We start from the raw sequence: 56,821 nt of genomic DNA on the forward strand, positions 1-56,821 counted from the left end.
GGCGCGAAGCCGCAGCTTGCCGGCAGTTCGCGGGCAAAGCGCGAGGCGGTCCAGCCTTCGCTGTGGGACCGCCTCGTCAACGACTTGCCGGGTGTGGCGTCGGAGATCGACGGGCTGCGCCGTCTGCTGGATGAAGAACTCGGCGCCGAGCGCGTCGGGGCTCTTCTTGACGGCAGCGCGCGCGCCATCGATACCGACGCCGAACTGACGCCTGAGCAGAGACGGCGCCTGCACCGGCTGGCCTTCCAGACCGAGCATCGCGCCGAGATCGAAAGCCGCGGCGTGGTGGTTTCGGCACGCGTGTTGAGAGAAGCCGTGCGGCGCGACATCGAGGCGCTGTTCAACACCGAGCGCTTCGAATCCGTGCCGATGCTTTCCGATGCCGAACACGAACAGCCGCTGGACGAACTGCCATCACTGGCCGACTTTCCCGAGGTGCGCCGCAGCGTCGTCAATTATGGCGTGCCCTCCTTTTCCGGCCGCTCTTCGCGGGATTTCGACCGCGATGCGCTGGCGCGCGAAATCCGCACGGTGCTTGCCACCTTCGAGCCGCGCCTGAAGGAGAGCGCCACGACCGTCAACGTCACGCTCGGTGACAAAACCGTCGGCCTCAAGATCGAGATCGACGCGGTGCTGATCATGACCCCGACACCGGAGCGTATGCGGCTGCGCACCACGATCAATCTCGACAACGGCCTGGCACGAACCGAATTCCGGGAGACCTGAGATGGATCGGGTCTTCGTGGAGTATTACGAAGAAGAACTGACCCATATCCGGGCGTTGGCCGCGGAATTCGCCGACATGCATCCGGCGGTCGCCCGCAATCTTTCCCTCGACACGGTCCCCTGCCCCGACCCCTATGTAGAACGGCTGCTTGACGGCGTGGCCTTCCTGGCCGCGCGCACCCGTCTCAAGGTCGACGCGGAGCGCTCGCGCTTCTCGCGCGCCGTGCTCGATGTGCTTTACCCGGATCTGGTGACGCCGGCGCCCGCGACGGCGATGGCTGTGCTGAAACCCGGCCAGCAGGTGCAGTCGATGATTGCCGGCCACGCCGTCCCGCGTGGCACACGACTGGTCTCCGGCCTCAATCCAGGGCTTTCGACGCGTTCGACCTTCACCACCGCGCAGGAGGTCACGCTGTGGCCGATCGCGATCGCCTCGGTCGGCTATTTCCAGGATCGCAGCGCGCTCGCCGCTGCCGGAATCGCGATGATCGGCGACGCGCGCGGCGAGGCGGCGTTTCGCGTCACCCTTGCCCGGACGGGAAAGGGTAAGCTCAGCGAACTGTCGCTCGACCGTCTCGACCTCTATTTCGCCGGGCGTGCCAGGGCACCCTTGCTTTTCGATGCAATCTTCGGCGCCTGCTCGGCTCTCGGCGCGCGGGCGGAAGGCAAGACCAATCCGCTGACGGCGCTGCCCGAGCCCGAAATGATCGGCATCCGCGACGACGAAGCGCTGATGCCGCGCACCCGTCCGACCTTCGAAGGATACAGGCTGCTGCGCGAATATTTTATGATCCCGGAGCGCTTCCATTATGTGCGGGTCGCCGGCCTCCAGCCGGTGGTGCGCAAGTGCGATGCGGGGATCGAGATCATCTTCCTGTTCCGGCGTCCGGTGCCCGAGCTCGCCGATGTGACGGTTGCCGACTTCGAATTGTTCGTGACACCGGTCATCAATCTCTTCGAACGCGAATGCAACGTCATCGAGATCGATCCGCGCAAAACGCGCCAGGTGCTGCACGCCGACCGCACCCGGGCGCGGGATTTCGAGATCTTCCGGGTCACCCGGGTCGAGGACGCCGACGCGGAGAGCGGCGAGGCGACAATTCCAGAATTGTTCAGCCTGGGGCAGAACCGCGGCAGCGGCTGGGTCTATTCGATCGAGCGACGTCCGCGCCGAGCCACCGAAGACGAGCGGCGCGAAGGTCTGACCCGCACCTCCTACACGGGCGACGATGTCTTCATCGCCGTCTCGCGGCCGGCAGGAAGCTCGCCAAACCGGCCGCTCAAGCGTCTCGACATCACGGCGCTGTGCACCAACCGCGACCTGCCGATCCTGGACGACACGCCGACGCTGACGCTGGAGACGGCCGATCCGGTCGAAGCGGTGCGCTTGCTTGGAGCGCTGCGGGCGCCGCAGCCGGCAATCCCGGCGTCCCTCCCGGCCAGCGCGGCAGGCGAATCCCGCGCCGACAATCTCGCCTGGCGGCTGGTGGCGCAGCTCTCTCTCAACTTCCTCAGCCTTGCCCAGGAAGGCCGTGGCGTCGATCCGCTGCATGCCTTGCTCGACCTCTATGCCGATCGCGGCGATCCCAGCCTTGCCCGCAACGTGCATTCGATCGTGCGCATCGATTCACGCCCGGTGATCGAGCGGCTCCAGATCGACGGGCCAATGTGTTTCGGACGCGGCACCGAAGTGACACTGCATGTCGACCAGTCCGTGCTGGCGGGGCAAAGTTCGCTGCTGCTTTCGGCCCTGCTTTCGCGGCTGTTCGCCCGCCATGCAGGGATAAACGGATTTGTGCGGACCCGTACCCGGTTGCTGCAGAAGCAGGAGGATGTGCCATGGCCGATGACGCCCGGCAATCGCTGCCTGATCTAGCGGAGCCCGCAACGGTCGCTGCTGAACCGTCGCTGGAGAACTTCGATTTTTTCGAGCTGCTGCGGCGCCTGGAGCAGCGCGGTGGATTGTTCGGCCATTCCGGAACGGCCGACCGCGAGCCGGCGAGACTTGGCCAGCATGTCCGCCTGAGCTTCTCGGCCCGCGACGTCGTCAAGTTCCAGGGCGTCGGGGCCTCCGCCCGTGTGACCGTCGCCAATCTCGGGCTGCTTGGACCGGAAGGACCGATGCCATTGCATCTGACACGCTGGGTGCTCGACCGGCTGTCGCAGCGCTGGTTCACCGGGGCCGATGCCGAGCAGACCAGCGACACGACCTTCGTCGATTTCGTCAACATCCTGCAACACCGCATGATGGCCCTGTACTATCGCGCCTGGGCTGACGCGCATCCGGCGGTGCAGGTCGAGCGGTCCGTCGGCGGGCGAGTTCGCGCCATGCTGGAGGCAATGTCCGGGATCGGCCTTCCCGGCACGCAGGATCCCGAACTCGACACTGTGCGACTGCGACAGGCTGGATCGCTCGCCAACCAGGTCGACGGCGTGGAGCGGCTGACGCTGTTTCTCGCCACCGCCTTCAAGGTGCCGGTGCAGATCAAGGAATTCGTCGCCGCCTGGATCACCATACCGACGGCACTGCAGACGCGTCTCGGCAAGGCCCATGCCGGGCTTGGACGCGGCGCGACGATCGGGCCGCGGGTGTTCAGCCGTCAAAGCAGGATCGAATTGCGCGTTGGTCCGCTGAGCCTTGACGACTTCAGGTCGTTCCTGCCCGGCGAACGGCGTCTTGGCCTGTTCAAGAAGGCGGTGCGCGACATGATCGGCGAGACGCTCGACGTCGATTTGCGCATCGTGCTCGCGCGCGAAGCCGTGCCGTTGCCACGGGTCGGAACTGTCCAGCTTGGCCGGACGGCCTGGCTGGCGCGGCCCTCCGAAAAGGGTGACGCCGACGATCTCAGATTGCACACCATCGTCGGCTGGCGGCCGGAAATGGCGGAGGCGGCCGCATGAGCCTGCTGCTGACGCTGGAACAAGGCCCGCGCTCGCAAGTGGTCAGGCAGACCCGGCTGGACGAGGGCGAATTGGTGATCGGGCGCAGCGCCGATGCCGGCTGGCAGATCGACGACCCGGACATGTTCGTCTCGCGCGCGCATTGCAGGATCAGCGGCGACCGGGATGGCTATTTCATTACCGACACGTCGAGCAGCGGATTGTTCGTCGATGACTCCGACAGCCCCCTGGGACCTGGCAGGTCGATGCGGCTGCAGAACGGCATGCGGCTGCGCATGGGCGACTATATCTTCCACGTCGAGGTTCAATCCAAAGCGAACCGGACGTCGGTCGGTCCAGCCCCTGTCGCCGGCCATCCCGCGCCTGCGTGGTCATCGCCAGGAGCGAGAACGCCTGCCAGCATCGGCGGTGACGACTTCTTCTCGGCTAAGGTCGAGGAAGAACCACGCCAGCCACGCCCGGCGGACCTGCCGAACCCGTTCGAGCAGCCTGTTCCCGGGGCTTATGATCGCCCATCGAGCCAACGCAGTTCGCCTGCCTTTGACGACCCGTTCAGCCTCGACCCGGTGGCGACGTCGCAATCCGGTGATGTCGCTGCTCCAGGTCAGCCTGATCCGTTCGGGTTCGGCGAAATGCCTTCGCGCAACGATGCGTCCGGGCATGCGGCAAAGCCGGCCAGCTTCGATGACGATTTCAGCTTTGGGCCGGCAGCGACCCCGCCTCTCGCCAACGGCGCCGCCCCGGCAGGACGGGTGCAGCATCAGGCTGAAAAGCCGCGAGCCGGGCATCCCTGGGATTTGCCGGTGCAGCCGGCCGAGCCACCGCCGCCGCGACGCGCCGTTCCAGCGCCCAAGCCTGCGCGTCCGGCGCAGCCCGCATCCGGCGATATGTCGCTTCGCGCCGCATTCTTGCGCGGCATGGGCGTCGAGGAGGCTGATTTTCCCGGCCGCGATCCGATCGCCGAAATGGAAAAATTCGGGCGTGAATACCGGCTGATGCTGGATGGCTTGATGCAACTCCTGCGCAAGCGCGCCGAGGAGAAGGGAAGCGCGCGCGTCGCCCAGACGGTGGTCGGCGCCTCCGAAGTCAACCCGCTCAAATTCCTGCCGACGGCCGAGGATGTCATTGTCACCATCATCTCGGAACGCAGTCCGGGCTTTCTCTCCGGCGAGGCGGCAATCAACGATGCGGTAAAGGACCTTGCACAGCATCACGTACGCGCTTGGCGCGGCGTTCAGGCCGCGCTTCGGCGCATGATCGACCGTTTCGATCCGGCCGCGATCGAGGAAGAGCTCAAGTCCAATTCCGCCATCGGCAATCTGCTCTCCGGCGGACGTAATGCCAAGCTGTGGGAGCTCTACCAGAAACGCCATCGCGACATCGCCCAGAGCGCGGAATCGAGTTTCCTGGGCGAGATCGGCGCAGACTTCAGGGACGCATATGAAGAGGAGGAGTAGGACATGATCGACAGACGCGAATTCGTCGTTGCCCTCGGCGCTACGGGGCTGCTTGCGGCTTGCCAGAGCGGCCCGCCGAAACCATCGGTGATCTCGGTCAACGTGACCGGAGGCGCCGGCATGAATCCAGGACCGGGCGGCGGCGACAGGCCGGTGACGGTACTGGTGATGCGGCTTGCCAGCACCGGCAAGTTCAACTCGGCCGACTATTTCGCGCTGCAGGGCGATGCGAGCTCGGCGCTCGGTGCCGACCTCATCGGCTCCGACACGATCTCGGTCGCGCCAGGCAAGACGGCGGCCAAGACCATCACGGTCGAGCCGAACGCCACGGCACTCGGCTTCGTGGCGCTGATCCGCGAGCCGGGCGGACGCAACTGGCGCACGACCAAGTCGGTATCGCCAGGGTCGAAATTTACCGTCAATGTCAGCCTCGGCAAGGGCGGCATTTCCGCGTAGCGACAGGGGCCACGGATGGTTGTGGGCAGAAAGTAGTGGCATGAGCGATGCAAACAGGGTGCTGTGGTCGGAGGGCCTGTTTCTCAGGACCCAGCACTTCCAGCAGCAGGATCGGTTCTTCGAGGGCATGGTGCGCGGCGCATTGCAGGCCGGCCAGCTCCATACTTTCGGCTTCCAGCAACTGACCCTCGACCAGTCGCTGCTCGACGCCGGCCAGGTTTCGATCGTGTCCGCCCGGGGTATTTTCCCGGACGGCACGCCCTTCTCCATCCCGGAACTGATGGATGCGCCCAAGCCGCTGCCGGTCACGGCCGACACCGGCGCCGGTCCGGTGCTGGTGGCACTGCCGCTCGAGCCACCCGGTGGCGTCGGGTTCGATCCGGCGCATGCGGCATCGACGGGCGCGCGCTACCACGGCAAGATCGTTTCGGTGCGCGACGCCGTCCAGAGCGGCGCCGATCCCGAAGAGATCGAGATCGCCCGCCCGCAAGCCGCCCTGCTCGCGCCCGGCAAATCGGTCGGCGGTTATACCGCCTTGCCGATCGCCGACATAAAGGGCGTGCGCGCCGACGGCGGCATCTCGCTCGATGAGACGTTCCTGCCGCCGACGCTGATCACCGGCGCGGTCCACTGGTACCGGCAATTGCTGCAGGAAGTGGTGACCGGCCTCGACCAGATCGCCGAAGCGCATGGCAAGATGGTGATGGGCGGCGCCGGCCGCAGCGTCGAAGACCTTTTGATGCTGCACCTCGCCAATGCCGCTCGCCCGCGGCTTGCCCACATGCTCGCGCAGGATGTCTTTCATCCGGCCGAACTCTATCTCGAACTGGCCGGACTGGCCGGCGAGATGGCAACCTATGGCTCGAGCTCGCGGCGGCTCGGCGAATTGCCGGCTTACGACCATATGGCGCCCGGCCCCGCCTATATGGCGCTGGCCGACGCGTTGCGTTCGCTCATCCTCAGCCTGCGCTACATCGAGCCGAAATCGCGGGCGCTGCCGGTCATGCGGCACGCGACCAATGTCTGGAAGGTGCGCATCGACAACCCGAAGCTCTTGGTCGCCAGCCGCATCGTCATCCGCGTCGGATCGGAACTGTCGGAGGACGCGCTGCGCAAGATTTTCGTCAACCAGGCGACAGTCGGCGCCGCTGACCAGTTCGAAGGCCTTTGGAAGTCGCGCCTGCCGGGCATTCCGCTGAAACCGCTTCATTCGCAGCCACGCGAGATTCCCTATGATGGCGACCGGCTGTGCCTGGAGCTTGACCAGAAGAGCGAGCATTGGGCCTCGTTGCTCGACGCCCCCGGCTTCGTCATCGGCGTTTCCGGTGTCCTGCCGAGCGAGCCGCAGGTCGACTGCTACTCAGTGAACAGGTGAGGCCATGAGCCGGGATGATCCTTTCGGACTGTCGGAGGATCGCGAACGCACACGCATCAGGCTGGCGGGCGCCGCCCCACGGCCGATGGCGCCGCTGTCACCGGGCGGGCCGGTAAAAAGGGCGCGCGCCCATCCCAACACGCTCATCAATATCTTCGCGCCGTTGCTCGAATTCGCGCCGGAGCTCGAAAGCGCGCTGGCGCCGGAGAACCCGGAAGCGATGCGCACGCGCCTACTCGACGAGTTGGTTCAGGCGCGCGACGCCGCCATGGCAGCGGGCTCCTCGCTGGAGCGCGCCGACCAGGCGGCCTGGGCCGTGGCGGCGTTGCTCGACGACCTCGCGCTGAACACGCCGTGGGGCGGCGCCAGCGCCTGGCCGCGCCAGCCTCTGGTGGTCATGCTGCGTGGCGACGTCGATGCCGGCACCCAGTTTTTCACCCGCCTTGACGAGCTGGAGCGCCATCCCAACCGCGACCGCGAGATGCTTGAGCTTCAGTATTACTGCCTGGCGCTCGGCTTCCGCGGCAAGTACCGGGTGCCCGGCCGCGCCGGCGACCGCTCGCTCAATGCCGTGCGTGTGGCAGCCGCGCGCTTCCTGCGCAATGCCGACGCCGAGGACGCGCCGCTGTCGCCGAACTGGAAAGGCGTGATCGCTTCCGACGAGCCGCAGCGCTTCATCGTTCCGATCTGGGTGATGGCACTTGCCGCGGTTGTCGTCGCCGCCGTCGCTTATATCGGTCTGTCGATGAGCTTGAGCAGCCAGGCGGTCGAACTCTCCGCCCTCGTGCGCACGCTGCCGCCGGCCTCGCGCGCGGACGTTACCCGCGCCGCACCCAAGCAGGATGCGCCCGCACCCGAACCGCCACAGCCGGTCGATTTCGCGCTGCTGCCCGCGTTCAAGGCCGAAGCGCCGGCGAGCCTCAAGGGCGCGCTCAGCGGTACCGAGAGCGTCTCGCTGGCCAAGCTGATCATCCAGTCCTCCAACCCCGAGCTCTTCCAGTCTTCGCGGCCGACACTGTCGCAGGGCTACGAGCCCCTGATCCAGTCTATCGCCAAGGTGATCCTCGCCAATCAGGAGTTGATCGGCAACATCACGATCGTCGGCCATACCGACAATGTGCGCCTGCAACGGTCCAACCCGCTCGCGAGCAACCAGCGGCTCTCGGAGGCACGTGCCCAAACCATAGCGGACCTCCTGGTGCAGGCTGGCGTGCCACAGGAGCGCATCCATTCCGAAGGCCGCGCCGACTCCGATCCGGTGGCCGACAACTCGTCGCGCGAGGGCCGCGCGCTCAACCGGCGCGTCGAGGTCCTGGTCGAGAAGAGGCTCTGAGATGTTCATCCTGCGCTTCCTCTGGGCGGTCATCACCTCGCGCTTTCTCTGGACGCTGATCGGCATTGCGCTGCTTTCGCTTTTGATCTGGGTGTTCGGCCCGATCGTCCAGGTCGGCCCGTACGCGCCGTTCGAATCCGACAATGTGCGCATCGCCATCATCGCGGGGCTGATCATCCTGTGGCTGATCTGGCTGATCATCGCGCAACGGCGCGCGATCCGCGCCAACCGCATGTTCGTCGCCGAGATCTCGGCACCCGTGGCCGAAAAGCAGCTCAACCCCGGCGAAGAGAGCGTTGCAGCCGTCGGCGCCAAGTTCGGCGAGGTGATGGCCGAGCTCAAGCGGCGCAAGCTCGGCGGACGGAAGTTCCTGCGCGAGATGCCGTGGTATGTGATCGTCGGGCCTCCGGCCACCGGCAAGACCACGGCATTGCGCCAGTCGGGCCTCAATTTTCCAATCGATCTGACCGATGATCTGCAGGGTGTCGGCGGCACGCGCAACTGCGACTGGTTTTTCTCCGAGAACGCGGTGCTGATCGACACCGCGGGCCGCTACGTCCAGCAGGAGAGCCAGCCGGACGTCGACGCCGCGGAATGGCTGGGCTTCCTGGACCTTCTGAAGAAGCACCGGGGCCGGCGTGCGCTCAACGGCGTCATCGTCGCGCTGTCGATCGATGCCCTCTCGGAGGGCGACGAAGCAATCAAGGCGCACGGCCGCAAGATCCGCCGCCGACTTGCGGAGCTCAACGATCGACTGGAGATTCGTCTGCCTGTCTACCTGATGCTGACGAAGGCCGACCTGATCAAAGGGTTCGAAGCCTTCTTCGGCGGCTTGTCGACGAGTGCGCGCGAGCAGGTGTGGGGAACCACCTTTGCGCTGGATGCCCGCGTCAACGCAGGCATGATCCAGGCGGAGCTGGCCAGGCTTGGCACCGAGCTGGAGCGAAGGCTGGTGCCGCGCCTTGAAGACGAGGACAAGCTTGGCTCGCGCGCCGAGATCTTTCGCTTTCCGGCGCAGTTGGCGAGCCTCTGCGGGCCGATCCAGGTGCTGATCGAGGCGATGTTCGGCGAAAGCCGCTACGAGGAAGCCGCGTGGCTGCGCGGCCTTTATCTGACATCGGCGACACAGGAAGGTGCCCCCATCGACCGCCTGACCGCGGCGTTGTCATCGTCCTTCGGGCTGCCGCCGCGCCGCGCCATGCCGGCGGCGCGCGTCGAGAAGCGCAGCTTCTTCCTCAGGAACCTTCTCACCGAAGTGATCTTCAAGGAGGCTGGCCTTGGCACATTCGATCCGCTGGCGCAGCGCCGCCGCGCCTGGATCTGGCGCGGCGCCGCCGCCGCCTGTGCGCTCGCGGCCCTGCTGGCCGGCGGACTGTTCACCTGGTCCTACCTCGACAACCGCAATGCGATCACCGAACAGGCCGGCCAGTTCGAAGCCCTGCAAGGGCCGCTCACCCAAGTCGCCGCCACGCCGGCCGCGGTCGAGCAGCCGACCATGGATGGGGCGCTGGCGGCTATGGACGCGGTGGCGACCGCCCGAACGCCGCCGCCAGGCGCCGTCCATAACCTGCTCGGCCCGACCGCTTCGCCGGAGCTGGTGCGCGCACAGACCGATACCTACGACCATGCGCTGCGCAACGTGCTCGAGCCGCATATGGTCGCCCTGCTCGAGGCCACGATGTGGCGGCAAATCCGCGATCCGGATTTCATGCTCGGCGCGCTGAAGACCTACCGGATGATGACCGGCCTGTCGCAGATGGACACCGATTTCGTCCAGAACTGGTGGGTGAACAGCCTGCCGCAATTCGCGCCGGCACCGCCTTTCCCCACGGCCGACGCTGAAGAGCACCAAATCGCAGCCATCCGCCGCATGGCCGTCGACGACAGCTACATCGCGCCGGACAAGGCACTCGTCGCGGAGGCGCTGAAGACTGTATGCACCATCTCGCTGCCGCAGCGCGCCTACAAGCAGCTCCTGGCCGACCCGGAGGTAGCCGCCGTCAAGGAATGGGTGCCGGCCAATTTCGCCGGGCCGAACGGCGCCAAGGTGTTCGCGCGCCGCTCCGACAAGACGTTGCGCGTCGGTGTTCCTGGCCCCTACACCTATGCCGGTTTCCACGACGCGATCCTCGACCGGGTCGAGGATGTGGCGGGACAGGCGGCCCTCGATCGCGCGGTGTTTGCCGGCGGCTGCTCGGAGAATTCGGAGACGTCGGTCTCGGCGCTCTCGCAGGACATCTTGAAGCTTTACTATGACGACTATATCGCCCAGTGGGACTCTTTCCTGCGTGACATGCGGCTTGCGCCGCTTACCGATCTCAACATCGCCAGTGAAAACCTCAAGGATCTTTCCAGCGCCGACTCCGCGCTGAAGCGCCTGTTGACGGCAGTGGTGCAGGAGACCGACCTCACCCGCTCCGACGATGCGCCGGCCGACGACAAAAGTGGCGCTGCCGCCAAGACCGGCTCCAAGCTGCTCAGCAAACTCGGCAAGCTGGGCAAGGTGGTGACCTCGGGCGCCAAGCTCCTGCCGCGCGCCGGCTCCGCCAACCAGGTGGACATGACCGGCAGCTTGGTTGCCGAGCATTTCAAGCCGCTCAAAGGCACCATCGCCCAGGTCGACGGCCAGCCGCCGGCGCTCGACGCCGCCGTCGTGGCGCTGACGGCGCTGTCGAATGTGTTGCAGACGGTGACCGCCAATCCCAACCCGCAGGATGCAATCAAGAAGCAGGGCGGCCTCGCCGAACTGACGGGTGCCGTCGCCAGGCAGGCGCAGATCCTGCCTTCGCCGATCAACGAGTGGCTGGGCGGCATTGCCGGCGACACCAGCGGGCTGTCGCAGAAAGCCGTAACCAACGAGCTCAACGCCATCTGGCGGGCCGATATACTGCCCTTCTGCCAGGCGGCGCTCAACAACCGCTATCCGTTCAGCCCGGACAGCGCGGTCGATGTCAATGTGCGCGACTTCCAACGTCTGTTCGGGCCGACCGGCCTGATCGATGCCTTCACCACCGACCATTTGATCAACTATGTCGACACCGCCAGCGAGCCGTGGAAATGGCGTGCCGATTTCGGCCTCGACCCAGCGGCGCTCGCAGCGTTCGAGCAGGCGAGGCATATCCGCGACGATCTGTTTCCGGGCGGCACCGGCCCGGTGATGAACTTCACGCTGGAGCCCAAGGACCTCTCCCCCAACGTGGCGCGTGTCACGCTCAACCTCGATGGCCAGAACCTCGTCTACTACAACAACGCCACCAGGCCGCAACCGATGACGTGGCCCGGCAAGGATGGCACCGGGGTGATCTCGCTCGCCTTCCAGCCGGTCGACGGCTCGCCCGAAGTGATGCTCAACGAGACCGGCAGCTGGGCGTGGCTCAGAATGCTGCGCGGCGGCCGCTTCGCCGCGACCAAGCTCACCGACGTCTATAGCCTGCGGCTCGGCACGAAGGGGATGTGGGCCGATTTCGAACTCAAAGCCGCCAGCGTCGAGAACCCCTACACGCTCGAAATGTTCAAGAAGTTCACATGTCCGCCGCAGATCTGATCGTGCCCGGCTTCTATGGCAAGATGCCCGCCACCGGCGATTTCGTGACCCGGCGGCTGCCGGCGGATTTCGTGCGTGGATGGGACCGCTGGCTGGCGCAGCATATCGTGCCGCTGTTCGGACTTAAGACCTGGCCGCAGCACATTGCGCTGCGTTTCCTCAGCGGGCCTGGCTCCTTCGGCGCCTCGGCCGGCATCCTACTGCAAAGCGCCGACAGGGTCGGCCGGCAATTTCCATTGAGCGTCGTCGCAAGGCTCCCGGAGGCGCCCCTTAAGCTGGCTTTTGCGGACGCATGGTTCGAAAGCATCGAAACCCTCGCCTTGGCGGCGCAGCGAGGAGAGTTGACGCCCGACGAACTCGACGCGGCACTGGCCGCCCTGCCCGTTCCGCTTATCGATGGCGAGGGCGATCTCATCGACGAGTTCGTGGCGTGGACGGCGCATACGGATATTTTCGATGTCGATCAGCAAGCGCCGCAGCCGACCCTGGAGCAGATCTTCGCCGCAAGCTGGGAGACCAGCTGATGCAGATCTGGAACCAGATGGGCTTTCCGCATCAGTTCACCATGGGCATGGACAAGGCCGGCCACGAATGGATCGTGGTCGTGGTCAAGGGCACTTTCGATTTTCCAACGAAGCCTGGCGGGCTGGTGCAGAAATCGGCCGAACAGGTTCCGCTGGTCATGGCCGACACCCAGACCGGTGTGCCTGGCTATTCGGCGACGCTGTGGGAGACAGATTTCGCCTTCCGCAAGCCGCGCTGCGACGTGATCGCCAATGGCTGCGCCTATGCGCCGGGCGGACGGCCGGTCGAGCGCGTGCCGGTCGGGATCAAGGTCGGCAATTGGTCGAAGCTGTTCGAGGTGGTTGGCCACCGCGAATGGCGCTCCATCGGTCCGGTCTTTACCGCCACGTCGCCGCAACCCTTCGTGAAACTGCCCATCTCCTATGACGTTGCCTGGGGTGGCGTGGACAGGCTGGATCCGGAGGACAAGCTTCCGGCCAGCTACAAATACAACCCGGTCGGAACCGGATGGTCGCGCACCAAGAACCAGCGCCTAGTCCCAGGCCTGCGCCTGCCCAACACGCAGGCGGTCGGCGAGGAAGTGCGCTCACCCTTTGGCGACTACAAGCCGATGAGCTTTGGGCCGATGGGCCGCGGCTGGCCGGGACGCATCGAATATGGCGGCACTTACGACCAGAACTGGATCGACAATATTTTTCCGTTCCTTCCACCGGATTTCGATGAGCGCTATTTCCAGATGGCGCCGCCTGACCAGCAGATCGACCATCCGCGCGGCGGCGAGGACGTGCAGCTGATCAATCTGACGCCGATGGGCAAGGAGGTTTTCCGCCTGCCGGCGACGGCGTTGCCGATGACCTTGTTTAAGGAGCAGGACAAGGTGTTCGACGGTGAACTGTCTCCGGACACCATCCTGTTCGATCTAGAAAATCGACGATTCTCGCTGGTTTGGCGGTTGCAGCAGCGGCTCAAGCGCACGATCCTCGATTTTTCGGAATGCTGGATCGGGCCGCCGACGCAATCCATGCTGCGCGCACGAGCGACCGGGCGAACCTATGTCCGTGCAAACGGTGCTGACGCGGAAGAAGAAATCGAGGAGGCATGACACTCGAGCTCGACATCGTTTCGATCGGCATGGTGACCGCGGTCGGTCTCGACGCCCGCTCGGCATGCGCCGCAATGCGCGCCAAGCTCGACGGCTTCCAGGAAACCCGCTTCGTCGGCCCCGGCGGCGGCTGGCTGGTCGGCGCCCCGGTGCCGCTGCCGCGCAAGTTCACAGGAGAGAAACGGCTGGCCCACATGGCCGCGGCCGCCATCCTCGAGGCCTTCGAGCCCGTTCCTGAGGCGCATGGCACAGCAGCGCTCATCCTCTGCCTCCCCGAAGAAGACCGGCCCGGCCGGCTCGCCCCGGAAGCCGCACGCCTCGCTGCGCGCATCGCCGAGATCACCGGCATCGCCTCGCCGTACCGAACGCGAATCGTCGCCCACGGCCGGCCCTCCGGCCACGTCGCACTCGACCAGGCCCGTCGGCTGCTGGCCGACCGCAGCGTACCTTACGTGATGATCTGCGGCGTCGACAGCTACCTGGCGGGACTGACGATCGACCACTATCTGGCCGAACGACGCCTGCTCACCCCAGACAACCCTAATGGCTTCATCCCCGGCGAAGCTGCCGCTGCTATCCTCTGCACCCGCCCAGGCAGCGGCACCATGCGCCTCCTCGGCCTCGGCCTGGCCCGCGAGCCGGCCTATATCTACAACCATACCGATCTTCCTCTCCGCGGCGACGGCATGACCGCAGCCTACCGCATGGCTCTGGACGCCTCGGGGATGGAAATGCGCGATGTCGGTTACCGGATTTCGGATCTGATCGGCGAGAGCTATTTCTTCAAGCAGGCAGCGATTGCCTCGTTGCGGCTCGTCCGAGGCCATCATGGTTTCCAAGACTTCTGGAGCCCAGCTGAAAGTCTCGGCAATGTCGGAGCCGCTGTCGTGCCGATGACGGTTGGCATGGCCATGACAGCTGCCATGAAAGGGTACGACCGAGGCGATCCGGTGCTGATCGAGTCTTCGGGCGACGACGGTGCCTGCGGTGCGATGCTGTTGACCGCGGGCCGAATGCCGCGGAGGCGGGTCGCCGCATGACCGTGTTCGCGAATGGGCTCGAGATCGCTTGCAAGGCGCAGACCAATCAGGTGATCGCGGCTTTTCCAGATGTCTGTTTCACGCCGCCGCAGACGCCGGCCACGCCGCCCGGCGTGCCGATTCCCTACCCAAGCTTTGGTACGGATTCCGACACGGACAAAGGGACGAGCACAGTCAAGATCGGCGGCAAGACCGTCACGCAGAAGAACCAGTCCTACTACACCAAGACCATGGGGACCGAAGCGGGGTGTGCGCCGAAAAAGGGCGTCGTCAGCTCGCAAAACACCGGCAAGGAGTACGCCGAAGCTTGGTCCGGCAACGTCAAGATGGATGGAGAGCCGATCAGCCGGTTTACCGACATCTCAACGAATAACCATGCCTCGCCGGTCGGCAATGCACCGCCCTGGCCGAAGGTCGCGGCCGCCGACCTGAAACCCGGCCAGGACGCGGACTGCCTCGTCGGTTCCTATGATGACATCGCCGCTGCCTGCGCGAACGCGAAGCCTCCCGGCGAGGCGCATCATATCGTTCCGGACAAGGCCTACCGCACGGGCACGCGGGACCAGGCGATCGCCGCTGGGGCGGCCGGCGCCTCGACCATCACGCGGACCTTCGGCAGGCAGAAGCGGAACATCGGCGAACGCGTGAAGAACGCGCCGTCGATCGGTGAAGGCGTCTGCATCTGTGTCAGCAAGTCGGCGCACAAGAAGATCCACAAGAAGGAGCGGGCAGCACTCAAGAAGCTCGGGCAGAAGGTACCGGCCAATCTGAAAGGCGCGGCCAAGAAGGCGCATATTGAGACCATGAAAAGCAACGGCACCTGGAACACCGCGAACCTCGGTGACATTATCGCTGAGTCGAAGAAGTCGATAAGCGACATCAAGCAGGATAAGAATGGCAATCCAACGGCCGCGTGCATCGCGAAGGCAAAGGCCGCGGTAACCAGGCAGACCGCAAACATCGGGCCGAACCAGGTCGGCCGCACATCAGGTACTCTTCCTAACAAGGCGGCGGCGAGCAAAATGCTGAACACGACAATATCATGAGCAACTACGATATCTGGGCGGCCTGTGCGCTGTCTGCCGACGGCTTCGCAATTTCGACCGGCCTGCTCGAGGACGGGCCGCAGTTCAGCAGGCTTACGCTCCACCGAGCGCCGGGCATGCCTGAATGGAACTATGTGCATTTCGAATCGACGCTCGTGTGGCTGACGAGACTCGACGGCTGGCGTCACGGGGCGCTGCTCGCGGCCCTCGGCATCGACGGCGATGTCAGCTTTGTCGGCCAGCAATTTGCCAGCGAGCAGATTCCGGAGGCGGGCGCCGGTGACGACGAAGAGGGCCGTGGCTCGATGAGCCAAATTCGGCAATTGGGCGACGAACTGATTGCCTGCGGATACGGCTCGCAAGTCTATGTGCGCGACACACGGGACGCGTGGACAAGAATAGCCGACTCGGATGACGAGGCTTTGGGCGACAACGCATTCGAGGCCGTGGCGCGAAACGCGAATGGGGAGTGGGCGGCATGCGGCAACACCGCCGCAGCCTTCCGTGAGCCGACCGCCGCCGAGCAAGCCGAACTCGACCGGATCGCAGAGACAGGCACGATGCCACAATACCTTGCCGCGAAGGAGCGCTTCGAGACCCAGTTGGCAGGCGAAATCGGCTGCCTGTACGTGCGGAATAAACGCCGCTGGACAGGCGTGGACCTACCCGGCAGCACCTATCTTGAGGATGTTATCGTGCTAGAGGACGGTCGCTTTCTAGCGGCGGGCGGCGGTGGTCTGATCGTCGCAGGTCGGGATCCCGATGGCTTCGAGGATTTCTCGCAGCCGGGCTTCGCCGAGAACTACTATTCCATCTGCCTAGTCGGTGGCCGGCCCCACCTTCTTGGCGATACGGTGATCCATGTCCTCGGCAAGGATTTGCAGTTGGAAGAGGAGATTGCCCTGCCGGACGAACTGCAGAGCCCGTTGCTTATTGATGTCGCGGATGGCGTGCTGTGGTATTTCGATCACAAGGGGGTCGCCAAACGGCGGCAAAACGCCTGGGTCATCACGGACCTGCCGGACGACGTATGGGAAGAAGTGCGCCACGACGGATAAGCGGGCGCGGCAGCTTGCTTAGCGATCTACACCCCGTTCGCCCCGAGATATTCTCTGACCTTTTTAAGGTCCAGCTCTGTGACCGGGATCGGGCGCTTCGCCTCCAGCATGCGCACGACGAACAGCTCGCCCGCTTCGGGATATTCGGCGAACCGTTCCTGAGCGATTCGCTTGCCCTCCGGTCCCGCCACCCACAGCCCGTCCAAATGCGCCTCCAGCCGCTCGACCAGCCGCGCGAGCCGCTCAGCGTCCATGTCGGGATTCTCGTCCGGGTGCAGCAGGTGCCGGTCGTAGACTGTCCACAGGAACGCCGCCATCTCCGCGTGCTGGCGCACGATTTTCGGAAGGACGGGTGCGCGCGGCATCAGTTGAGGTTGACCGAGCCACCGCGGATACGATTTGCCGCACTGGCATGGCTGGTGACATATGTGCCGCGAATGGTGATATGACCGTCTTTTTCGAGGATGATGGTCGCTTTGCCGCAGCGGAGTTCGACGCGTTCCTCGCCATGGATCCGCACCTGGCGCCCGTCACTGAACGCCCGCGGCCGCGGGTCGCGGGTCGGATCGACAATGCGTCCGACGATCAGCGGAAGTAGTGGATCCCCCTCCTCGAACAACAGTGCCACTTCGGAGGCGATCGCGTCCGGACCCAGCGCGACGAGGCTCTTCGCCTTGAGTGCGGTCTCCTTTGGATTGCCTGCAAATACGACCAGCGGCGTGGCCTCCTCGAAGCCCAACAGAACCCCGATAACGACACCCTCGATCCGCGATTTCAACGCAACCATTTCGAACCTCAATTCTGCAGGATGTTGCTGCCCTTCATGACGATATCGCTCGAAGCGTCGACATTGATCTTTCCCGAACCTTTGATCGTAATGTCCTTTCCCTTGATGGTGATCGTTCCATCCTTCTTCATAAGGATCTCTGCACTACCGGTCTTGATCGTTATCGAGTCCTTGGCTTCGATAGTCAGGTTCTTGCCGACCACCATCCCCGCATCCTCGCCGACTTGGGTGAGGCTCTTCTTGCCGATCTTGAGTTCGTGCGCCCCGTCGATCTGGGTCGAGGCATCCTGGCCGACCTTGACGGTCCATGTCTTGCTGATCTCGGTGTTCTGCGCGCCGCCGATTTTGAGGCCCTGATCGGTGCCGATCTCGATACTTTGGCTGGCCGCTACGTTCCAGCCATCATCCGCCCCGATATCGTGGCTCTGCCCCGCCCCCACCGTCACACTCCGCGACGCCCCGATCGTATTCGTTTGCGCCGCGCCGACGCTCCGTGTCTCAGTGGCGCCCACGGTATCGACGCGCGCCGCGCCGACCGTCACCGTCTGCACCAGCCCCACCGTCTGCGAATGGCTGGCGTCGATGTTTTCCGTCGAATTGGCGACGACGTGGATCGTCTCGTTCGCCATCACCGTTAGCGACCGGTTCGCGCCCACCGTCTCGGTGTCGTTCGACCCGATGTTCGTCGTCTGGTCGACGCCGACCTTGACGGTCTTGTTGTTGCCGACGTCCTCGTCGAGGTTATGGCCGACGGAGTGCTTGGCGTCATGGTCGATGCGGTCGGACTGATCGTGCTGTACCGTCTTGTTGCGGTCGTGCTTGATCAGCAGATGGTGGTCCTTCTGCGCCTGGAAATTGACCAGTTCGGAACCGGCCTTGTCCTCGAACATCAGCTCGTTGTAGCCGCCGCCGCCTTTCGAGGAATTGGACTTCCAGCCCGATTGCGTGGCGTTGGCAGGCAGCGCGTAGGGCGGCATCTCGGAGGCATTGTAGACGCGACCGGTGATGATCGGCAGGTCCGGGTCGCCCTCGATGAAATCGACGATGACCTCCTGGCCGATGCGCGGGATCTGGATGAAGCCCCAGCCGCTGCCAGCCCAGGTCTGAGACACGCGCACGAAACAGGACGAGTTCTGGTCCTTCTTGCCGAGGCGGTCCCAGTGGAATTGCACCTTCACCCGCGCATATTTGTCGGTGAATATCTCTTCGCCCGAAGGGCCGACCACCGTTGCCGTCTGCGGGCCGCGCATGATCGGTCTGGGCGTGATGCGCGGTGGCCGATAGGGCAATTTCGTGGGCGCTACGCCCAGCACCACCTTGAAATTCTCGATGTGGGCTTCGTTCTGGGTCCTGTAGCCCGGATCGAACAGGCGGTATTCGGCGCTCACAACCAGATATTCCGTATTCTGGTCGTCGCGCGGAAAGCTTTCGAGCGTGAACTTGCAGCCGGAAAAAAGGCCGCGCACCGTACCGACGGCGGTGTTGCGATGGTGCACTGCCTGAAGTTCCTCGCGGCGGATCCCCGCGATCGTGTCGCCGCGCCCGACATCGAGATGCGCTCCGGGCTGGCGGTAGTTTTCGCCCGAAGCCTCCTTGTGGCTGAAGGGCTGGGCGGACTTCGCCATCAGATCGGCGCCGGGCTTCTCGAAGTCATAGTCCGTATGGGCGTAGGCGCCTGGCCGCACCGCACTGCCCGGGATCCATTCGGTGATGTATTCGACGTCGCGTCGCGAGCCATAGCCCTCGAAATTATAAAGCACCTTCTCGTAGCCTGGAGCCGGCTTCAGCTTGCTCATCGCATCGCACAGCACGAGCGTGTGCTTGTCCTCATCATGCTCGAAGAAATAGAAAATGCCTTCGTGCTCGAACAACCGCTGTACGAAATCGAGATCACTCTCGTCATACTGGACACAGTATTCGCGCGATGGATACGAGCCCTGCAGGCGCTTCTCGAATTTTGCGATGCCGTATTTCGAAAAGATCTTTTCGACGATCTCCACAGCCGTCATGTTCTGGAAAATGCGGCAATCGGTGGTATTTCCGAGGAACCAGAGCCACGGTCTGACGGTGGCCTCGTAGTAGGCCAGCCGGTCCTCTATGCGCGTAAGCTTGAAATCCGACACCAGGCCGCTGAACCAACGCTTTGGATCGGATTCACCTTCGACCGAAACGACGCCGCCCAGCATCTTCAGCGGATCGACGTCTCGGCTCTTGCTGACGAACCCGACGGTATAGGCAAAACTTCGGCTGATCTCGTCACGACCGACGAGATGGGTGAAGGTCAGCACATCGGCGCCAACCGGCGTGTGTACAACCGTGGCACGTTCGTTCGCCATGGGGCGTGCCCCTCCTCGACGCAGCCGCCAGTGTGATGGATTGAAGCCCCCGCTCCGTAAATTGCATCACGCACGGAAGGTTTTCGAATTCACCGCATCGGACCTCTGCAAGCCTAGCATATGTTTGATGGAGGCCAAACAGAAGCAATGTCTAAACCGTGGCGTGCATTCATGTGACGCGCACCTCTCCCACTGCGCTGGCAAGATGCTAGAATGCCTAGGATTTCAGGTTTGCCAGTGGCGTCGAATGTTCATTTCGCTCCAGATCAGCAATGTTGACAGACTGCCGCCAGGCATTTCGGCGAGCTATGCCGCCCGCGACCGCAGCTTCGAAATCGGGCGCGAAAATTGCGACTGGACACTTACCGACCCCGACAAGTTCATCTCAGGCCGGCATTGCGAAGTCCATTATCAGGCGGGCTCGTTCTGGCTTCATGACGTCTCGCGCAACGGCACTTTCGTCAACGGCTCCAGCCAGCGCATGAATGCGCCGCATCGGCTGACCCAAGGCGACCGGCTGCTGATCGGCCGTTATGTCGTCGCCGTTTCGGTCGACGAAGAGCGCGCCGCCACCGGCCATCCGCAAGCCAGGACCGGTTCAACGCAACGCGAGTTGCCGCCCTCGACGGGAAGGCCGGTGGAACTTGGCAGCGCGCCATTCCACAATCCAGCGGGGCAGCGCCCGGCCGGGTCAACGCCGGTGCCGACGTCTTCGGCGCTGCAGCCCGGCCCCGCTGTCCCGGTCAAGCAGTCGGCGGAAGCGGACGGGATACTGCGCGATATCGCCAGGGCGGCCGGCTTATCGCCGGAGCTGTTGCAGTCGCGCGACCCGCATGACGTCGCTGCGGAGATCGGTGCGGTGCTGAGAACCACGGTCGAGCAGCTGTCCTTGCTGCTCAAGGCGCGGGCGGCGGCCAAGGTGCTCGCCAAAAGCGCGCACCGCACCATGATCGGCGCCGAGGACAACAACCCGCTGAAATTCGTGCCGGGCACCGACGACATACTCGAGATCATGTTTGCCAAGCGCCGGGCCGGCTATCTCGATGCCAGGCACAGCATCGAGGATGCGTTCCGCGACCTGAAGACCCACGAAATCGCAACCTACGCCGCCATGCAGGCCGCGCTCTCGCGGCTGCTCGACGACCTGTCGCCGGAGGCGATCGCTAAAAGAATCCCGCCTGCGTCCTTTTCGTCCAGGAAAAGCCAGGCCTGGGACGCGCTCGTCGCAACGTGGCGGACGATGGAAGACAAGCACGAAAACGGCATGCTGGATGTCTTCCTCGCCTATTTCGCCGAAGCCTACGCCAAGGCAGGCAAGCAGAAATAGCCGCGCTCGGCAAATGTCGTCAGCAACGCTCTTACGGGCTGTGTGAGGGACCCCGTGGAAGAAGCCGCTTCCTTGATCATCCTGCTTTCCGATTTCAATCGGCTTGCCGTGCGACTAGGATAGCGCATGGGCGCTTGCCTGGCTGGCAAAGCGGTGTGGCTTGGGGCGTGTGCAGGAATGTCATGTTTCGGCAAGATCAGTCTTTCCATCCGGCTCGCTGTTGATACCCAGCCTGGTACGCGCACCTCGACGGTGGTGCGCCGATGAGCTCGAAGGACGATCCCTCCGAGCCGCCGGATAAAACCGTCATCCGCGCACCACGGCCAAGACAAAAGCCGCGCGTGGCTCCCGATCGTTCCGGTGCGCCATCACCCGCCAGGGAATCGACAGTGTTCGACCCCGGCCTCGGCCGACAAATGCCCGGCTGGTCGTCCGGAACCGTGGTCTTTCAGGAAGCCGGCCACGGGGCTGAGCCCGCGGCGGCACCGGCGTTGCAGCAGGACGCCTTGCTCGACGCCTCAGCTGGCGTGAAGTATGCCGCGACAAATCCTATCCTATCCGCCGCAGCCCCCTTGCTCATGCTGTTCGGTCAGCTACGGCTGATACCGGTCGAACGGCAAGCCGCGGCCTTGGCGGAGCATATCGCAGACGCCATCGAGACCTTTGACCATACCATCGCCAAAGCCGGCATTGGGGAAGAAGACGCACGGATCGCGAAATTCGCGCTTTGCGAAACCGCCGACGATCTCGTCGGCAACCTGCCCTGGCCGAACAAGGAAACCTGGCTTCAGCACAGTCTGGTGGCGCGGTTCTTCCACACACGACCGACAGGCACCGGCTTCTATGAAGCGCTGAACAACCTCCTCGCCAAGCCTGAAGCGCATTACGACCTGCTCGAATTGATGCATGCCTGCCTGTCGCTGGGGTTCGAGGGCCAGTATCGGGGATTGTCCAGCGAACGGAACACACTCGAGCGCGTCCGGCGCGACGTCTATGACACGCTGCGCTATTTCAGGCCGCGCGCCGCCGAGGACATTTCGCCCCGGTGGCAAGGCATGGCGGCGGCAATGCCCACGCCAGGAGGGCGGCTGCCTCTATGGGCGATCGCAGCCGCCGCGGCGACCCTGGTGACGGCGGCTTTTTTCGGGCTACGGATCCTGATCACCGATGAAGGCGATGCAACCGCCGGCGCGCTGCTGGCGCTCAATCCTTCCACCCCGGTCACCATTGAACGCGCCAGCGTGGCGGCACCCGCCGAACCGGTGCAAGCCAAACCGCCGCCACCCTCTCCCCCGGACACCACGCAGATTGACCGCATCCGCGCGGCACTCGCCCAGGAGATCGCCGCCGGCGGACTGAACGTCGGTACGAAGGGCGACTTCATCGTCGTCGAGATCAGCAACCAGCTTCTGTTCGCATCCGGCCAGGCTGATTTGAAGGCACAGTTCCAGCCGATCGCGGCCGATATCGCCACGGCGCTCGACGCCGAAGCCGGACCGATCAAGATCGTCGGCCACACCGACAATGTGAAGCCGAAGAAGTCGAGCACGTTCAAATCGAACTTCGATCTCTCGGTCGCCCGCGCGAAGGCCGTGCAGGCGATGATCGCCAGGCAATTGAAGGATCCGTCGCGTCTGAGCGTGGACGGCAAGGGCGAAGACGAACCCATCGCCGACAACGCGACGGCGGACGGCCGCGCCAAGAACCGCCGCGTCGACGTGATGATCCCGAAACAGGAGACCTTGCAGACCGGCTCGGCGGAGAACGGCAACTGATGGGCTGGGTGCTGCGGATATTCAGTGTGCTCGCCCTGGCCGGCTTCTCGGCCGCCGTCTGGTATGCCGGACCGCTGATCCGCTTCGCCGATACCCGCCCGCTCGGATCCCTGTGGCTCAGGGCGGTCATCATCGGGGTGACGGTGGCCGTGCTGGCGTTGTTCTACGGCATCGGCTTCTGGCAAAGGCGCAAGGCGCAAAGGGCGCTCGAAGCGGCCATCGTGCGCAGCGACGAGCGCAACGACGATGCACAGGTGCTCGAAGCGCGCATGAGCGAGGCCATCGCGACGCTGAAGCGGACGAGCGGCAAGCGCAACTTCCTCTATGATATTCCCTGGTACATCATCATCGGCCCGCCAGGCGCCGGGAAGACGACGGCTCTGGTCAATTCCGGGCTGAAATTTCCGCTTGCGGGCTCCGGCAATGCCCAGCCGGTGGCCGGCGTCGGCGGCACGCGGTCATGCGACTGGTGGTTTACCGATGAGGCGGTGCTGATCGACACGGCCGGCCGCTACACGACGCAGGAATCGGACCGCGAGCGCGACAAGGCAAGCTGGCTTGCTTTCCTCGGATTGCTCAAGAAAAACCGCGTAAGGCAACCGATCAACGGCGTGATCCTGGCCATCAGCCTCGCCGATCTCATTGGCCTCGACGACCAGCAAATCGAGGCGCATGTGACCGAGATAAGAAGCCGCCTGCGCGAATTGCACGAGACGCTGAAGATCCAGTTTCCCGTCTATCTGCTTTTCACCAAGGCCGATCTCGTCTCCGGCTTCATGGATTATTTCGGCCAATTCGACGAAGCAGGCAGGCGCAAGGTGTGGGGCGCGACGTTCCAGACCGCCGATCGCACAAGGAACATGGCCGGCGAGGCGCCGGCCGAATTCGACGGGCTGGCGAAGCGCTTGGCGGAAGAAGTTGTCGATCGCTTGCAGGAGGAGGCCGACCCGGTGGCGCGCATCGCCATCTTCGGCTTCCCGGCACAGTTCGGTGCGCTGGGGAACCGGATAGCGCATTTTATCGGTAGCTTGTTCGATGCCTCTCGATCGCATGTCAATGTCAGCCTGCGGGGCCTCTATTTCTCCTCTGGTACTCAGGAAGGAACCCCGTTCGACCAGGTGCTGGGCACGATCGGCCGCAGCTTCGGCAGCACCTCGCAGGCGCATCTTTCCGGCATCGGCAAGAGCTTCTTCCTGCACGATCTGCTGACCAATGTGATCTTCCCGGAATCGGGCTGGGTATCCTTCGACCGAGCGGCCGAACGGCGCGCCAGGCTCGCGAGATTTGGCGGCCTCGCCGCCATTGCGCTGGCGGCCTTGGCGGCTCTCGGCGCGCTTGGCCTCAGCTTCTTCGCCAACAAGTCGCTGATCGCCTCCACCCGGCAGGCGATGGCACAGTATCGCGACAGCGCCGATTCACTGCTGAAGAGCACGACGGTGACCGACGTTGATCTCGAAAACGTCATCGGCCCGCTCGACCAGTTGCGCAACCTGCCGGCTGGCTACGAGAACGGCGACCAGGCAAAGCCGATCGAGGAGACGTTCGGGCTCAGCCAGCGCGAGAGGCTGCTGTCGGCCTCCAGGACCGCCTACCGACAAGCGCTCGAGCGGACATTCCGCTCCCGGCTGCTGGTGCAGGCCGAGCGCACCATCCAGGCCAAGATGGCCGATCCGATCGCGCTTTACGAACCGCTGAAGATCTACCTGATGCTGGGCGGCAAGGCTCCGAAGGTCGATGACGAGTTGATTGTCTCTTGGATGAGGCAGGATTGGGAAGAGAACCGCTATCCCGGCGAGAACAACCGCGAGGGCCGCGCGCAGCTCGAAAAGCATCTGCGTGCGATGCTCGCGCTCGACGACGCCTACGATCCCGTCTTTGAGCTCAACCAGCCACTGATCGAAGCCGCGCAACGCTCGCTTGGGCGCATGAGCCTTGCCGACCGCGCTTCGGCGCTGATCAGGTCGGCCGTCTACGCCGCAAGGCTGGAGGACCTCTCCGTCGCCGCGAAAGCCGGTCCCGAGACGCAGCTGCTGTTCGAACGCATGGATGGCAGCGACCTCGCCGATCTCAACGTTCCTGGACTTTACACGCGCGCCGGCTTCAACCGCTTCTTCCTGCCGCAGCTCTCGCGCATCGCGCAAATGCTCGTCAACGACCAGTGGGTGCTCGGCGGAGGTGGCGAACAGGGCGGCATCGACCAAGACCTGCCCAAGCTCGGCCCCGAACTGATCGACCGCTACGGCAAGGAATTCTCTTCCGCATGGAACCGCGTGCTCGACCAGCTCAAGTTCAAGGCGTTGCTCAAGGACAAGCCGCAATATCTCGCGCTTTCCGCCCTCGCCGCACCGGACTCGCCTCTCGATCAGCTGTTCACCGCGATCGCCGATGAGACCGCATTGACGAAGCAGAACACCACGGCCGAGGGCGAGAGCGCAGCGCAAGAAGACCCCGCCAGCATGGCCAAAGGTCTGGCACGCATCGGCCTGCAGATCGCTGGCGGCAAGTCGCAGAGCCGAGCCGGATTGGACCCGGCTGTCGCGCAGAATGCCGGTGCGAGCGTCGAGGCACAGTTTCGACCGTTCCAGGCCCTGGTCAGCGGCGCCAGTGGACGGCGGCCGCTCGATGCGTTGACGCGGAATTTCCGCGACATCTTTCAAAGCCTCAAGCTTTCGGCCGATGTCCCTTCCCAGACCGAACGCGTCAACGCCAACCTGCAGCTGCAGATCTCCACGCTGCGCGCAAACGCCTCGCGCCTTCCGAAGCCGCTTGCGCGCATGGTCAACGCGGCAGCGGACGAGTTTGAAGGCAATGTCGCGGAAGCTTCGGTGGCCAACCTCAACCAGAACCTCGACCAGACGGTCACACGAGCCTGCGAAGAGGCGGTCAACGGTCGCTATCCCTTCGTCAGTGACGGCACCGAAGAGATCTCGATAGCGGATTTCGCCAAGCTCTTCGCGCCGGGCGGGCTGATGGACCGCTTCTTCGCGCAGAACCTTGCGCCGCTGATCGACATGACCGGCCAGGAATGGACCTGGAGACAGGACGCCCGCTCCAGCCGCGACCTGGCGAAGTCGACCTTGAAATCATTTCAGGCGGCCGCCGAAATCCGCAGCGCCTTCTTCCCTTCCGGCGGCTCGGTGCCGTCGGTTTCGATCACCATCACGCCTTTTTCGCTGAATAGCGACGCAGACAACGCGGTTCTCGACATTGACGGCCAGACCGTCCAGGGCAGCCAAACGGGGAACGCGCCAAGCACAGTGACCTGGCCGAACAGCACTGCCTCTGGTTCCGCCAGCCTAAGCCTGATGCCGGAAATGCCAGGCCGCGACTCCGCTCTCAAATTCGAAGGACCGTGGGCCTTGAAGCGTCTGTTGGACAAGGCGACCATCACCGCCAATGGCGCCAACACCGAAGCTCGCTTCGTGATCGGCGGACGAGACGTCGCTTACACGATGCAGACCGGACCGGGGGCCAATCCATTCCTGCTGCCGGCCCTGTCCGGTTTCAGCTGTCCAAAGGCGTTCTGACATGGCTGTGTTCCAGCGCGCCGCCGGCCGCAGCCCTCATTTCGGTACTCTAACGTATGCGCTTGTGGCAAAGTGGCCTGGGCACGCCGCCCATGATTGGTCACAGAGGACGCTCGCGAAGCGCTTGGTGGCAAATTGAGTTCTGTCGCCCTTCCCATCGAAAGCTTCGGCGTAAGCCATAAGGGCTGCGTGCGCGACCACAATGAGGACAACTACCTGATAGAGCCGCAGACCGGCCTGTGGGTGGTGGCCGATGGCATGGGCGGGCACGAGGCCGGCGAGGTCGCATCGGCCAGCATCGTCGATCATCTGGCGACGATCGGCATTGCAAGCTCGGCGCCGGACCTTCGCGCGCGCTTCGAAGACCGGCTGAGCCGCGCCAATTCCGAAATCCGCGACATCTCGCGATCCCGCGGCATCACCATCGGGTCCACCTTCGCGGCCTTGCTTGCAATGGACGGACGCTTCGCTGGCCTGTGGGCCGGCGACAGCCGCATCTATCTGGTCCGCAACGGTGTGATCTTTCAGGTCTCGAAGGATCACACCGAGGTCCAGGAACTGCTGGACCGCGGCATGATAAGCCCGGAGGAAGCGCTTACCTGGCCGCGCCGCCATGTCATCACCCATGCCGTCGGCGTCAGCGATGAGCTCGAGATCGATTTCCAGCAGGGCGAGCTGATGCCGGGGGATGTTTTCGTCCTGAGCACCGACGGACTGACGGCGCATGTCAGCGACGCCGAGATCGAAGCCGCAGTGATATCCGCAACGCCGCAAGCGGCGTGCCGAAGCCTGCTGGAGACGGTGCTGGCGCGCGGCGGAACCGACAATGTGACCATCGTACTCGTGAAGATCGGCGGCGGTCGCAACGGCGCGCTCCATTCGGATCGGTCCGGAGCGGAGAGCCTGGCGAGATGAGCGACGACGACAAGACCCGGATATCGACGAACGACATCTATGCCGGCGTCGGCACGCAGCTCAGCGGCATTTACGAACTCGACGAGAGGATCGCCTCCGGCGGCATGGGAGAGGTCTATCGCGGCCACAACATCCAAACCGGCGACCATGTGGCGATCAAGATCGTATTGCCCGAATTCGCCCGCGATCAGACGATCCTGTCGCTGTTCCGCAAGGAAGCGTCGATCCTCAATCACCTGTCGCATGACGCAGTGGTGCGCTATCACGTCTTCACCATCGATCCGAGGATCGGCCGCCCCTATCTGGCGATGGAGTTCGTGGACGGCCAGTCGCTATTCGACGTGATGCGTCGCGGACCGATGCCGGCGGAAGAAGTGCGGCGACTTTGCCATCGCCTGACGTCGGGGCTCGCCGCCGTGCACCGGGCGGGCGCGGTTCACCGCGACCTCTCGCCGGACAACATCATCCTGCCTGGCGGGCAGGTGGAAAGCGCCAAGATCATCGATTTCGGCATAGCCCGGTCGGCGACCGCAGGCGGTGAAACGCTGATCGGCGGGAAGTTCGCCGGCAAATACAATTACGTCTCGCCCGAACAGCTCGGTCTCTATGGCGGTGAGGTCAGCGAGCAGTCCGATATCTATAGTCTCGGACTGGTGCTCGCCGCGGCATTGCGCGGAAAGCCGCTCGATATGAGCGGCTCGCAATACGAGGTGATCGAGAAACGCCGGACCGTGCCGGACCTGTCTGACATCGACCCCGATTTCCAAGAGCTCATTGCCGCGATGCTGCAGCCGGATCCGCGGGATCGGCCTGCCAGCATGGCCGAGATCGCCAGGGCAACGCGTGGCGAGGATGTCGACGCGACATTGCCGCCGGCATCGTATGGTCCGCGTGACCGCGCGGGCTTGCCGCGCGCCGGCTGGACGGCGCTGTCCGACACCGGGCCGCAGCCTTCGACGTCCGCGGGCGAAAAGCACTTTGTTGAACATGTGCGACCGGCGCATCTGTCACAACCACGGCCTGCGCCAGCGCCCGCGCCGGCCAGCACGCCCATGCCGGCTGCGCCGCGAAAATCGTCGCGGATGCCGGCTGTCGCCGGCGGCCTCGTGACGCTGGCGGTCCTGTTGGGCGGCGGCCTTTACTTCAGCGGCATCCTGGCGCCTCCGCCTGCCGAAGAGAAACTCAAACCGTTGACACCGAAGCCGGTGCCCAAACCCGTTGTTGAAGCCCCCAAGCCGGTGGCTCAAACGCCGCAGCCGGAAGCATCGAACCCTCAGCCGCCGATGCAGCCTCAGCCAGAGCCTTCAAAACCCGACAATGCCGCCACTATCGAGACGGTGAACCCACCTGCCCTACCGGATGCACAGGTGAAGACCCCAGTGCCGGCCGAGAACCAGGCGGACGCTACGGGCCAGCAGAAACCGGAGGCGGCCAAGCCTACCGAAATCCCCATGCCGACCACCAGGCCCGAGGTGCCGCCGGCAACAGAAGCACGGCCACCCGCCGAGCAGGCGCCGGTAGCGCCGCCCGTCGGCAAGCCAGCGCCGTCCGAAACCACGGCCAGCAGTCAGGCGCAAGCCCCCCCGGTCGAGACCAAGCCTGCCCAAAACCCGACCGCTAACCCACCGAAGACGTCCACGCCAAGCCAGGCGGAGGCAGAGAGTAAGCCGGCGCAGCAGGCAAACCCGCCGGCGACAGAACCCAGCGCAACGGACCTGGTCGAGATCCTTTCCAAGCTGGCCAAGCCGGAGGCTTCCTCGCCACCGACCTCGGAGAGCCGGTTGCCGGCGCAGCCGACCAACCCGCCGGCGAAACCGGCGGCCCCGCCCCCGGTCGCCAGCCAGCCGACAGCACCAACCTCGCCACAAGAGCCGACACAGGCAGCGCAGCCGTCCCAGCAACCGCAGCCGCCGGTAACCACACGGCCCGAAGATACCGAAGTCGCGATCAATGTGCCAAAGCCGGCGATTCCGCCGGCGAAGCCGGTCGACGAGGCGGCGCAACGCGCCTCATGGGTGCGCGACTTCAGCGGCGGCGACTGTTTCTACGCGTCGCTGACATCGCAAACCGCCAGCTCCGCCGCCATCGAAGGCCTCGCAACAGCCGTGCAGCCCTTCGAGCAGATGCTCAATGATTTTCGCTCGAGGTTCCATCTCGAGCCGGACATCAATGTCCGTCTCATCGAGCAGCCTCAGTGTGAAGTGACCAACTTCCTGCGCGTCCTCGACCGGAACCGTGTGGAAAGTCCGCGGCTCGTTCTCGACCGGACATCGGTGCCGGATGGCGCGCCGATCAGCGGCACTCTGGTAACGCGTGGCGGGTTGGTTTCCAACGTCATGTTAATCGACCACAGGGGCATCGCCTTCAACCTCGATGATCGCATCGTGGCGCAGACCGACAAAGCGACCTTCAACATCCCGATCGGTCTAGGCGCCGCCGACAAGGCGGCCGGCAAACCCCTGCCGCAGATCATGCTGGTGATCACCGGACCAAAGGACATTCAGGCCGCGATGTTCTCGAGACCGACACCGGTCTCCGAGCTTTTGCCAAAGATCCTCGAGGAGATCGGCGCCGACGGCCCGCAGTTCTCCGCCACCGCCAAATATTTCCAGCTCGGCGGATAGATATGAACGCCGATGGACCTTCGCCCCTCGCATTCATTTTGCCAGCCTTCGTCACGCACAAAGCGTAGCTGGTTTCGATTATTGGCGGACTTCTCCGACCGCTTGGCATTTTCCGCGCTGTTCGGCGCGGCGCTGCTCGTTATCTTCTCGACCAGAAGCGCGCATGCCGAATTCACCGTCTGCAACCAGACGCTCGACGTCGTCAACCTCGCCGTCGGACAGAAGGTCGACAATGCCGACCAGACCGATGGCTGGTGGACCATCGGCGCCAACCAATGCGTGAACGTCATCCGCGAGGAACTGGCCAACCGCTACATCTACCTCTACGCGACCGACGTGTTCGGCCATGCGATCCTCAACGGATCGACCGAGATGTGCGTTGATCGGCGCCGCTTCTCCATCCGTGGCATCGAGGAGTGCTGGCAGCGCGGTCATATCGCGGCGCGTTTCGTCGAGGTCGACACGCTGGAGCAGGTGCGCTGGACCTATTTCCTGACCGGAAACAGCCCGTGACGCACAGCATCGACACGAGCTTCAAACAGAAGAAGCTGGCACGCCTGGCCGAGCGCAGACGCAAACTCTGGCGCCGCGTTCTTGCTGGCGTTGCAACGCTCACCGTCATCGCGATCGCCACCGGCTTCTATCTTACGAAGGACAACTGGTCGTTCGGCGACGAGGATGAGGAACTGCATCCCGTCGAAGGCATGGAGGACGTGCCGCCCGACGCCTCGGTCTATGTGCCGGCCATCATCGACCTTGCCGGTGATCCGATGTGGATCACGCTGGCGCCCGATGCGGACACCGCCACGAAGGGCCACACGGTTGCGCGCCCGGCCGAACTCGACAGTTCCGGGGCCTCGCCGCAGATCGAGATTCTGTCCGACGTGATGCTGAGCGCCAGCGAGAAGTTCATGACGACGATCCCGTCGACGCAGGAGGATTTTGCCTTCTTCAAGGCGCAGCGGCAGCCTTCAACCGCAGCACCAGACGATCAGCAACCGACCTCGCCCGCACCTGCTGCGGCGCCCAACGACCAACCGGGCGATCTGGCGAACGACCTGCAGGCGCCGCCGGACGCGGGCGAGCCCCCCGCCGGTTCGGCGCCCAAGGCCGACGCAGACGACCCCGAGGCCGGCTGGGGGGAGACCATCGACCAGGGCGAGGCAGCGCTCCCCGCCTTCAAGAAAACCGCGATCGAGAACAACACCACCGTCGCGACCGTCATCAGCGAATATCAGCGCTTCGCGGCGACAGAGGACACTTTTGTGAAAATCCTCAACGACCGCAGCCTGGATAGCGTGGCGCTCGACGCGCATTTCTCAGCGGACGACGCCAGGCTTGCGGGCGAGGCGCTGAAAGCGCTGTTCAAGCGCGACGGGCTCGAGGCCGGTTTCGTGGTCGCCATGCGCGGCTTCCGGCCGAATCGCGAGACGACGACCATGTCGCTGATGCAGGTCTCGGTCTACGCAAGGAACGTCTATGTCGGCACGCTGACGCGCAACGCAGCGGGCGCCTTCGTTTCCGGCGTCGACCCCTGGGTTCGCGAGGACCTCTTCAACTATTCGGGTGCCTCCGACCAGGGCGGACCCAAGCGGCAGTACCGGCTGCTCGACGCAATCTACTCGACCGCGGCGCGCAACAAGGTGCCGACCAGCGTGATCGGCGAAGCGATCATGTATCTGTCGAGGGGACAGGATCTCGACGCTTTCGCCAGCGAGGACCAGCGCCTGGTGATGATCTACTCGCAGACGCCGCGCGACGAGGGCGAGATCTCCGGACGGGTGCTTTACGTCGGCGTCCTGGGTAAGGACAAGAACCTCGACTGCTTCGTCTTCCAGCAAAGTGACGGCCAGTATGCCTGCGTGACCGGCGATGATCAGGTTCGCTCGCTGAACGTCACCAACGGCATGGTCACGCCGGTCGCCGGGGTGATGACGTCGACCTTCGGCCCGCGCAAGCATCCGATCCTCGGCACGGTTCGGATCCACAAGGGTGTCGACTGGGCGGCTCCGGTCGGGACGCCGGTCATGGCGGCCTTCGACGGCGAGATTTCCTTCCAGGGCGATGGCGGCAGCTATGGCAATCTGGTGAAGATCACGCATGCCAACGGCCGCGAGACGCGCTACGCGCATATGCAAAAATTCGCCATCGCCAGCGGCGTCGGCACCAAGGTGAAGGCCGGCGACGTCATCGGCTATATCGGCACCACGGGGCTTTCGACCGGCCCGCATCTGCATTTCGAGCTCTACGAGAACGGCGAGGCGATCGACCCGCTCGGGACAGTCACCACCGTCGCCACCGCCGTTTCCGTCAGTTCCGGCGGGCCCGGCGATTCCGCGGTAGAGACGCTGACCGACCGGATCGTCCATGTCGAAAGCGGCGGCAGCGCCCGCGCCAAGAACCCCAACTCGTCGGCAACCGGCGCCGGCCAGTTCATCACCAAGACCTGGATCCGGATGATGAACACCTATCGTCCCGACCTTGCCCGATCGCTTTCGACCGCCGACCTGCTCGCGCTTCGCTATGACGCGACGCTGTCACGCGAAATGGTGCGCAACCTGGCGCGCGAAGGCGAGGCCTATCTGCGCGCCCGCGGCCACCAGATAACCGCCGGTCGCCTGTATCTTTGCCATTTCCTCGGCATGGAGGGGGCACACCAGGTGCTGGCCGCGTCCGGCTCGTCGCAATTGAGCGCTGTTCTGGGCGCAGCCGTGATCCAGGCCAACCCGTTCCTGACCGGCAAGACCGTCGGCTACGTCATCGATTGGGCCGAGCGGAAAATGGGGCAGAAAGTGCCGCGCGTGGTGACCGATCAGAGCCAGCCGGCGACAACCACGACCGAGGTCCGGCAGACGTCGCCGGAGTTCGAGAAATACAAGCAGGCGATAACCGCGTTGCTCAATTCAATCCAAGAGACGCTTGAGCCGGGCTGAGCAATTCCAGGAAAAGTGTGAACAGAACGGCTCACCATTTCCGTGAAACGGTGAACGGTTCTAGTGGCTGTCCCGGCTCAAAGGCGGCACGATCGCCTGGTCGATCGGTTTCGACAAATATCTGCGGAAGCCGGGGGATCCGGTGAACCTAAGCTGTCGTCGGGGCTACACAAGCCTGAGAGCCATTTTTGGCCGAAGCGACTTCGTCGCTGACGAATTGAGCATGCGCAGAGATCCATAGCGTGCCCCGATGGGCAGGAGGGCTGATCCATGAAACTGTTTGCCATCCTTTTGAGCGGAGTTGTCCTTTCCATCCTTGCCGCCTTCGGCGTCCAGGCCGCAACAGCCGAGAGCAAGCGTGTCGCGCTGGTCATCGGCAACAGCAAATATGTCAACGCCGTTGCCTTGCCCAACCCGGCGAACGATGCCCACCTGATTGCGTCGACGTTGCGCAACGCCGGCTTCGACGTGATCGAAGGTGTCGACCAGGACAATGCCGGTATGCATGGCCTGATCAGCAAATTCACCGAAGAATCCTACAACGCCGACCTCGCGGTCATCTTCTATGCCGGCCACGGCATGCAGGTCGACGGCAAGAACTATCTCATACCGGTCGATGCCGACCTGACCTCGCCCGCCTATCTCAAGACCCGCACGGTTCAGATCGACGAGTTCATGGCGGCGCTGCCTGCCGATCCCGCCGTTGGCATCATCATTCTCGATGCCTGCCGCGACAATCCGCTGGGTCGTACCCTGGCTGCGGCTCTGCCCAAGAGCCGCTCGCTTGGCGCCGGCCTCGCGCCGGTGGATGCAAAGGCAGACGGCGTCGGCACCGGCGGTGTCTTGATCGCCTACGCAACCGATCCCGGCGCTATCGCTTTCGACGGCGACGGCGTCGACAGCCCCTACTCCCTGGCGTTGGCCAAGCACCTGACCGAACCCGGTGTCGAGATTCAGAGCGCGCTGACGCGCGTGCGCGGCGACGTGACGGAAGCCACGCAGGGCCGGCAGCGCCCATGGCACAACGCATCGCTGGGACGCGAGGTTTTCCTTGGCAAGCCGTCGGCACAGGCCGCGGGGGCGCCGATCGCCGATGCAGCCAGGACGACGGCCTCGCCCGCCCCCGCGCCGATCGCCAGCGATCCGCCGTCCTGGCAGGTTGAGCAGCGGCTTTGGGACGAGGCTTCGAAAAAGAATGCTATTCCCTATTACGAGGCCTATCTCGACCAGTTTCCAAGCGGCCGCTTCGCCACGGTGGCAAGGCTCGACATCGACCAGTTGAAGGGCCCCGAGGCGGGCAAGCAGGTCGCGTCGCTCGACACGAACGATGCGAACGCGAATCCCGGCTCGGCCGTTCGCACCTCGGCCGCCGACCAGGTCCGCACCGCACCACCGAAGAAACAGGTCGTGCACAAGACCCGCACGCTGAAACCGATGGCGCAGCGGAAACCGCGAAGACAGCAGATCGTCGAGCGCTGGCGCAACAGGGAGATTGTGATGCGCGACGAGCCGCCGCGGAGAGACAACAATGACTTCCTGACCAAGGCGCTGATTTTCGGCAGCGGCGTCGTGATCGGCGGTGCGATGAGATATTGATCATAGTCAGCCAAAGGGAACCCGCGTTGGACGAGTTCCCTTTTGCCGCTATCGCTGTTGCCGGATCGGCCTGGCGGCGACCGCTTACTCGGTCCTGATGCGCATTTCCACGCGCCGGTTGACCGGATCGTAAGGATTGGCGACCCGCGGGTGCGACTTGCCCAGGCCGATCGCTTCGAGCCGCGCCGATTCAACGCCGTTCGCTTCGAGGAAAGCGGCCACCGACTGGGCCCTGCGCTGCGACAGGTCCTGGTTGTAGCGATCCGGGCCGGTTGCATCGGTATGACCTTCAACGACAAAGCTGAACGTGCTCAGCCGATTGTCCTTCAGCGCCTTGGCGAACTCGTCGAGTTCGGTGCGCGCCGTCTGGTCGAGTTGCGCGGAATCAAGGGCGAAATTGATCATCATGTCGAGACCGGTCTTTTGTGCAGCTGAGCCAGTCTTCTCGGCCTTGCTCTTGCACTCTTCCTCGGTGCCGACGCAGATGCCGCGCGCGGCACCCAGATTGCCGGACTGTCCGGCGAAGAACTTGACGATGTCTTCTGATTTCTGAAGCGGATCGGCAAAGACGTGCGTTGCAAGAAGCATGGCCGCCAATGCCAAGGCTGAACTGCCCCATCGCATGACCGTCACTCCTGTCTAAGAGGATTTCGCTGGCGCGCATCATATCAAATCGGGAAGCGATTGTCTGTGGACAAACGCATGCCGCTCGTGGCCGCCATCTGCCAACGACTGACGCTTGACCGGCGCTCGGCCACAGGCTTGAGTGCTGTTCTGGTGGTTCTTGGGGTGTGGCAGCCATGGCCAATGAACTCGGATACAGAACGGCACGGGATCTGTTTCTTGCTTGTCCCGCCATCGCCAGGGACATGAAATCGCTGGCCACGGGCCAGCCGCCGCTTGATTTTTGCCGAGCCCTGCTTGCCGGGCGCGTGCCGGAAGAAGCAGTCACGTTCTGTGCCTACCTTCTGCCCGAGCGAGCCGCCGTCTGGTGGGGACATGAGTGCCTGAGCAATCTCGCCGAGCTCCTCGCGGACCGGGATCTCGAATTGCTGGCGCTTGTCCATGACCGCGTCGGCGAACCTGACAATCCCCACCATCAAGCCGTCCTGAGCAATTCCCTTGACCTGCCGCCGGCGACACCGGCCGCCTGGATCGCTCTGGCAGCGGTGTGGCGCGACCCGACCCTCGACATGGTGTCGACCGGATTTCCTGCCGCTCATGCCGTCAATGCCGGAATTCTGGCCGGGTTGGCCCGCGCCTCGCTGGCGGACCGGTTTTCCGTGCTTTCGGCCTTTGTCGAAATGGGCATCCAGATGGCGGAGATGGAGGCGTAACGGCATTCGCCGATCCCTACGCGCCATCCGTCATTGCTGGCCTCAGGCCGGCATTATTTGCAGCCGCCTTGCGCCCATCTGGCCAGCGCGACCTTGAAGCGCGTACCAAGCGGATGCTGCAGGCGCAGGACCGAGACGTCGTTGGCGGCGAAATTCTTCGCCTGCTCGCAAAGGCGGACCTCATTCCACTCATGGCAGTTGTCGCAGTGCTTGCCTTCCCAGACCGATTTGTCGAGGCCTTCCACCGGACTGAAAAGCGGTTCGCTCTTGATCAGTTGGGCGATGCTCTTGCCGTCGATCGCCGGGTCGCCGAACTTGACGGGACGATCGAAAAGGATAGGGCCGTCGGTAGCGAGCTTCGGGATTTTCGCACGCAGCGTATCAAGCGCAAGCTGGTCGGTGTTCTGGCCTGGCGAAGCGCCGGTGTTGCGCGTGTCGGATCCGGCTTCAGCTTGCGGAGTGCTCGCCTCGCCGACGATCAACGGCGCGTTGAGATCGACCTTGTGCAGGACGACCTCGGTGGTCAAAGAGACATTGATCCAGGGGCGTTGCTTGCCGGCGGTCGCCTTGAAGACGTCGCTGGTCACTCTGTTCATCGCTTCGGTGATGGAGACATTGGATTCCCCAATGTGCTGAAGCAATGCCGTCGTGAAGGGCGAGTGGTCGCCGGACCCGTCATAGGCGAGTTGGTTGGGACTGGCGGCGAAGGCGACGAGCGTTCCGGCGCCGCCATTCTCGATCGGAATTTCCGCAAGGCCGCTGCTTGCACCCTTGATGCCGGCGGTCTTTGCCAGCACATCGGCCAGAGGATTGTCCCGGCATGCGTCCAGAAACACCAGCCTTATGCTTGTCTCGCGAGACATCTGGCGCAAGATGAAATCGACCGACACGGCCTCAAAGTCGAGCGAGGTCTCGTCCTCGAGCGCGGCATCCACCGGAAGCAGATAGTTCTTGCCTGAAACCTGCAGGCCATGGCCGGCATAGAAGAACAGCGCCACATCGGCGCCGCGCACCTGTTTGGCGAACTGGGCGACCGTGGTCTGTGTCTGCTGCTTGGTGAGGTCGAAGCCGGAGACCACCTCGAAACCAAGGTTCTGCAGGCGATCGGCCATCGCCTGGGCATCGCGTGCAGGATTGGCGAGCGGCGCGGCATGCTGATATTGCGAGTTGCCGAGCACCAGCGCGATACGGCGCTCGGCACTGGCGGCCGTCAAAGTCAAAAGCAGGACGAGCGCGACAAGGCCGGCGCCGCGAAGCAAGGCGGCGCAAAACGCGATTGTACGGGAACCCACCCCGACCTCAGTTCGCGAGCTTCGTGGCGGAGAATTCGATCCGCCGGTTGAGCGCCTTGTTTTTCGGCGTGTCATTGGCGGCAACCGGGCTCTCCTCGCCATGGCCGGCGGCACTGATCTGCTGACGCGGCACGCCACCGGCGACCAACGCATCGGCAACCGCCTGCGCGCGCCGTTCGGAGAGCGCCTTGTTGGCCTCGGGCGAGCCGTCCGAGTCCGTGTAGCCGGAGACCTCCACCTTCAGGGTCGGGCATTTGCCGACGACACCTTCAACTTCGGTGAGCAGCGGACGGCTCTTGGCATCGAGCCGGGCGCTAGCCGGACGAAAGTAGATGGCGCCGGTGCGGGACAACACGGCAAACCGGTTAAGGCACTCCTCGTCGCTGAAATTGGCCTTCGCGGCGTCGGTGGCCACGGGACCGACACCGGTGGTGCCGGCAGCGACTGTCTGCACCGCGCCCGGCTTGCTGCCGTCGGCGACAAAGACGAAGTCGAAGGACACCGAGGCGGTGGGCACGATGTTCGTCACATTGGCGGCCTGCTGCAGCTTGTCGACGTTCGGCAGCAGGCCGAAATCCTCGACATGCACCGCGACGGGAGCCTCTGAGGCGACAGAAACCTGAGTGTCGCTGATCATGGTTACGACGACGCTCGCCTCCAGATCCTTATCGACGCCGTGCAGGCTCAGCCGGAACGGCAAGCTTGCCTTGATCCGGCGTTTGGCCGGCAAGTCGCCAAAGGCGGCCGGGTCGACCTTCGCCGTCAGCTCGGCCGTCGGATATTTGAATGTTTCGAAGAACAGGAAGCGCATGCGCACATTGCGCAGGTCGACGCCCGTGTCGACGGAATTGAGATCGAAGCTGACCTTGGCGTCACCGGCGGAACTCAGCGTGCCGGTGATATTCCTGATCTTGTTGGTCTCGACGATCGTGTTCTTCTTGACCGACTGATAGGTGAGCACCGAGGCGTCAGGATCGAGCGTCCAGTTCGGCGCGGCGTTGGCGGCGTGCGGTTCGAGCAACAGCAAGCCCAACAGCGCGGCAAGGACCAAGCTAAAGGCTGCGGCCTTCGCGCGCACTTTTCGACAGAATGCGACGACTTCGAACATGGAACGCCCCCGCCAGGACAACCTATCTCGATACCGCAGGAGATGGGAGCATAGAGCACTTGCCCTTGCTTGGCGAGCGGTTCGAGTCGGCCTCGACACATAACGTCAACCTGCCGTGCGCTCATCCCCATTATCGAATGTCGGCCACATGGGTTCCTCCAAACAAAGGAGCCGCTGAAACTAGGTTTTGTTGCAGGGCTTTTTCTGGCCCTTCCGTGAAGTCCTGAAGCGATGCGTGGCGCGCCTCCTCGTCCCCGCGCACACGCTTCACACCGCCGATCTGCCCTGGCTTGAGCCATTGTGCGGCCGGCTGCACGAAATCTGTCCCTGCCGTTGGAACATTAGAGATCGATGACGGTTCTTTCGCTTTATATGCCGCTGCGTGCTGTCGGCTGAAGGTCGCTTGAGCAACCCGAGCGGCTTGCGCCCATGATCTCTTAGCCGCGAGCTCTTGGACGTCGAGCTGAAGACCGTAGGTCGAAGACGACAGGCTGCGGACGCCGCTGAAAGCTAAGAACAAAACTAAGAACAGGAGCTAGTCATGAAACATCAGACACTTGAGGAACTGCAGTCGATCGCCGACATCAATCCGATGGCGCCGGCCCTGCTGATGACCAGAGAGCAGCGGATCGAACGGTGGGCGGAACTGCTCGAAATGAACCCGTCGCGCTGCCTGACCGCGCTCACCGGTACCGAGCATCTTAACTCCGGGCTCCGCGAAGAGGCACGGGCAACCGGGTCGCCGATCACGGTTGCCTTCGATGATTCATTGCTGCGTCAATCGGGCCTGAAATCGGACACTTACGGCGAAGCCAAGCGCTTCTTCGAACTGTCCGACTGGCAGTTGCACGACATCGTCTGCAGTTGCCACGCCGGTGCCACGATGCGGGCCGACTGGGCGGCCGGCAGGGTGCGCAGGACGCTCGGAGGCAGCAAGGTTCTCGCATGGCTGAGAAGTTTAATGGCGCACGGTTGAGTGCCAAACGTTAGGCCAGCGAAGACCCGCGCCGCCGCCTCAGCTGCAAATTGCCAGCTGGCGAGGCGGCGCTCGCTGGCTTGCGGGGTTTTGCGGAGCAGGTCCTAGAGTGGGGCCGGTGAACCATATCGGCCTTGCTGCGTCGTACGAACTGGTTCTGGTGGAGTGCATCGATGGTCAGGCTCCTTCTCGTCGCGGCTGCGGCACTTGCCCTCACTTGCGGCGGGACAGCGGCGGCCAAGCTGGACCTCGCCACTGTCAATCAAGCGCAATTCTCAGCCGAAAGATCGAAAGGCTTCAGCCCAGTTATCCTGAAGGCGCAGATACTTTTGGATCGCGCCCGTTTCTCGCCAGCCGGGAGGCGGCGTACCACCCGCTCAATGGTAACGTGATGACGAGAACGTAAGGGAGGCTGTGTCCGGCACGAGCCGCGAGGTAAAGCCATCGTTTCTGCGGATCTTCGATCCGGGCGCAGCGCCCAGCCATCGGGCCAGTTAGACGAGGAATGACCAATAGCAACACGGCAAGGCCTACTCGAGATTGATCCCGATCAACGTCTGCGCGCGCGGAACGCCTTAGCCTGACCCAAAGGCTGGAGGCGGATCAAATGAGATTCCGGACGACGATGGGTTTCTTCGCGTTGACGCTGAGCGCCGCGGCGGCACAGCAGATCAGCAACGGAGAGCAGGAATATCTGAATTCCTGCGCCGTTTGCCACGGCGTGGACGGCAGGGGTGACGGACCGATGGCTGAATTGTTGCGGAAGCGCCCTGCGAATTTGACCACGCTCACGAGGCGCAATGGCGGGGAGTTCCCCTACTGGCGGGTCTACGCGACAATCGACGGCCGCGGCCTCGTTCCGGAGCATGGCGAGCGCGACATGCCGGTCTGGGGCAATCAGTTCCTGCCTGACGACGTGAAGAAATACGGTCCCTACGGTGGGGAGGCCGTGACCACGGAACGGATTCAAAACCTCGCCGGTTACGTCAAGACGCTCCAGCGCTAGCCCGGCACGCGGAGCTGGCGACTCGAAGGATAAGGCAACCAAAGTCAAGGCGACAGGCGATGATCGTTCAGAACCAAGACACCGTGGTCGACATGCTGAAGGACCCCGCCACCTATGGCGACGCTGGTCCCGTCGAGACGATCGAAACCCACATCTCCCGGATATTCCTTGTCGGCCAACGCGCATTCAAGATGAAGCGCGCGGTCAAGCTGCCTTATGTCGATTTTTCGACGCCGGAATTGCGGGTCGCAGCGTGCGAAAAGGAAGTGGAGTTGAACTCCAGAACGGCTCCCGGTCTCTATCTCGGTGTCCACCGCATCACACGCGCGGGAGACCAGCTTGCCTTGGATGGATCGGGCGAACTGGTTGATGCCGTTATCGAGATGGTTCGCTTCGATCAGTCGAACCTCCTCGATCGCATGGCCGCCGCAGGGACGTTCACCCCCGCGCTGATGACGAATGTGGCGCGCATGATTGCGCGATACCACCGCAGTGCCGACGTGATCCATGCTGCCGGCGGATCGGCGAACATCGGCGGCGTGCTGGCAATCAATTCAGCCGGATTTGCGACAAGCCGCGTGTTCGATGAAACGGAGATTGAAACGCTCAACGCGGCGTTTCGCGCCGCCCTCGCCCGCCATGCCGCTCTGCTTGACCGGCGCGAGGCGACAGGCCGGGTCCGTCGCTGCCATGGCGACCTGCATCTGCGCAACATTTGCGTCTTCGATGGCGAGCCTCGCCTCTTCGATTGCATCGAGTTCAACGATCAGATCGCCACCGTTGATGTCCTTTACGATCTCGCATTCCTGCTGATGGACCTGTGGCATCGCGGTTTTCCGGAGTTCGCCAATCTGGTGATGAATCGCTATCTCGACGACGCCGACGACGAGGACGGCTTCGTCCTGCTGCCCTTCTTCATGGCGGTGCGGGCGGCGGTGCGTGCTCACGTGACCGCGACACAGGTCGAGGAGGGCAGCCAGGACTCAACAAAGCTGGTCGCCGACGCGCGATCCTATTTCCAGCTTGCGCAAGTCCTGCTTGCCGAAACGCCGCCTCGGCTCATCGCGATCGGTGGTCTGAGCGGCTCGGGCAAGACGACGATAGCCGAGGCGCTTGCACCGCGGATCGGCGCGCCGCCTGGCGCCCGGATCGTCGAGAGCGACCGCATCCGCAAGGCAATGCATGGCGTGCCCGCTGAAACAAGACTGCCGGACAAGGCCTACCGGCCCGGCGTCTCTGAACGCGTCTATCGCCAGATCGCCTGGCGTTCGGGACTGATCCTTGCCGAAGGCGGCTCCGTCGTCGCCGATGCGGTATTCGACAAACGGAAGGATCGCGACAAGGTCGAACGCGCCGCGAACGAGGCGAATGTCCCGTTTGCAGGATTTTGGCTGGCCGCCGATCCGTCCGTGCTTTGGCGCCGGGTCGGCGAGCGCAAGGGCGGCCCGTCGGATGCCACGGTCGACATCCTGTCACGGCAATTGCAGCGCGACGCCGGTGCTTTGACCTGGCGCAAGATCGAGGCGGACCGCAAGGTGGCCGAAATCACCGCCGAGATGGTGGCCTTGATGGAAGGCACGGCTTCAACCGCGGTCAGCTTCAGAAAGACAGGATGAGATAGAAACTGCCGTCGCTTAGCTGACCTCCAGCCTCGCTACAGACAGGCCCGGCTCGCTGGCATGGTGCGCAATCGAGAAGCCGAACTCCCGGCACATTGTGAGCATCTTGCAATTTTCGTTGAGGATTGTGCCTTCGATACGACCGATGCCGTCAGCCTTCGCATAGTCGATGAGCTGTTTCAGCAAGTCCCATCCGAGGCCATGGCCCTGAAGATCCGACCGAACGAGCAAGGCATATTCGCCGGTCCTGTGATCGGGGTCGCAGGAAAGCCGGCCGATTGCGGCCAGCGCTCCCGTGTCCTTTTCCAGCGCGACGAAGGCGATGTCGCGATCATAATCCAGCTGGGTGAGCCGCTTCAACATCTGATCCGGAAAGTTCTTCCGGAGTGACAGGAACCGTAGCCGCAGATCATCGGGTGAAATCTTGGCCAGGAACGCAGGATAGAGCGCTACGTCCGCCGGCATGATCGGCCGGATGTGGAAGGAGAGGCCGTCGGAGAGAAGATCGCGACTCCATCCTGACGGATAGGGTCTGATCGCAAGAGCCGGATTTGGCGCCGTTTCATCCACCCGGCGCGGGTCGATTTCGATGCGGGCGTCGAGCGCAATCACACCCTCTGCGTCCGCCAGCAGTGGGTTGATGTCGAGGGACACCAGGCAGGGAAAGTCGACGATCATTTGCGACAGACCGTTGAGCGCGGCGATAATCGCGGCTCGGTCGGCTGGCCTGCGATCGCGATAGCCGGCAAGCAGGCGGCCTATTCTGGTCGCGTCGATCGCGTCCGCGGCCAGCACGTCGTCAAGCGGCGGCAGGGCGATCGCGGTGTCGTTCACAATCTCGACAGCTGTGCCGCCGGCGCCAAACAGAATGACCGGCCCGAACATCGGATCCACGCTCATGCCCAAAATGAGTTCCTGCGCATGCTTGCGCGCGACCATTGCTTGCACGGTGTAGCCGTCCGGCTTCGACCCCGCCGCCTGCGCGCTCAAGCGTGCCTCGATCGACCGGGCGGCCTCCGCCGCCTTCTCGGCGGTCGCGATGTCGAGGACCACGCCGCCGACATCGGACTTGTGTGAAACCACCTTCGACAGCAATTTGACGACCACTCTTTCCGAGCTTTCGAGAAGCTCGCCGGCTGCCCGCGCCACTTCCGCGACGGTGCCGGCGACAATGGTTTCAGGCACGGCGATACCGTAGGCGGCTATCGCCGCTTTTGCTTCCGGCTCCGTCAGCATGCGCCGTCCTTCGCTGGCCACCTGCCGGAAAATCGCATGTGCGGCGGCCTTGCCGTCGGCCCGGTCATCACCTTGGCTCGAGGGCGTCCGCAGGAGCGCCCGCTGCGCCTGCGACCATTTGCTGAGATAGGACGCCGCGATCGCGGCGTCCTCCGGCGTCTCGAAGCAGGCGATACCGGCTTCCGTCAGGACGCGCCGGCCCTCTCGCGCGGTGTGCTCGCCCAGCCAGCACGCCAGAAGCGGTTTTCCTCCGATCTCGCCCTCGTCGCCGAGCTCGGCCACCTTCCTGGCTGCGCCTGCCGAAGAACCAAGTCCGGTGGGGCAGTTCATCACCAGGACGACGTCCGTTCCCGGATCCGCCGCCAAGGCCTCCAGCGCCGCCCCGTAGCGCTCCGGCGCCGCGTCCCCGACAATGTCGATCGGGTTCGCACGCGACCAGGTCGGCGGGAGCAGATGGTCGAGCCGCGTGATCGTCGAAGGCGCAAGTTCAGCCAACTCGCCGCCACGATCGACGAGCTTGTCGACGGCAAGAACGCCGGCCCCGCCGCCATTGGTGACGATGCCGACGCGTGCTCGCTCGAGGGGAGCGTGGCGCGCGACCGTCTCGGCCGCATCGAGCAACTCCGCGAGATCATCCACACGAAGCACCCCTGCCCGTCGCAAGGCGGCATCCACCACCCTGTCCGCGCCCGAAAGCGCGCCTGTGTGTGTCGCCGCCGCCCTGGCCGCCTGTTCGTGCCGGCCAGGCTTGATTGCGATGACCGGCTTGAGGCGCGCCGCCGCCCGCGCGGCCGACATGAACTTGCGCGGATTGGGTACCGTTTCGAGATACATCACGATGGCGCGCGTGTGGAAATCGCCCGCCAGCATGTCCAGGCAGTCGCCGACGTCGACGTCCGCCATGTCGCCGAGGGAAATGATCCGGGAAAAGCCGACATTGTTCTCGGCCGCCCAGTCGATCAGCGACGTGACGATCGCGCCGGATTGCGAGATCAGCGCAATGTTCCCGGGCCTCGCCGCCATATGGGCGAAACTGGCGTTGAGCTTCGCTGGAGGGACCATCAGCCCGACGGTGTTCGGCCCAATGATGCGCATAAGCGAGGGCTTGGCCGCATCGAGCATCGCCTGGCGCAGACCATTGGCGTGATTGAGCCCCGCGGTGATGACGACGGCAGCTCGCGTCCCCTTTTCGCCCAACACACGCACGATAGCGGGGACGGTGTCGGGAGGGGTAACGATCACGGCCAAATCGGGAATGCCCGGCAGGTCGGCAACCCTACCGTAGCAACGGTGGCCGGCCACCTGCGAGTGTTTGGGATTAACCGGCCAAATCTCTCCCTCGAAGCCGCCGCCGACGATGTTCTCGAGGACAATGCGACCGACGGAGCCTTCGCGCCCGGTCGCACCGACGACAACGACGGATTTCGGTGAGATCGCGTATTCAAGATTTCGGATCGTCATCCCGGAAAACTCCTTGCCGCCACATTCACCGAAGGCGGCGAGCATTCATTGCGCTGGATCAAAGCGGCACCGGCCTCCTGCGGCTAGCTAAAGCGACGCTGCGACCAAGCTGCTCTGCGGGCGAAGGTATTCCGTCGAAGGAGGCTCCTATGCGTTACTATCTCAGCAAAAACCTCGACATGCCGTTTGCCGCGGCGATCGAACATGTCACCAAAAAGCTTGCTGGCAAGGGCTTCGGCATCCTGACGAGGATCGATATCCAGCACACGATGAAGGTCAAGCTGGGCGTCGACTTCAAGCCCTACATGATCCTCGGCGCCTGCAATCCGCATTTCGCATGGCGGGCGCTGCAGGAATTGATCAGCGAACTTTGATGGCTGACGCCATGGACGAGTCCGTACTGCGGCGCGCGCTGCTGCTCATCGCCATAACGGGTCTGGCACTTGGGTTGGGCGTGTGGCGGAGCGGTACTGGTCCCCTCTCGCCCGACACAATCTGGACAGTGGCGACCCTGCCGGTCGTTGTCGTACTCGCCATCTCCATCTTGCGGGATTTCTGGATCGGCCGGATCGGCGTCGACGCGATCGCGCTGGTTTCGATGTCGGCGGCTCTGCTGCTGGGGCAGGCTCTGGCAGCGGTGGTTGTCGCCATCATGTATGCCGGTGGCACGGTGCTGGAAGACTTCGCGCGTGGTAGGGCGGAACGTAATCTCAGAGCGCTGACCGATAGGGCGCCGCGCGTCGCGCATCGTAAATGCGCACAGGGCACCGAGACGGTTCCGATCGAGCAAGTAGCGGTCGGCGACGAGCTTCTGGTGCGCGCCGGCGAGTTGCTGCCGGTCGACGGATTCCTGATCGACGCTTCGGCCGTGTTGGATGAATCGACAGTCACCGGCGAGCCCCTGCCGGAGCGTCGCGGCACCGGCGACGCATTGCGCAGCGGCACAGTCAATGCCGGCGAAGCCTTTTTCATGCGGGCCTCGGCCATCGCCGACAACAGCACTTATGCCGCGATCGTGCGCATGGTCGCGGCAGCGCAAACGGCCAAAGCGCCATTCATACGCATCGCTGATCGTTTCGCGCTGCTCCTGCTTCCGGTCACTCTCCTGCTCGCGGGTATCGCCTGGCGACTTTCGGGTGACCCGATCCGAGGGCTCGCGGTTCTGGTGGTCGCCACGCCTTGCCCGCTGATCCTCGCGGCGCCGGTTGCGTTCATCGGGGGCGTATCGCGCGCTGCCCGCGCCGGCATTCTTATGAAAGGCAGCGCGGCGCTGGAGGCGCTCGCCCAGATACGCACCGCAATCTTCGACAAGACGGGAACTTTGACGCTCGGCGGCGCCGAGCTGATCGAGATCGACGTCGCTCCAGATCGGCAAGCCGATGAAGTGCTGCGGCTGCTGGCCTCGCTCGAACAGGCCTCCCACCATGTCCTTGCGGATTCGATCGTCCGCATCGCCCGCCGTAGAAAGCTAACGCTTTCCCAACCTTGTGATGTCCGCGAGCATCGTGGAGAAGGCCTCAAGGGTCTGGTGAACGGGATGTCGGTCGCCGCCGGGTCGAGGCCACTCGTTCTTGGGGGCGGGCCGCTGCCAGGATGGGCGGAAAGTGCTGAAAAACGGCACCGGAGCGCGCAAGTGCTGAGGGTGTTCGTGGCTTTGGATGGCCGACTTGCCGGTATCTTCACATTCGGAGACGCCATACGCGAAGATGCTATCGAAACGGTTGGCGCTTTGCGTGCGGTAGGCGTCACGCGGATAGTCATGCTCACCGGCGACGACAGCGCGGCCGCCGAAAAAGTTTCCGCTTCGCTCAAATTCGACGCCGTGTTTGCCGATGCCACGCCGGCGGACAAGGTCGAAACGGTCGAGGTCGAGAAGGCGACGGCGCCGACGATGATGGTCGGTGACGGCATCAACGACGCTCCTGCGCTTGCCGCGGCGACCGTTGGTGTGGCGCTGGGAGCTCGCGGCGGTACGGCCTCATCGGAAGCCGCCGATGTTGTCGTGCTGACCGATAGCCTGCAGCCGGTTGCGCAGGCGTTGCGGATCGCCATGCGCACGCGCGGTATCGCCCTGCAGAGCATCATTGTGGGACTGGCGCTTTCGGGCGCTGCGATGATCGCGGCCGCCATGGGGCACCTGACGCCAGTGGCAGGCGCGTTGCTTCAGGAGGGGATAGACGTCGCCGTCATCCTCAATGCGCTGCGTGCGCTTGGCGAGGGGCGTTTAGGGCACAGTCGGAAATAGGAGCGCCGAAAGGTCATGTCGCAGGAGAATCTGGTGGTTTGCACCAAATGCGGGGTGGTCAACCGCGTGCCGCGCGGCCGGAATGGCACCGACGCGAAATGTGGAAAGTGCGGTGCGCTGCTATTTTCGGGATTGCCGCAGGACATCGATGGGGCAAACTTCGATCGCCAGGTCGGGCGCGGCAGTCTGCCCGTGCTAGTCGACATCTGGGCTCCCTGGTGCGGTCCCTGCAAGATGATGGCGCCGGCCTATGAAGCCGCCGCCAAGGCCCTTGAGCCTCACGTTCGGCTGGTCAAGCTGAATTCCGACAAAGAGCAGGCTATCGCGGCGAGACTGAGTATTCGCGGCATCCCGACGATGATCTTGTTTCATCGTCAGAAAGAAATAGCGCGAATCTCGGGCGCGATGAGCGCCAGCCAGATCGTTGGCTGGGTTCGCGAGCATATTCCGACAGGCACGAGCTAACCTTTCGCGAAGTCAGGCCATTTGACCTTGATCAAGGCCCAGCTCGGACGCTGCGATAGGAATGGCCTCGAAGGAGTTTGCCATGACCGCATTGCACGACCTCACCCCCAAATTCAGAAATATCCGCCTGCTTCTTGCTCGCGAAAAAGGCCACCCGGAAGGCGACCGCGAGGAAGGCTATGATGTGCTGGCACCGCTCACAGACGAAGGACGACTGGACGCCAAGGAATGGAAAGCACACCAGGCGCTCTGCCGCGTCCGCCATTTCCGAGCCGGCGAAGACGATCTTATCGGGCGCTTGCGCCGCAAGCCGGGCGGACAATGGTTTTTCGACTATACCGAGGGCGACCGTGACGACGAGGCCGGATTTCACCTCGACGACGAATGCTTCGTGACCGGCGAGTATGTCTCGATAAGGCGCAACGGAGCCATGCACACTTACCAGGTCGCCCGCGTGGAACGGCCCTAGCAGTTTCTTGGTTGGTAGGAGCCAAATGGTGCCTCGCCATATCCTCGTTGTCATCGGCCACCCCGATCCATCACCGGAGCGGCTCTGCCGGGCCCTGGCTTCTGCTTACGCCGATGGTGCTGAACGTGCGGGCCATATCGTACGCAGGATCGATCTGGCCTTGCTGGACATTCCGCTCCTTCGGACGATGCAGGAGTTCGAGCACGGAGCGATCCCCGACAGTCTCAAGGAAGCTGCCGAGGCGGTCGTCTGGGCGGAGCATTTCGTCTTTGTCTTCCCACTTTGGCTGGGCATAGTGCCGGCGATGCTGAAGGCTTTCCTCGAGCAGGTGATGCGACCAGGCACGGCGTTCGCCTACCCAGCCAAAGGCGAGAGTTTCGCCAAATCGTTGTTGCGTGGTCGCTCCGCCCGCCTGGTCGTGACCATGGGAATGCCCGCGGCCGTCTACCGGATCTGGTTCCTCAGCCACGGGATTGCCGGCATGCGACGCGGCATCCTCAACTTTGTCGGCATCAGGCCAGTAAGGGAAACGCTGTTCGGCATGGTCGCCAGCACGAGCAAGGCGAAACGGGCGAAGTGGATCGGGCAAATGCGTCTGCTCGGCGAGCGAGGGCTTTGAGGTCGGTGGCCGTAACAATCGCGAGAGCAATCGGGAGTGCTGGCTCCGGCCGACAAATGCCGAAGCCAACGCTGACAAATGCCGAGCCACTTCTTGGCAGGGTGCCCTAAATTTCGAGCGAAACTGGCGATTTCACCCAAGCTGCGAAGCTAAAGCGGTCGCGGATTTCAGCCGAGAGCCACCAGCCTATGGATTAACTGTAAATTCGGCCCACATGCCGGCGCCGTAGTGGCCTGGCACGTTACAGATGAGCAGGTATTTTCCCGCTTTCAGATCAACGGTCAAATGATCCGGACTTGCCGGGATCCAGTTCCGAAACCTCGCCCTTGTCGCCTGCCTTATCTTCGTCGACCCGGTTCTCGGCGTCAATGTAAGGAAGGGACTTCTTCGGGTCGGCGAGAAACATCACGATCATTTCGTGAACGGTATCCTTGGAATCATTCTTCACCTTGAAGGTGACCCTTCCGGCTTTCACCGCACCGGGCGAAACCTTCATGCCCATGGTGGCTTTTGTCATGTCCAGTCCTGGCGTCGCATAGACGAGGCCGATTGGCATCTCAGTACTTGCGCTTTGTCCCAAAGGGAGACCTTGACGAGTGAAGCAGCTCGAACGGCGCCGGTATTGCAGGTGATGAGTATGGCTGCGACAAGTCCAAGCTTGAATATGGTCTTCATGACAATCCTCCATCCGGGTGGCAGGACAAGCATTTACATTCCCAGCCTATCCTGCTTGCGCGGTCGCGTGCTGTCCTTGCGCCAAGTCAAACTGGCCGGCCAACTCATCCAAGGCATCATGGCCGCAGAACCGCTGCGCCGCTCAGCCTGCCCATCCGCAAATCCTCCAGCGCCTGGTTGGCCTGCTCCAGCGGATAGACCTTTGTGTGCGTGCGCACCTGAGCGCGCTTCGCTATCGGGAAGAATTCCTCCGCGTCACGGCGAGTAAGATTGGCGACTGTAGCCAACTCTCTTTCTCCCCAGAGAAGTCGGTAAGGCATCGGCGGGATGTCGCTCATATGGATACCGCCGCAAACCACGCGGCCGCCTTTGCGCACAGCCCGAAAAGCCGCTGGCACCAGGTCGCCGACCGGGGCGAAAATGATCGCCGCGTCGAGCTCGGCAGCGGGCAATTCCTCGGACGACCCTGCCCAGACAGCGCCCAACGAGCGCGCGAATTCCTGTGCTTGAGCATCGCCGGACCGCGTGAAGGCGAAGATCTGACGTCCCTGCCAGACCGCGACTTGCGTGATGATATGCGCGGCGGCGCCGAAGCCGTAGATCCCTAGCCGCCTGCCGCCGCCCGCCTTCTTGAGACAGCGCCAGCCGATCAGCCCTGCACATAGGAGTGGCGCTAGCGACACTGGATCCACCGTGGCGTCGAGATCGAAGGCGAAACGCTCGTCGGCAACGACATGACTGGCGAAGCCGCCATCACGTGTGTAGCCGGTGAAAAAAGGCAGATCGCAAAGGTTCTCGGCACCGGCGACACAATAGGGGCAATGCCCGCAAGTATGTCCCAGCCACGGAACGCCTACTCTCTGGCCAAGCCGAGACTGTGACACGCCCTCGCCAACCAGGTCCACGATGCCGACGATTTCGTGGCCGGGCACAAGCGGCAACTTCGGCCGCGGCAGATCGCCGTCAACGACATGCAGGTCGGTCCTGCAGACGGCGCAGGCTTCGACCCTGAGCCTTATTTCGCCCGGTCGCGGCGTAGGGTCGGGGCGATCCATAGCCTTCAACGGCGAACCGGGCTTCTCCAATACCATTGCCTTCATGACGTATCCTCGAAATGAGGAGTTGAACGCTCTGTCCGACGGGGAACGGTATTATCGCGAGTGCTTGCTCCTCGACGCGCGCGGCCTGGTGTGGCGACCGAAGCCGTAGCTCGCGGCAACGCGACTGCGCTTCCGGGCGGAAAGCATTTCCGAATAAAGGCCCAAGGCGGCAATATAGGCCAGGCCGAGTATCCCAGCCCAGATTTCGACGGTGTCGGAAGTCATGACCAAATTCCCTTGGTTGGATGGTTGGTTCCGACTCGATAGTTGCCTTGCCAAGGCATGCCAGCCTTGATCGCGGTCAATCGCACAGAGAGCGCAACTAGGACGGCAAGAACTGGATCGATCGGGTGCTCTCGAGCTCGGCTCTAGGTAGTTTCCCGTAGGGACATAACCGAATTTCGGCGTTGCCGGTTTTGCGCGATTGCTGTTGTCACGGATCAACCGGGACCACAGCCATGTACGCCTCCGCCAAGATCGAACTGCCGTCATACCTCCCCCAGCAGAACCCAGCCGCCATCTTTGACGGCTCGACCGTGCAGCCGGTGAGCTTCTTCTCGGCAGGCGCCGAGATCTACGCCCAGGGCGAAAAGGCGGGTGCCCTCTACCAAGTCGAATTCGGCGCGGTCCGCATCTACCGCCTGCTCGCCGACGGCCGCAGGCAGATCAGCGCGTTCCATCTGGCGGGAGAAACCTTCGGGTTCGAGGCCGACGCCACTCACCACTTCTTCGCCGAAGCGATCAACGCAACCGGTGTCCGGACCTTCCGCGCTCCATCAGGCACGGATATGTCCCGCCAGCTGCTGCCTCTCGCGCTCAAGGGCCTGACCCGGGCGCAGGAACATCTCCTGGTGCTTGGCCGTCAGAACGCCATTGAGCGCGTCGCGGCATTCCTCGTCGAAATGTCGGAGCGTCAGGGCGGGTTGCGGCAGGTGGAATTGCCAATGTCGCGGAACGACATCGGCGACTATCTCGGCCTCACCATCGAAACCGTTTCGCGAGTCTTCACCCGCCTGAAGGAGAAAGGCGTTATCCGCCTGCTCAGCCTGCGCAACATCGAAATTCTCAAGCGCGATACGCTGCTGGCAATGGGGGAATGAGGCCATTTAAGCCAATCCCGCGCGTCAATCCTGAAAGGGGCGGAAAATGAAAACCACACTTACAACCCACACCGGATTTCGCTTCGAAGTGCGTCGTGCACGCCCCGACGATGAGCCGATCGTTGCCGAGTTCTTCACCCATGTGACGCCGGAGGACCTGCGCTTCCGCTTCCTCGGAGCCTTGAAGGAAGTTTCGCATGAGCGGCTGGTGGAGATGACCCGCTCCGACGATCCGCACGCCCATAATTTTCTCGCCTTTTCGACCGACGGAATGCTGATCGCGGTGGCAACGCTTGCCAGCGATCCGGCCGACCGGCGTGGCGAAGTCGCCATCTGCATTCGCGAGGATCGCAAGCATCTCGGCGTCGGCTGGGAGTTTCTCGGCTATGTCGCGCGCTATGCCGACGACCATGGCATCGAGACGATCGAGTCGATCGAAAGCCGCGAAAATCGCGCAGCGATCGAACTCGAGCGTGAAATGGGCTTCACCGTCACAACGGACTCCGACGACCCATCGCTCGTCCTTGTTCAGCGGAAGCTCGGCGCCAAGTTGCCAGGCTAGAACGGCCCACCGCCCACAGAGGTGCCGAAGCGCTCTATCTTGGCGGCCACCGCACGTTCCTCGTCGGCTGGAATGACAAGCACGTCGACGAGGGAATCCGGGGCACTGACCAATTCTTCGCTGTTGGCGTTCAACTCCTTGTCGAGCGCGACGCCCAGCCATCCGGCTGCTTCGCAGATTCTCTGCCGGATCACGGGCGCATGCTCGCCGATGCCAGCAGTGAACACGAGGGTGTCGAGCCCGCCTATCGCCGCGGCAAGTGATCCGATCTCACGCCCGACACGGTAGACGAAAAGATCGACGGCACGCATCGCCGCCGGGTCTTTCGACGCAAGCAGCGTCTGCATGCTCCCGGAGATGCCGGATACTCCCAGCAGGCCGGATCGCTCGTAGAGCAAGGCCATCAGCTCATCAGGCGACAGCTTCCGATCCTGCAGAAGATGCAGGAGGACGCCGGGATCGATCGCTCCGCAACGCGTGCTCATGACAAGGCCGTCAAGGGTTGAGAAACCCATTGTGGTGGCGCGGCTTACGCCCTCCGTCATCGCGCACAGGCTTGCTCCGCTGCCGAGATGGGCAACGATCGTTCGGCCGCCGGCGGCAGCGCCGTAACGGTTGTGGAGCTCGCTGGCGATGTGGCTGTAGGAGAGCCCATGGAAACCGTAGGACACGATGCCTTGCTGCGACAGCTCATGCGGCAGGCCATAAAGTCTTGCAAGCTCGGGCTGCATCGCGTGAAAGGCGGTGTCGAAGCAGCCTACTTGCATGGCGCCGGGCAGAAGGCGGTTGGCCAGGTCGACGAGTTCCAGGTTTATCGCCTGATGAATTGGGGCGAGCGGCTTGAGCTTGCGCAGGGCATCGAGTGTGCGCTCGTCGATTAAGGTTGCGCGGGTAAACTCCCGACCGCCATGAACGATGCGATGCCCGACCCTGCGCACCCGTTGCAACAGACCGCGGTCCGCCAGATAGGACGCGACGGCCTCGAATGCCTTGCCGATGGAGATCGGCTGTTCGCCCAGGCTCCTGTCGAAGGGCGGCGTCGTTGCCGTGGGCGCAACGTGGAGTCGGGGCCGCTCGCCTATTGACGAAACGCTGCCGCGCACCAGCAGATGAAGTTCGTCGCCCCCTTGAAAGGCGGCGAACTTCAGGCTCGATGAGCCGCCATTGAGAACGAGAATTGCATCGGTCATTGCCGAGCGGTCGCAGCCGCTTTTGCGGATCGTATCCTGCCAGCCTGGCCCATCGTCATCGACTACCCCTCCCATTTCCAACCGAGTATCTCGGGCATGTCCTGCCCGTGCTCGCGGATATAGGCTCCATGCTCGATCAGCTTGCCTTCCATGGCCTGTTTCAGTTGGATGTGCGCGCTGGCCGGCCCGGGAATGCGGTCGAGCACGCCGAGCACGAGATGATAGCGGTCGAGCCCATTGAGCACCGTCATGTCGAACGGCGTCGTCGTCGTCCCTTCCTCATTGTAGCCGCGCACGTGGATGTTGTCGTGATTGGTCCGCCGGTAGGTAAGGCGATGGATGGTCCATGGATAGCCGTGATAGGCGAAGATGACAGGCTTATCCCTGGTGAACAACGCATCGAACTCGCGATCCGACAGCCCGTGCGGATGATGTTCCTTCGGCTGCAGCGTCATCAGGTCGACAATGTTCACCACACGGACCTTGAGATCGGGAATGTAGTGCTTCAGGATCTGAACTGCGGCCAGCATCTCTAGCGTCGGCACGTCGCCGGCGCAGGCCATCACCACATCCGGCTCGGCCGCACCGTCGGTCGAGGCCCACTCCCATATGCCGATGCCGGCGTTGCAGTGGACTTTCGCCTCTTCGATGGACAGCCACTGCCAGGAATTGGCTTTGCCGGCGACGATGACGTTGATGCGGTTCCATGTCTGCAGCACGTGGTCGGTCACGCAAAGCAGGCTGTTGGCATCCGCCGGTAGATAGACGCGCACGACATCCGCCTTCTTGTTCAACGCCACGTCGATGAAGCCCGGATCCTGATGGCTGAAACCGTTGTGCTCCTGCTGCCAGACATGGCTGGACAACAGATAGTTCAGCGAAGCGATGGGGCGCCGCCAAGCGAGCTTGCGGCAGGCATCCAGCCATTTCGCATGCTGGTTGAACATGGAATCGACAATGTGCGTGAAGGCCTCGTAACAGGAGAAGAAGCCGTGACGCCCGGTAAGCAGGTAGCCTTCCAGCCAACCCTGACACGTATGCTCGGATAGAATTTCCAGAACCCTGCCTTCCCGTGCCAGGTGGACATCCTCGCTAAGTATCTCTTCCATCCAGGCGCGCTCCGTCACCTCGAAGACGTCCTGCAACCGGTTCGAAGCCGTCTCGTCGGGCCCGACGATGCGGAAATTCCTTGCGCTTTGGTTCAACGCCATGACGTCGCGCAGGAAACGGCCCATCACGCGGGTCGACTCGGCCTTGATGCCCCCGGGCCGCTCGACCAGGACGGCATGCTCATGCAGGCTGGGCAGGTCCAGGGACCGGCGCAGCAGGCCGCCATTGGCATGCGGGTTGGCGCTCATGCGCCTGTTTCCTTCCGGCGCGGTGGCGCGGATCGCAGCCACAGGCGCGCCGGCAGCATCGAAAAGCTCTTCAGGCCTGTAGCTTCTCATCCATTCCTCGAGCATCCTCAGATGCGCGGGGTTTTCGGCGAGGCCGGAGAGCGGAACCTGGTGGGCGCGCCAGAACCCCTCGGTCTTCAGTCCGTCGACCTCCTTGGGACCGGTCCAGCCCTTCGGGGTTCGCAGCACGATCATTGGCCATTTAGGCCGAGACTGCGCGGTCTTCGCGCCGCTGCGGGCCGCGTCCTGAATCGCCTTGATGCGATCGAGCGCATCGTCGAGCACGACGGCCATCCGCTCATGCATCAAGGCGGGGTCGTCGCCTTCGACGAACAGTGGCTCGTAGCCATAGCCGATGAACAGCGCACGCAGCTCTTCCTCGGGGATGCGGGCGAGAATGGTGGGATTGGCGATCTTATAGCCGTTGAGATGCAAGATCGGCAGCACCGCGCCGTCAAGCGCGGGGTTTAGGAACTTGTTGGAGTGCCAGGAGGCGGCGAGCGGCCCGGTTTCCGCCTCGCCGTCGCCGACGACGCACGCGACGATCAGATCCGGGTTGTCGAAGGCCGCGCCATAGGCATGCGAAAGCGCGTAGCCTAGCTCGCCGCCTTCATGGATTGAGCCGGGCACGTCGGGCGCGGCATGGCTTGGGATGCCGCCGGGAAACGAGAACTGCCGGAAGAGCCTCTTCATTCCGGCCTCGCCCGGTGCGATATCCGGATTGATCTCGCTGTAAGCGCCTTCGAGATAGGTGTTGGCGACCATCGCTGGTCCGCCATGGCCGGGACCGCAGACATAGATGACATTGGCGTCGCGTTGCCGGATTACCCGGTTCAAATGCGCATAGATGAAACTGAGGCCCGGCGACGTTCCCCAATGGCCAAGCAGCCTCGGCTTGACATGCTCCAGCCGAAGCGGCTCGCGCAGCAGCGGATTGTCGAGCAGATAGATCTGCCCGATGGTGAGATAGTTGGCGGCGCGCCAGTAGGCATCTATGTCGTGCAATTCCTGGGTAGACAAGCGATTGGCGCTGGGACGCTCGGTCATTTTCCGACTCCTTCGATGGTTTAAGCCGATCCGGCTGAGGCACAACGCATCGACGCTGCCACCGGTTCACGACGGCTCGGTGTCAAGACCGGTCGTCATCGATCTATCCGGCGAAGAACGATCGAGCTTTGATCCATCGCAAATGCCGGCCAAGGCGGCAGCCGCCTTGGATCCAAAACGCAATCGAGCTGCAGCTCTTCACTGATCGTTATTACAAATGCGATGCGGCTTCACACAGTGGCGGAAGCCGCGCCTGAAGCTGTGACGGCCCGACGCCGCACCGATGTCATCCACGCGGCTCGTCCATGACCACTCACGTCCATCTCATACCAGTGGCCCTGTTTCTGGGCGCGCTCGGCTTGTCTGGCTTCCTCTGGGCTCTGCGCAGCGGCCAGTACGAGGATCTCGACGGAGCTGCCGAGCGGATACTGATCGAGCCTGACCGGCAAAACAGCGAAGGCCACCGAACAAACTGACGTAGATCAAGGCAGCGTCGCTTCCGGCATCCGAAAAAGAAGCTGACCAAAAGCGGGAGATTTCTATGCAAGTTCGGGACATCATGACGACGCCGGTGGTCACGATCACCGCCTCTGCCTCAGTCGCCGAAGCGGCCAATCTGATGCTGACCAGGAACATCCGCTGCCTGCCGGTCCTGGGAGACGATGGATCGCTGGCTGGCGTCATTAGCGAGGGCGATTTCCTGCGCCGCAGCGAACTTGGCATCAGAAGGGCGCGGCCTCGCTGGCTAGAATTTCTTGTCGGTCCTGGCAAGCTCGCCGACGAGTATGTCCGGTCGAGCAGCCGCCGAGTGGCCGAGGTTATGAGCACCAGCGTCGTTTCGGCAGCGCCTGGCGCTTCGCTCGCCGAGATTGTAGACCTCATGGCGACCCACGACATCAAGAACGTGCCTATCCTTGACGCGGGGAAGATCGTCGGCATCGTCAGCCGCTCCGATCTGATGCGTGTCCTGCTTCGCACTCTGCCCAGGTCAGGCTCCGCGACTGTCGACGACGAGGTCATACGCAGGAACATTCTTGCCGAGTTGCAGGGGCAGTCCTGGAGTGTCGGCGGCGACCTCATCGGCGTCACCGTCAAAAAAGGAGAGGTCGAACTGAATGGCGCCATTTTCGACGAGCGCCAGCGAAAGGCCGCTATCGTTGCCGCGGAGAACGTCGCCGGGGTCAAGAAAGTCACCGACAAGCTCTTCTACGCCGGACCGCTGTCGGTCGTGCTCGTCTCCTGACGAGCGTGCATCGGCCTTATCGCTTCCTGTAACGTTAGACCGCAGCCGCTATCAACAACGGTCGAAGCAGCAGCAGGGCAAATCCAAAAAGCGCCGCGCCCGCGACCTTGTCGGCTATCCGCCTGCTTCCGCGAAGCCGCTTGCCCAGCAAAACCCATAGCGATCCTGTAAGCGCGGTGGTCCCTACGAGTAGCATCCAAAAGATGCCGAGATTACCCGGACCGGCATCCATCGGCACCATCGCCAGGCAATAGACGAAAGCCTTGGGATTGAGCACGGTGGTTGCCAGCA

At 63.5% G+C, this 56,821-nt stretch carries 47 protein-coding genes (2 of these 47 only partly in view); 34 read left to right on the forward strand and 13 right to left on the reverse strand.

The genetic code is table 11. From position 1 onward, the window contains the following. The 13 genes in view from tssE to AB4Z43_RS17380 are tightly spaced (at most 40 nt apart) and all read left to right on the forward strand, a layout consistent with a single transcriptional unit that may run on beyond the window. Nucleotides 1-726: the 3' portion of a type VI secretion system baseplate subunit TssE gene (gene tssE / locus AB4Z43_RS17320; RefSeq protein WP_019859791.1), read on the forward strand. Its footprint begins 27 nt before the window's first position; only the last 726 of its 753 coding nucleotides appear in the window; its start codon lies beyond the left edge, outside the window; the stop codon is at nucleotides 724-726. 1 nt (nucleotide 727) lies between these two features. After that, complete coding sequence (gene tssF, locus AB4Z43_RS17325) at nucleotides 728-2,602, forward strand: type VI secretion system baseplate subunit TssF (RefSeq protein WP_038648614.1); 1,875 nt, start codon at nucleotides 728-730, stop codon at nucleotides 2,600-2,602. Continuing rightward, nucleotides 2,566-3,627, forward strand: a complete 1,062-nt coding sequence (gene tssG, locus AB4Z43_RS17330; RefSeq protein ID WP_019859793.1) for a type VI secretion system baseplate subunit TssG — start codon at nucleotides 2,566-2,568, stop codon at nucleotides 3,625-3,627. Before tssF ends, tssG begins: the two co-directional genes overlap by 37 nt. Beyond that, nucleotides 3,624-5,084 carry a type VI secretion system-associated FHA domain protein TagH gene (tagH, locus tag AB4Z43_RS17335; protein WP_038648618.1) on the forward strand — a complete coding sequence of 487 codons (1,461 nt, stop codon included), beginning with the start codon at nucleotides 3,624-3,626 and terminating at the stop codon, nucleotides 5,082-5,084. Before tssG ends, tagH (AB4Z43_RS17335) begins: the two co-directional genes overlap by 4 nt. A 3-nt stretch (nucleotides 5,085-5,087) precedes the next feature. Then, nucleotides 5,088-5,540 carry a type VI secretion system lipoprotein TssJ gene (gene tssJ / locus AB4Z43_RS17340; RefSeq protein WP_019859795.1) on the forward strand — a complete coding sequence of 151 codons (453 nt, stop codon included), beginning with the start codon at nucleotides 5,088-5,090 and terminating at the stop codon, nucleotides 5,538-5,540. Nucleotides 5,541-5,580: 40 nt separating this feature from the next. Continuing rightward, nucleotides 5,581-6,915 (forward strand): type VI secretion system baseplate subunit TssK, encoded by a 1,335-nt coding sequence (gene tssK, locus AB4Z43_RS17345; RefSeq protein ID WP_010910851.1) that lies wholly within the window; start codon nucleotides 5,581-5,583, stop codon nucleotides 6,913-6,915. A gap of 4 nt (nucleotides 6,916-6,919) precedes the next feature. Further along, entirely contained in the window at nucleotides 6,920-8,248 is a 1,329-nt protein-coding gene (gene tssL, locus AB4Z43_RS17350) for a type VI secretion system protein TssL, long form (RefSeq protein ID WP_441938567.1), read from the forward strand. A 1-nt stretch (nucleotide 8,249) separates the two neighbouring features. Beyond that, nucleotides 8,250-11,792, forward strand: a complete 3,543-nt coding sequence (gene tssM, locus AB4Z43_RS17355; RefSeq protein WP_441938569.1) for a type VI secretion system membrane subunit TssM — start codon at nucleotides 8,250-8,252, stop codon at nucleotides 11,790-11,792. Continuing rightward, the gene (gene tagF / locus AB4Z43_RS17360) at nucleotides 11,774-12,316 is read left to right on the forward strand and encodes a type VI secretion system-associated protein TagF (RefSeq protein ID WP_081296219.1); all 543 of its coding nucleotides are present in this window, start codon (nucleotides 11,774-11,776) and stop codon (nucleotides 12,314-12,316) included. Before tssM (AB4Z43_RS17355) ends, tagF begins: the two co-directional genes overlap by 19 nt. Further along, entirely contained in the window at nucleotides 12,316-13,419 is a 1,104-nt protein-coding gene (locus tag AB4Z43_RS17365) for a DUF2169 family type VI secretion system accessory protein (RefSeq protein ID WP_441938572.1), read from the forward strand. Before tagF ends, AB4Z43_RS17365 begins: the two co-directional genes overlap by 1 nt. Next, on the forward strand, nucleotides 13,416-14,459 hold the full coding sequence (locus AB4Z43_RS17370; RefSeq protein WP_038648628.1) for a 3-oxoacyl-ACP synthase: 1,044 nt from the start codon (nucleotides 13,416-13,418) through the stop codon (nucleotides 14,457-14,459). Before AB4Z43_RS17365 ends, AB4Z43_RS17370 begins: the two co-directional genes overlap by 4 nt. Then, complete coding sequence (locus tag AB4Z43_RS17375) at nucleotides 14,456-15,505, forward strand: DUF4150 domain-containing protein (protein ID WP_019859801.1); 1,050 nt, start codon at nucleotides 14,456-14,458, stop codon at nucleotides 15,503-15,505. The genes AB4Z43_RS17370 and AB4Z43_RS17375 overlap by 4 nt, the downstream gene beginning before the upstream one ends. Further along, nucleotides 15,502-16,563: a hypothetical protein gene (locus tag AB4Z43_RS17380; RefSeq protein WP_441938575.1), complete on the forward strand. Its 1,062-nt coding sequence runs from the start codon at nucleotides 15,502-15,504 to the stop codon at nucleotides 16,561-16,563. Before AB4Z43_RS17375 ends, AB4Z43_RS17380 begins: the two co-directional genes overlap by 4 nt. 26 nt (nucleotides 16,564-16,589) lie before the next feature. Here AB4Z43_RS17380 and AB4Z43_RS17385 read toward each other — a convergent pair whose 3' ends face one another. From AB4Z43_RS17385 to tssI, 3 genes are read right to left on the reverse strand one after another with little or no spacing between them, the layout of a single operon-like run. Next, entirely contained in the window at nucleotides 16,590-16,928 is a 339-nt protein-coding gene (locus AB4Z43_RS17385) for a hypothetical protein (RefSeq protein WP_019859804.1), read from the reverse strand. Further along, entirely contained in the window at nucleotides 16,928-17,350 is a 423-nt protein-coding gene (locus tag AB4Z43_RS17390) for a DUF6484 domain-containing protein (RefSeq protein ID WP_019859805.1), read from the reverse strand. The genes AB4Z43_RS17385 and AB4Z43_RS17390 overlap by 1 nt, the downstream gene beginning before the upstream one ends. An 8-nt stretch (nucleotides 17,351-17,358) precedes the next feature. Beyond that, a complete protein-coding gene (gene tssI / locus AB4Z43_RS17395) occupies nucleotides 17,359-19,686 on the reverse strand; it encodes a type VI secretion system tip protein TssI/VgrG (RefSeq protein ID WP_441938577.1) in 2,328 nt (775 codons plus the stop codon). 247 nt (nucleotides 19,687-19,933) lie between these two features. On the opposite strand from tssI, the gene tagH (AB4Z43_RS17400) reads away from it, so the two are divergent. The 8 genes from tagH (AB4Z43_RS17400) to AB4Z43_RS17435 all read left to right on the forward strand — a co-directional run bounded on the left by tagH (AB4Z43_RS17400) (nucleotide 19,934) and on the right by AB4Z43_RS17435 (nucleotide 34,383). Beyond that, entirely contained in the window at nucleotides 19,934-21,013 is a 1,080-nt protein-coding gene (gene tagH, locus AB4Z43_RS17400; protein WP_441938579.1) for a type VI secretion system-associated FHA domain protein TagH, read from the forward strand. A 263-nt stretch (nucleotides 21,014-21,276) separates the two neighbouring features. Continuing rightward, complete coding sequence (gene tssL / locus AB4Z43_RS17405; RefSeq protein ID WP_441938581.1) at nucleotides 21,277-22,788, forward strand: type VI secretion system protein TssL, long form; 1,512 nt, start codon at nucleotides 21,277-21,279, stop codon at nucleotides 22,786-22,788. Further along, nucleotides 22,788-26,315: a type VI secretion system membrane subunit TssM gene (gene tssM, locus AB4Z43_RS17410; protein WP_441938583.1), complete on the forward strand. Its 3,528-nt coding sequence runs from the start codon at nucleotides 22,788-22,790 to the stop codon at nucleotides 26,313-26,315. Before tssL (AB4Z43_RS17405) ends, tssM (AB4Z43_RS17410) begins: the two co-directional genes overlap by 1 nt. A 135-nt stretch (nucleotides 26,316-26,450) precedes the next feature. Beyond that, nucleotides 26,451-27,230, forward strand: coding sequence for a PP2C family protein-serine/threonine phosphatase (locus tag AB4Z43_RS17415; protein ID WP_069093485.1), 780 nt, complete (start codon nucleotides 26,451-26,453; stop codon nucleotides 27,228-27,230). Next, nucleotides 27,227-29,854, forward strand: a complete 2,628-nt coding sequence (locus AB4Z43_RS17420; protein WP_441938586.1) for a protein kinase domain-containing protein — start codon at nucleotides 27,227-27,229, stop codon at nucleotides 29,852-29,854. Before AB4Z43_RS17415 ends, AB4Z43_RS17420 begins: the two co-directional genes overlap by 4 nt. Nucleotides 29,855-29,866: 12 nt before the next feature. Further along, on the forward strand, nucleotides 29,867-30,367 hold the full coding sequence (locus AB4Z43_RS17425; protein WP_019859812.1) for a DUF1036 domain-containing protein: 501 nt from the start codon (nucleotides 29,867-29,869) through the stop codon (nucleotides 30,365-30,367). After that, entirely contained in the window at nucleotides 30,364-32,787 is a 2,424-nt protein-coding gene (locus AB4Z43_RS17430) for a M23 family metallopeptidase (protein WP_019859814.1), read from the forward strand. The genes AB4Z43_RS17425 and AB4Z43_RS17430 overlap by 4 nt, the downstream gene beginning before the upstream one ends. A gap of 270 nt (nucleotides 32,788-33,057) precedes the next feature. Further along, nucleotides 33,058-34,383 carry a caspase family protein gene (locus tag AB4Z43_RS17435; protein WP_069092799.1) on the forward strand — a complete coding sequence of 442 codons (1,326 nt, stop codon included), beginning with the start codon at nucleotides 33,058-33,060 and terminating at the stop codon, nucleotides 34,381-34,383. Between the two features lie 84 nt (nucleotides 34,384-34,467). On the opposite strand, the gene AB4Z43_RS17440 is transcribed toward AB4Z43_RS17435, so the two are convergent. Beyond that, nucleotides 34,468-34,971, reverse strand: a complete 504-nt coding sequence (locus AB4Z43_RS17440; RefSeq protein ID WP_019859816.1) for an OmpA family protein — start codon at nucleotides 34,969-34,971, stop codon at nucleotides 34,468-34,470. Between the two features lie 281 nt (nucleotides 34,972-35,252). Here AB4Z43_RS17440 and AB4Z43_RS17445 point away from each other — a divergent pair, with 281 nt between their 5' ends. Then, on the forward strand, nucleotides 35,253-35,720 hold the full coding sequence (locus AB4Z43_RS17445; protein WP_420651737.1) for a DUF6931 family protein: 468 nt from the start codon (nucleotides 35,253-35,255) through the stop codon (nucleotides 35,718-35,720). A gap of 53 nt (nucleotides 35,721-35,773) precedes the next feature. Here the strand turns inward: AB4Z43_RS17445 and AB4Z43_RS17450 are convergent, their stop codons facing one another. Further along, complete coding sequence (locus tag AB4Z43_RS17450; protein ID WP_244748395.1) at nucleotides 35,774-37,012, reverse strand: caspase family protein; 1,239 nt, start codon at nucleotides 37,010-37,012, stop codon at nucleotides 35,774-35,776. A 7-nt stretch (nucleotides 37,013-37,019) separates the two neighbouring features. Continuing rightward, nucleotides 37,020-38,120 carry an OmpA family protein gene (locus AB4Z43_RS17455; RefSeq protein WP_441938589.1) on the reverse strand — a complete coding sequence of 367 codons (1,101 nt, stop codon included), beginning with the start codon at nucleotides 38,118-38,120 and terminating at the stop codon, nucleotides 37,020-37,022. A gap of 541 nt (nucleotides 38,121-38,661) precedes the next feature. Here AB4Z43_RS17455 and AB4Z43_RS17460 point away from each other — a divergent pair. The 3 genes from AB4Z43_RS17460 to AB4Z43_RS17470 all read left to right on the forward strand — a co-directional run bounded on the left by AB4Z43_RS17460 (nucleotide 38,662) and on the right by AB4Z43_RS17470 (nucleotide 41,718). After that, on the forward strand, nucleotides 38,662-39,096 hold the full coding sequence (locus AB4Z43_RS17460) for a hypothetical protein (RefSeq protein WP_019859818.1): 435 nt from the start codon (nucleotides 38,662-38,664) through the stop codon (nucleotides 39,094-39,096). Nucleotides 39,097-39,703: 607 nt separating this feature from the next. Beyond that, nucleotides 39,704-40,102 (forward strand): c-type cytochrome, encoded by a 399-nt coding sequence (locus tag AB4Z43_RS17465; RefSeq protein ID WP_051726851.1) that lies wholly within the window; start codon nucleotides 39,704-39,706, stop codon nucleotides 40,100-40,102. Between the two features lie 59 nt (nucleotides 40,103-40,161). Further along, entirely contained in the window at nucleotides 40,162-41,718 is a 1,557-nt protein-coding gene (locus tag AB4Z43_RS17470) for an AAA family ATPase (protein ID WP_441938592.1), read from the forward strand. A gap of 18 nt (nucleotides 41,719-41,736) precedes the next feature. Here the strand turns inward: AB4Z43_RS17470 and AB4Z43_RS17475 are convergent, their stop codons facing one another. Further along, nucleotides 41,737-44,418 carry a bifunctional acetate--CoA ligase family protein/GNAT family N-acetyltransferase gene (locus AB4Z43_RS17475; RefSeq protein WP_441938594.1) on the reverse strand — a complete coding sequence of 894 codons (2,682 nt, stop codon included), beginning with the start codon at nucleotides 44,416-44,418 and terminating at the stop codon, nucleotides 41,737-41,739. 149 nt (nucleotides 44,419-44,567) lie between these two features. Here AB4Z43_RS17475 and AB4Z43_RS17480 point away from each other — a divergent pair, with 149 nt between their 5' ends. The 5 genes from AB4Z43_RS17480 to AB4Z43_RS17500 all read left to right on the forward strand — a co-directional run bounded on the left by AB4Z43_RS17480 (nucleotide 44,568) and on the right by AB4Z43_RS17500 (nucleotide 48,216). After that, nucleotides 44,568-44,792, forward strand: a complete 225-nt coding sequence (locus AB4Z43_RS17480) for a DUF302 domain-containing protein (protein WP_441938596.1) — start codon at nucleotides 44,568-44,570, stop codon at nucleotides 44,790-44,792. A gap of 11 nt (nucleotides 44,793-44,803) precedes the next feature. Then, on the forward strand, nucleotides 44,804-46,663 hold the full coding sequence (locus tag AB4Z43_RS17485; RefSeq protein ID WP_038653120.1) for a heavy metal translocating P-type ATPase: 1,860 nt from the start codon (nucleotides 44,804-44,806) through the stop codon (nucleotides 46,661-46,663). Between the two features lie 15 nt (nucleotides 46,664-46,678). Then, complete coding sequence (trxC, locus tag AB4Z43_RS17490) at nucleotides 46,679-47,128, forward strand: thioredoxin TrxC (RefSeq protein ID WP_019859825.1); 450 nt, start codon at nucleotides 46,679-46,681, stop codon at nucleotides 47,126-47,128. A gap of 82 nt (nucleotides 47,129-47,210) precedes the next feature. Beyond that, complete coding sequence (locus tag AB4Z43_RS17495; RefSeq protein ID WP_441938599.1) at nucleotides 47,211-47,597, forward strand: hypothetical protein; 387 nt, start codon at nucleotides 47,211-47,213, stop codon at nucleotides 47,595-47,597. 25 nt (nucleotides 47,598-47,622) lie between these two features. After that, nucleotides 47,623-48,216, forward strand: coding sequence for an NAD(P)H-dependent oxidoreductase (locus AB4Z43_RS17500; RefSeq protein WP_441938601.1), 594 nt, complete (start codon nucleotides 47,623-47,625; stop codon nucleotides 48,214-48,216). 186 nt (nucleotides 48,217-48,402) lie between these two features. On the opposite strand, the gene AB4Z43_RS17505 is transcribed toward AB4Z43_RS17500, so the two are convergent. The 3 genes from AB4Z43_RS17505 to AB4Z43_RS17515 all read right to left on the reverse strand — a co-directional run bounded on the left by AB4Z43_RS17505 (nucleotide 48,403) and on the right by AB4Z43_RS17515 (nucleotide 49,991). Continuing rightward, nucleotides 48,403-48,501 carry a sulfocyanin-like copper-binding protein gene (locus AB4Z43_RS17505; RefSeq protein WP_223217890.1) on the reverse strand — a complete coding sequence of 33 codons (99 nt, stop codon included), beginning with the start codon at nucleotides 48,499-48,501 and terminating at the stop codon, nucleotides 48,403-48,405. Then, entirely contained in the window at nucleotides 48,491-48,733 is a 243-nt protein-coding gene (locus AB4Z43_RS17510; protein ID WP_441938603.1) for a hypothetical protein, read from the reverse strand. The genes AB4Z43_RS17505 and AB4Z43_RS17510 overlap by 11 nt, the downstream gene beginning before the upstream one ends. Nucleotides 48,734-49,007: 274 nt before the next feature. Next, nucleotides 49,008-49,991, reverse strand: a complete 984-nt coding sequence (locus AB4Z43_RS17515; RefSeq protein ID WP_441938605.1) for a zinc-dependent alcohol dehydrogenase family protein — start codon at nucleotides 49,989-49,991, stop codon at nucleotides 49,008-49,010. 458 nt (nucleotides 49,992-50,449) lie between these two features. On the opposite strand from AB4Z43_RS17515, the gene AB4Z43_RS17520 reads away from it, so the two are divergent. Together AB4Z43_RS17520 and AB4Z43_RS17525 are read left to right on the forward strand one after the other, a co-directional pair. Next, complete coding sequence (locus AB4Z43_RS17520) at nucleotides 50,450-51,091, forward strand: helix-turn-helix domain-containing protein (RefSeq protein WP_038648659.1); 642 nt, start codon at nucleotides 50,450-50,452, stop codon at nucleotides 51,089-51,091. 46 nt (nucleotides 51,092-51,137) lie between these two features. Next, the gene (locus AB4Z43_RS17525) at nucleotides 51,138-51,653 is read left to right on the forward strand and encodes a GNAT family N-acetyltransferase (RefSeq protein WP_441938606.1); all 516 of its coding nucleotides are present in this window, start codon (nucleotides 51,138-51,140) and stop codon (nucleotides 51,651-51,653) included. On the opposite strand, the gene AB4Z43_RS17530 is transcribed toward AB4Z43_RS17525, so the two are convergent. Continuing rightward, nucleotides 51,650-52,843, reverse strand: coding sequence for an acetate/propionate family kinase (locus AB4Z43_RS17530; RefSeq protein WP_441938607.1), 1,194 nt, complete (start codon nucleotides 52,841-52,843; stop codon nucleotides 51,650-51,652). The two genes, AB4Z43_RS17525 and AB4Z43_RS17530, sit on opposite strands and share 4 nt — an antisense overlap. A gap of 62 nt (nucleotides 52,844-52,905) precedes the next feature. Beyond that, the gene (locus AB4Z43_RS17535) at nucleotides 52,906-55,287 is read right to left on the reverse strand and encodes a phosphoketolase family protein (RefSeq protein WP_441938608.1); all 2,382 of its coding nucleotides are present in this window, start codon (nucleotides 55,285-55,287) and stop codon (nucleotides 52,906-52,908) included. A gap of 305 nt (nucleotides 55,288-55,592) precedes the next feature. On the opposite strand from AB4Z43_RS17535, the gene ccoS reads away from it, so the two are divergent. Then, nucleotides 55,593-55,763 carry a cbb3-type cytochrome oxidase assembly protein CcoS gene (ccoS, locus tag AB4Z43_RS17540; protein WP_202362006.1) on the forward strand — a complete coding sequence of 57 codons (171 nt, stop codon included), beginning with the start codon at nucleotides 55,593-55,595 and terminating at the stop codon, nucleotides 55,761-55,763. A 65-nt stretch (nucleotides 55,764-55,828) separates the two neighbouring features. Continuing rightward, nucleotides 55,829-56,530 carry a CBS domain-containing protein gene (locus AB4Z43_RS17545; RefSeq protein ID WP_019859840.1) on the forward strand — a complete coding sequence of 234 codons (702 nt, stop codon included), beginning with the start codon at nucleotides 55,829-55,831 and terminating at the stop codon, nucleotides 56,528-56,530. Between the two features lie 34 nt (nucleotides 56,531-56,564). Here the strand turns inward: AB4Z43_RS17545 and AB4Z43_RS17550 are convergent, their stop codons facing one another. Beyond that, nucleotides 56,565-56,821, reverse strand: partial view of a hypothetical protein gene (locus AB4Z43_RS17550; protein ID WP_244748394.1) — the 3' portion only. 223 nt of this gene lie beyond the right edge of the window; only the last 257 of its 480 coding nucleotides appear in the window; its start codon lies beyond the right edge, outside the window — the gene reads right to left on this strand; it ends in the stop codon at nucleotides 56,565-56,567.

Origin of the sequence: Mesorhizobium sp. 2RAF45, assembly GCF_052115225.1 — a bacterium.
Classification (GTDB): domain Bacteria; phylum Pseudomonadota; class Alphaproteobacteria; order Rhizobiales; family Rhizobiaceae; genus Mesorhizobium; species Mesorhizobium jarvisii.

Excerpts from the sequence above, each read along its gene's own strand:
- tssF (WP_038648614.1), top strand. The coding sequence starts at position 728 with ATGGATCGGGTCTTCGTGGAGTATTACGAAGAAGAACTGACCCATATC.
- tssG (WP_019859793.1), top strand. The coding sequence starts at position 2,566 with ATGGCCGATGACGCCCGGCAATCGCTGCCTGATCTAGCGGAGCCCGCA.
- tagH (WP_038648618.1), top strand. The coding sequence starts at position 3,624 with ATGAGCCTGCTGCTGACGCTGGAACAAGGCCCGCGCTCGCAAGTGGTC.
- tssJ (WP_019859795.1), top strand. The coding sequence starts at position 5,088 with ATGATCGACAGACGCGAATTCGTCGTTGCCCTCGGCGCTACGGGGCTG.
- tssK (WP_010910851.1), top strand. The coding sequence starts at position 5,581 with ATGAGCGATGCAAACAGGGTGCTGTGGTCGGAGGGCCTGTTTCTCAGG.
- tssL (WP_441938567.1), top strand. The coding sequence starts at position 6,920 with ATGAGCCGGGATGATCCTTTCGGACTGTCGGAGGATCGCGAACGCACA.
- tssM (WP_441938569.1), top strand. The coding sequence starts at position 8,250 with ATGTTCATCCTGCGCTTCCTCTGGGCGGTCATCACCTCGCGCTTTCTC.
- tagF (WP_081296219.1), top strand. The coding sequence starts at position 11,774 with ATGTCCGCCGCAGATCTGATCGTGCCCGGCTTCTATGGCAAGATGCCC.
- AB4Z43_RS17365 (WP_441938572.1), top strand. The coding sequence starts at position 12,316 with ATGCAGATCTGGAACCAGATGGGCTTTCCGCATCAGTTCACCATGGGC.
- AB4Z43_RS17370 (WP_038648628.1), top strand. The coding sequence starts at position 13,416 with ATGACACTCGAGCTCGACATCGTTTCGATCGGCATGGTGACCGCGGTC.
- AB4Z43_RS17375 (WP_019859801.1), top strand. The coding sequence starts at position 14,456 with ATGACCGTGTTCGCGAATGGGCTCGAGATCGCTTGCAAGGCGCAGACC.
- AB4Z43_RS17380 (WP_441938575.1), top strand. The coding sequence starts at position 15,502 with ATGAGCAACTACGATATCTGGGCGGCCTGTGCGCTGTCTGCCGACGGC.
- AB4Z43_RS17385 (WP_019859804.1), bottom strand. The coding sequence starts at position 16,928 with ATGCCGCGCGCACCCGTCCTTCCGAAAATCGTGCGCCAGCACGCGGAG.
- AB4Z43_RS17390 (WP_019859805.1), bottom strand. The coding sequence starts at position 17,350 with ATGGTTGCGTTGAAATCGCGGATCGAGGGTGTCGTTATCGGGGTTCTG.
- tssI (WP_441938577.1), bottom strand. The coding sequence starts at position 19,686 with ATGGCGAACGAACGTGCCACGGTTGTACACACGCCGGTTGGCGCCGAT.
- tagH (WP_441938579.1), top strand. The coding sequence starts at position 19,934 with ATGTTCATTTCGCTCCAGATCAGCAATGTTGACAGACTGCCGCCAGGC.
- tssL (WP_441938581.1), top strand. The coding sequence starts at position 21,277 with ATGAGCTCGAAGGACGATCCCTCCGAGCCGCCGGATAAAACCGTCATC.
- tssM (WP_441938583.1), top strand. The coding sequence starts at position 22,788 with ATGGGCTGGGTGCTGCGGATATTCAGTGTGCTCGCCCTGGCCGGCTTC.
- AB4Z43_RS17420 (WP_441938586.1), top strand. The coding sequence starts at position 27,227 with ATGAGCGACGACGACAAGACCCGGATATCGACGAACGACATCTATGCC.
- AB4Z43_RS17425 (WP_019859812.1), top strand. The coding sequence starts at position 29,867 with ATGGACCTTCGCCCCTCGCATTCATTTTGCCAGCCTTCGTCACGCACA.
- AB4Z43_RS17435 (WP_069092799.1), top strand. The coding sequence starts at position 33,058 with ATGAAACTGTTTGCCATCCTTTTGAGCGGAGTTGTCCTTTCCATCCTT.
- AB4Z43_RS17440 (WP_019859816.1), bottom strand. The coding sequence starts at position 34,971 with ATGCTTCTTGCAACGCACGTCTTTGCCGATCCGCTTCAGAAATCAGAA.
- AB4Z43_RS17445 (WP_420651737.1), top strand. The coding sequence starts at position 35,253 with ATGAAATCGCTGGCCACGGGCCAGCCGCCGCTTGATTTTTGCCGAGCC.
- AB4Z43_RS17455 (WP_441938589.1), bottom strand. The coding sequence starts at position 38,120 with ATGTTCGAAGTCGTCGCATTCTGTCGAAAAGTGCGCGCGAAGGCCGCA.
- AB4Z43_RS17460 (WP_019859818.1), top strand. The coding sequence starts at position 38,662 with ATGAAACATCAGACACTTGAGGAACTGCAGTCGATCGCCGACATCAAT.
- AB4Z43_RS17465 (WP_051726851.1), top strand. The coding sequence starts at position 39,704 with ATGAGATTCCGGACGACGATGGGTTTCTTCGCGTTGACGCTGAGCGCC.
- AB4Z43_RS17470 (WP_441938592.1), top strand. The coding sequence starts at position 40,162 with ATGATCGTTCAGAACCAAGACACCGTGGTCGACATGCTGAAGGACCCC.
- AB4Z43_RS17475 (WP_441938594.1), bottom strand. The coding sequence starts at position 44,418 with ATGACGATCCGAAATCTTGAATACGCGATCTCACCGAAATCCGTCGTT.
- AB4Z43_RS17480 (WP_441938596.1), top strand. The coding sequence starts at position 44,568 with ATGCGTTACTATCTCAGCAAAAACCTCGACATGCCGTTTGCCGCGGCG.
- AB4Z43_RS17485 (WP_038653120.1), top strand. The coding sequence starts at position 44,804 with ATGGACGAGTCCGTACTGCGGCGCGCGCTGCTGCTCATCGCCATAACG.
- trxC (WP_019859825.1), top strand. The coding sequence starts at position 46,679 with ATGTCGCAGGAGAATCTGGTGGTTTGCACCAAATGCGGGGTGGTCAAC.
- AB4Z43_RS17495 (WP_441938599.1), top strand. The coding sequence starts at position 47,211 with ATGACCGCATTGCACGACCTCACCCCCAAATTCAGAAATATCCGCCTG.
- AB4Z43_RS17500 (WP_441938601.1), top strand. The coding sequence starts at position 47,623 with ATGGTGCCTCGCCATATCCTCGTTGTCATCGGCCACCCCGATCCATCA.
- AB4Z43_RS17510 (WP_441938603.1), bottom strand. The coding sequence starts at position 48,733 with ATGACAAAAGCCACCATGGGCATGAAGGTTTCGCCCGGTGCGGTGAAA.
- AB4Z43_RS17515 (WP_441938605.1), bottom strand. The coding sequence starts at position 49,991 with ATGAAGGCAATGGTATTGGAGAAGCCCGGTTCGCCGTTGAAGGCTATG.
- AB4Z43_RS17520 (WP_038648659.1), top strand. The coding sequence starts at position 50,450 with ATGTACGCCTCCGCCAAGATCGAACTGCCGTCATACCTCCCCCAGCAG.
- AB4Z43_RS17525 (WP_441938606.1), top strand. The coding sequence starts at position 51,138 with ATGAAAACCACACTTACAACCCACACCGGATTTCGCTTCGAAGTGCGT.
- AB4Z43_RS17530 (WP_441938607.1), bottom strand. The coding sequence starts at position 52,843 with ATGACCGATGCAATTCTCGTTCTCAATGGCGGCTCATCGAGCCTGAAG.
- AB4Z43_RS17535 (WP_441938608.1), bottom strand. The coding sequence starts at position 55,287 with ATGACCGAGCGTCCCAGCGCCAATCGCTTGTCTACCCAGGAATTGCAC.
- ccoS (WP_202362006.1), top strand. The coding sequence starts at position 55,593 with ATGACCACTCACGTCCATCTCATACCAGTGGCCCTGTTTCTGGGCGCG.
- AB4Z43_RS17545 (WP_019859840.1), top strand. The coding sequence starts at position 55,829 with ATGCAAGTTCGGGACATCATGACGACGCCGGTGGTCACGATCACCGCC.